The organism is Pseudomonas segetis, assembly GCF_900188155.1.
In the GTDB taxonomy this organism is placed as follows: Bacteria; Pseudomonadota; Gammaproteobacteria; order Pseudomonadales; family Pseudomonadaceae; genus Aquipseudomonas; species Aquipseudomonas segetis.
The window spans coordinates 288,178-345,848 of record NZ_FZOG01000003.1 but is presented as its reverse complement, the minus strand read 5'-3'; the positions used below and the strand labels follow the sequence as shown (position 1 = coordinate 345,848).

47 protein-coding genes (1 of these 47 running past the window's edge) are annotated in these 57,671 nt (G+C 57.1%); 31 read left to right on the top strand and 16 right to left on the bottom strand.

Features of this window, described 5'->3' with window-relative positions; all coding sequences use genetic code 11:
- The 8 genes from CHB79_RS12810 to glcD form a co-directional block, all read right to left on the bottom strand.
- A protein-coding gene (locus CHB79_RS12810; protein WP_089360198.1) for an NAD(P)/FAD-dependent oxidoreductase crosses the window boundary here: on the bottom strand, window positions 1-277 show its beginning. 872 nt of this gene lie to the left of the window's left edge; only the first 277 of its 1,149 coding nucleotides appear in the window; its start codon is at window positions 275-277; its stop codon lies beyond the left edge, outside the window.
- A 262-nt stretch (window positions 278-539) separates the two neighbouring features.
- A complete protein-coding gene (locus tag CHB79_RS12805) occupies window positions 540-707 on the bottom strand; it encodes a rubredoxin (protein ID WP_010487692.1) in 168 nt (55 codons plus the stop codon).
- A gap of 156 nt (window positions 708-863) precedes the next feature.
- Window positions 864-2,564: an L-lactate permease gene (locus CHB79_RS12800; protein WP_089360197.1), complete on the bottom strand. Its 1,701-nt coding sequence runs from the start codon at window positions 2,562-2,564 to the stop codon at window positions 864-866.
- Between the two features lie 187 nt (window positions 2,565-2,751).
- A complete protein-coding gene (locus CHB79_RS12795; RefSeq protein ID WP_089360196.1) occupies window positions 2,752-4,920 on the bottom strand; it encodes a malate synthase G in 2,169 nt (722 codons plus the stop codon).
- 39 nt (window positions 4,921-4,959) lie between these two features.
- Entirely contained in the window at window positions 4,960-5,361 is a 402-nt protein-coding gene (locus CHB79_RS12790; RefSeq protein WP_089360195.1) for a heme-binding protein, read from the bottom strand.
- Between the two features lie 10 nt (window positions 5,362-5,371).
- Window positions 5,372-6,589: a glycolate oxidase subunit GlcF gene (gene glcF / locus CHB79_RS12785; protein WP_089360194.1), complete on the bottom strand. Its 1,218-nt coding sequence runs from the start codon at window positions 6,587-6,589 to the stop codon at window positions 5,372-5,374.
- 3 nt (window positions 6,590-6,592) lie between these two features.
- Window positions 6,593-7,657: a glycolate oxidase subunit GlcE gene (glcE, locus tag CHB79_RS12780; protein WP_089360193.1), complete on the bottom strand. Its 1,065-nt coding sequence runs from the start codon at window positions 7,655-7,657 to the stop codon at window positions 6,593-6,595.
- Window positions 7,657-9,156, bottom strand: a complete 1,500-nt coding sequence (gene glcD, locus CHB79_RS12775; protein ID WP_089360192.1) for a glycolate oxidase subunit GlcD — start codon at window positions 9,154-9,156, stop codon at window positions 7,657-7,659. Before glcD ends, glcE begins: the two co-directional genes overlap by 1 nt.
- Before the next feature lie 251 nt (window positions 9,157-9,407).
- On the opposite strand from glcD, the gene glcC reads away from it, so the two are divergent.
- From glcC to CHB79_RS12745, 6 genes are all read left to right on the top strand, one after another.
- Window positions 9,408-10,181, top strand: a complete 774-nt coding sequence (glcC, locus tag CHB79_RS12770; RefSeq protein ID WP_010487698.1) for a transcriptional regulator GlcC — start codon at window positions 9,408-9,410, stop codon at window positions 10,179-10,181.
- Window positions 10,182-10,287: 106 nt separating this feature from the next.
- The gene (locus CHB79_RS12765; RefSeq protein ID WP_089360367.1) at window positions 10,288-10,845 is read left to right on the top strand and encodes a chorismate--pyruvate lyase family protein; all 558 of its coding nucleotides are present in this window, start codon (window positions 10,288-10,290) and stop codon (window positions 10,843-10,845) included.
- Window positions 10,846-11,042: 197 nt separating this feature from the next.
- Entirely contained in the window at window positions 11,043-11,951 is a 909-nt protein-coding gene (gene ubiA, locus CHB79_RS12760) for a 4-hydroxybenzoate octaprenyltransferase (protein WP_089360191.1), read from the top strand.
- Window positions 11,952-12,066: 115 nt separating this feature from the next.
- Window positions 12,067-12,756, top strand: a complete 690-nt coding sequence (phoB, locus tag CHB79_RS12755) for a phosphate regulon transcriptional regulator PhoB (RefSeq protein WP_089360366.1) — start codon at window positions 12,067-12,069, stop codon at window positions 12,754-12,756.
- A gap of 78 nt (window positions 12,757-12,834) precedes the next feature.
- Window positions 12,835-14,142: a phosphate regulon sensor histidine kinase PhoR gene (gene phoR / locus CHB79_RS12750; protein ID WP_089360190.1), complete on the top strand. Its 1,308-nt coding sequence runs from the start codon at window positions 12,835-12,837 to the stop codon at window positions 14,140-14,142.
- A gap of 127 nt (window positions 14,143-14,269) precedes the next feature.
- A complete protein-coding gene (locus CHB79_RS12745) occupies window positions 14,270-15,610 on the top strand; it encodes a hemolysin family protein (RefSeq protein WP_089360189.1) in 1,341 nt (446 codons plus the stop codon).
- Between the two features lie 152 nt (window positions 15,611-15,762).
- Here the strand turns inward: CHB79_RS12745 and CHB79_RS12740 are convergent, their stop codons facing one another.
- Window positions 15,763-16,659, bottom strand: a complete 897-nt coding sequence (locus CHB79_RS12740; protein WP_089360188.1) for a peptidoglycan DD-metalloendopeptidase family protein — start codon at window positions 16,657-16,659, stop codon at window positions 15,763-15,765.
- 225 nt (window positions 16,660-16,884) lie between these two features.
- Between CHB79_RS12740 and scpC the strand changes: the two genes are divergently transcribed.
- Complete coding sequence (gene scpC / locus CHB79_RS12735; protein ID WP_089360365.1) at window positions 16,885-18,378, top strand: succinyl-CoA:acetate CoA-transferase ScpC; 1,494 nt, start codon at window positions 16,885-16,887, stop codon at window positions 18,376-18,378.
- A gap of 24 nt (window positions 18,379-18,402) precedes the next feature.
- Here scpC and CHB79_RS12730 read toward each other — a convergent pair whose 3' ends face one another.
- The 6 genes from CHB79_RS12730 to CHB79_RS12705 all read right to left on the bottom strand — a co-directional run bounded on the left by CHB79_RS12730 (window position 18,403) and on the right by CHB79_RS12705 (window position 26,376).
- Entirely contained in the window at window positions 18,403-19,290 is an 888-nt protein-coding gene (locus CHB79_RS12730; RefSeq protein WP_089360187.1) for a response regulator, read from the bottom strand.
- A gap of 89 nt (window positions 19,291-19,379) precedes the next feature.
- Entirely contained in the window at window positions 19,380-20,111 is a 732-nt protein-coding gene (gene phoU, locus CHB79_RS12725; protein WP_010487707.1) for a phosphate signaling complex protein PhoU, read from the bottom strand.
- 197 nt (window positions 20,112-20,308) lie between these two features.
- Entirely contained in the window at window positions 20,309-21,142 is an 834-nt protein-coding gene (gene pstB, locus CHB79_RS12720; protein ID WP_010487708.1) for a phosphate ABC transporter ATP-binding protein PstB, read from the bottom strand.
- Between the two features lie 114 nt (window positions 21,143-21,256).
- Window positions 21,257-22,873, bottom strand: a complete 1,617-nt coding sequence (pstA, locus tag CHB79_RS12715; RefSeq protein ID WP_425439603.1) for a phosphate ABC transporter permease PstA — start codon at window positions 22,871-22,873, stop codon at window positions 21,257-21,259.
- 81 nt (window positions 22,874-22,954) lie between these two features.
- The gene (locus tag CHB79_RS12710; protein WP_089360186.1) at window positions 22,955-25,240 is read right to left on the bottom strand and encodes an ABC transporter permease subunit; all 2,286 of its coding nucleotides are present in this window, start codon (window positions 25,238-25,240) and stop codon (window positions 22,955-22,957) included.
- A 167-nt stretch (window positions 25,241-25,407) separates the two neighbouring features.
- Window positions 25,408-26,376 carry a phosphate ABC transporter substrate-binding protein PstS family protein gene (locus tag CHB79_RS12705; RefSeq protein ID WP_089360185.1) on the bottom strand — a complete coding sequence of 323 codons (969 nt, stop codon included), beginning with the start codon at window positions 26,374-26,376 and terminating at the stop codon, window positions 25,408-25,410.
- Between the two features lie 370 nt (window positions 26,377-26,746).
- On the opposite strand from CHB79_RS12705, the gene CHB79_RS12700 reads away from it, so the two are divergent.
- A complete protein-coding gene (locus CHB79_RS12700; protein WP_010487712.1) occupies window positions 26,747-27,148 on the top strand; it encodes an acyl-CoA thioesterase in 402 nt (133 codons plus the stop codon).
- Window positions 27,149-27,241: 93 nt separating this feature from the next.
- Here the strand turns inward: CHB79_RS12700 and CHB79_RS12695 are convergent, their stop codons facing one another.
- Window positions 27,242-28,366, bottom strand: coding sequence for a TRAP transporter substrate-binding protein (locus CHB79_RS12695; protein WP_089360184.1), 1,125 nt, complete (start codon window positions 28,364-28,366; stop codon window positions 27,242-27,244).
- Window positions 28,367-28,559: 193 nt separating this feature from the next.
- On the opposite strand from CHB79_RS12695, the gene CHB79_RS12690 reads away from it, so the two are divergent.
- The 23 genes from CHB79_RS12690 to CHB79_RS12575 all read left to right on the top strand — a co-directional run bounded on the left by CHB79_RS12690 (window position 28,560) and on the right by CHB79_RS12575 (window position 57,664).
- Window positions 28,560-29,105 carry a TRAP transporter small permease subunit gene (locus tag CHB79_RS12690; RefSeq protein ID WP_010487714.1) on the top strand — a complete coding sequence of 182 codons (546 nt, stop codon included), beginning with the start codon at window positions 28,560-28,562 and terminating at the stop codon, window positions 29,103-29,105.
- Window positions 29,098-30,474 carry a TRAP transporter large permease gene (locus CHB79_RS12685; protein ID WP_010487715.1) on the top strand — a complete coding sequence of 459 codons (1,377 nt, stop codon included), beginning with the start codon at window positions 29,098-29,100 and terminating at the stop codon, window positions 30,472-30,474. The genes CHB79_RS12690 and CHB79_RS12685 overlap by 8 nt, the downstream gene beginning before the upstream one ends.
- A gap of 110 nt (window positions 30,475-30,584) precedes the next feature.
- Window positions 30,585-31,478, top strand: coding sequence for a D-hexose-6-phosphate mutarotase (locus CHB79_RS12680; protein ID WP_089360183.1), 894 nt, complete (start codon window positions 30,585-30,587; stop codon window positions 31,476-31,478).
- A 458-nt stretch (window positions 31,479-31,936) separates the two neighbouring features.
- Entirely contained in the window at window positions 31,937-33,502 is a 1,566-nt protein-coding gene (gene tssA, locus CHB79_RS12675; protein WP_089360182.1) for a type VI secretion system protein TssA, read from the top strand.
- Between the two features lie 33 nt (window positions 33,503-33,535).
- Complete coding sequence (gene tssB / locus CHB79_RS12670; protein WP_010487718.1) at window positions 33,536-34,042, top strand: type VI secretion system contractile sheath small subunit; 507 nt, start codon at window positions 33,536-33,538, stop codon at window positions 34,040-34,042.
- Between the two features lie 25 nt (window positions 34,043-34,067).
- Complete coding sequence (tssC, locus tag CHB79_RS12665) at window positions 34,068-35,543, top strand: type VI secretion system contractile sheath large subunit (protein ID WP_089360181.1); 1,476 nt, start codon at window positions 34,068-34,070, stop codon at window positions 35,541-35,543.
- Between the two features lie 6 nt (window positions 35,544-35,549).
- A complete protein-coding gene (tssE, locus tag CHB79_RS12660) occupies window positions 35,550-35,975 on the top strand; it encodes a type VI secretion system baseplate subunit TssE (RefSeq protein ID WP_010487720.1) in 426 nt (141 codons plus the stop codon).
- Entirely contained in the window at window positions 35,965-36,303 is a 339-nt protein-coding gene (locus CHB79_RS12655; protein WP_010487721.1) for a PAAR domain-containing protein, read from the top strand. The genes tssE and CHB79_RS12655 overlap by 11 nt, the downstream gene beginning before the upstream one ends.
- 257 nt (window positions 36,304-36,560) lie before the next feature.
- Entirely contained in the window at window positions 36,561-38,354 is a 1,794-nt protein-coding gene (gene tssF / locus CHB79_RS12645; RefSeq protein WP_089360179.1) for a type VI secretion system baseplate subunit TssF, read from the top strand.
- Complete coding sequence (tssG, locus tag CHB79_RS12640; protein WP_089360178.1) at window positions 38,318-39,325, top strand: type VI secretion system baseplate subunit TssG; 1,008 nt, start codon at window positions 38,318-38,320, stop codon at window positions 39,323-39,325. The genes tssF and tssG overlap by 37 nt, the downstream gene beginning before the upstream one ends.
- A gap of 11 nt (window positions 39,326-39,336) precedes the next feature.
- Window positions 39,337-41,961, top strand: a complete 2,625-nt coding sequence (gene tssH, locus CHB79_RS12635) for a type VI secretion system ATPase TssH (protein ID WP_089360177.1) — start codon at window positions 39,337-39,339, stop codon at window positions 41,959-41,961.
- Between the two features lie 10 nt (window positions 41,962-41,971).
- Window positions 41,972-43,483: a sigma-54 interaction domain-containing protein gene (locus CHB79_RS12630; protein ID WP_089360364.1), complete on the top strand. Its 1,512-nt coding sequence runs from the start codon at window positions 41,972-41,974 to the stop codon at window positions 43,481-43,483.
- Between the two features lie 75 nt (window positions 43,484-43,558).
- A complete protein-coding gene (locus CHB79_RS12625) occupies window positions 43,559-43,693 on the top strand; it encodes a hypothetical protein (protein WP_010487726.1) in 135 nt (44 codons plus the stop codon).
- Window positions 43,694-43,712: 19 nt separating this feature from the next.
- Complete coding sequence (tagH, locus tag CHB79_RS12620) at window positions 43,713-44,921, top strand: type VI secretion system-associated FHA domain protein TagH (RefSeq protein ID WP_089360176.1); 1,209 nt, start codon at window positions 43,713-43,715, stop codon at window positions 44,919-44,921.
- Window positions 44,922-44,926: 5 nt separating this feature from the next.
- Window positions 44,927-45,409, top strand: a complete 483-nt coding sequence (gene tssJ, locus CHB79_RS12615; protein ID WP_089360175.1) for a type VI secretion system lipoprotein TssJ — start codon at window positions 44,927-44,929, stop codon at window positions 45,407-45,409.
- Between the two features lie 2 nt (window positions 45,410-45,411).
- On the top strand, window positions 45,412-46,743 hold the full coding sequence (gene tssK, locus CHB79_RS12610; RefSeq protein WP_089360174.1) for a type VI secretion system baseplate subunit TssK: 1,332 nt from the start codon (window positions 45,412-45,414) through the stop codon (window positions 46,741-46,743).
- Between the two features lie 2 nt (window positions 46,744-46,745).
- The gene (gene icmH, locus CHB79_RS12605) at window positions 46,746-47,627 is read left to right on the top strand and encodes a type IVB secretion system protein IcmH/DotU (RefSeq protein ID WP_010487730.1); all 882 of its coding nucleotides are present in this window, start codon (window positions 46,746-46,748) and stop codon (window positions 47,625-47,627) included.
- On the top strand, window positions 47,624-51,166 hold the full coding sequence (gene tssM, locus CHB79_RS12600; RefSeq protein ID WP_089360173.1) for a type VI secretion system membrane subunit TssM: 3,543 nt from the start codon (window positions 47,624-47,626) through the stop codon (window positions 51,164-51,166). Before icmH ends, tssM begins: the two co-directional genes overlap by 4 nt.
- Complete coding sequence (locus CHB79_RS12595) at window positions 51,166-51,897, top strand: PP2C family protein-serine/threonine phosphatase (RefSeq protein WP_089360172.1); 732 nt, start codon at window positions 51,166-51,168, stop codon at window positions 51,895-51,897. The genes tssM and CHB79_RS12595 overlap by 1 nt, the downstream gene beginning before the upstream one ends.
- Before the next feature lie 9 nt (window positions 51,898-51,906).
- On the top strand, window positions 51,907-52,926 hold the full coding sequence (locus CHB79_RS12590; protein ID WP_089360171.1) for a serine/threonine-protein kinase: 1,020 nt from the start codon (window positions 51,907-51,909) through the stop codon (window positions 52,924-52,926).
- Window positions 52,927-52,947: 21 nt separating this feature from the next.
- Complete coding sequence (tssI, locus tag CHB79_RS12585; RefSeq protein WP_089360170.1) at window positions 52,948-55,392, top strand: type VI secretion system tip protein TssI/VgrG; 2,445 nt, start codon at window positions 52,948-52,950, stop codon at window positions 55,390-55,392.
- Between the two features lie 11 nt (window positions 55,393-55,403).
- Window positions 55,404-57,161 (top strand): peptidoglycan-binding domain-containing protein, encoded by a 1,758-nt coding sequence (locus CHB79_RS12580; protein ID WP_089360169.1) that lies wholly within the window; start codon window positions 55,404-55,406, stop codon window positions 57,159-57,161.
- 2 nt (window positions 57,162-57,163) lie between these two features.
- Window positions 57,164-57,664 carry a hypothetical protein gene (locus CHB79_RS12575; protein ID WP_089360168.1) on the top strand — a complete coding sequence of 167 codons (501 nt, stop codon included), beginning with the start codon at window positions 57,164-57,166 and terminating at the stop codon, window positions 57,662-57,664.
- Window positions 57,665-57,671: the final 7 nt, after the last annotated feature.

The following is a 57,671-nucleotide window of genomic DNA, read 5'->3' as shown; positions in this document are numbered from 1 at the left end:
CCCACAATTGCTTGTGTCCGGCATCAATACCGGTAATACGGGTATGGGTGCGCACTTCAGCATTGAGCTGTTCTGCCATGGCACCAGGCTCGGCCATGCTCAAGCCATCGGCATCTTTGTTCTTGGCAAAGCCGGTCGACAGCATCGGCTTGGAGTAAGAGCGACCGTCATCGGCAGTAATCAGCAGTAGCGGCGTTTCGCTGTCGAGCTTGCGAAACTCACGGGCCAGGTTGTAACCGGCCAGCCCGGTACCGACGATAACTACAGGTGCGCTCATACGATATTTCCTTTGAGTTAATGCATACCCCGCGCATGCGCGTTGCTGCTTGAGAAGAGCCAATGGAGCGAAGATTGCCATGTGCACTGATACAGCCGAGACACGGGGCAATACCAGACGACCATAACCAATTATCCTTCAGCCTCCAAATCAAACACATGGCGCTGAAAAGCCGCCATAAAAAAACGGCGACCTCATGGGTCACCGTTTGCTTTGCAGCACTGGCCAGCGCAGCCCCATGCGGGGCTCCGCTGATAGTGGATCAACCGATCTCGATCATCTCGAAATCTGCCTTGCCTACGCCGCAGTCCGGGCATAGCCAGTCTTCCGGCACATCTTGCCACAGCGTTCCAGGCGCAATGCCTTCATCTGGCCAGCCCAGACGCTCATCGTAAATCAGACCACATACCACGCACTGCCACTTCTTCATGTCAACCTCAGGTGAATCTCAGGGCTATGCGCGGGAAACTACCGTAAATGCGCCAGTGCGCCAAGCGGTTGAGCGACGACTGCCCATTGCCACTGAGCCAATAAAAGCCCTGGACTGCCCGTCGAAAGACGGGCAGAACCCCTTCTAGATCAAGGCTTAGCCAGCTGCCAGCAGTGGATCGCTGATGGCCATACCGTACATCGCAATCAGCGTCAGGCTACCTGCCGCCAGGAGGTAATACAGGGTTGGCAGCATGGTTTTACGCAAGGTGATGCCTTCACGTCCCAGCAAGCCGACTGTGGCCGATGCAGCTACCACGTTGTGAATGGCAATCATGTTACCCGCCGCCGCTCCGACCGACTGTGCGGCAACCATCATCGCACCGGACACCCCAAGCAGGCCGGCAGCGTTGTACTGGAACTGCGACAGCATCAGGTTGGAAACGGTATTGGAGCCCGCGATAAAGGCACCCAGGCCACCAACGGCAGGCGCGAACAACGGATAGATACCGCCTACGCTATCGGCAACAAGCTGAGCCATTGCCACCGGCATGGACACCAGGTCTGAACCGTTGACGCCCGAGTTGATCAGGATACGCACCATCGGAATGGTGAAGATCAGCACGAAACCTGCCCCCAACAGCGTGCGGCTCGACTCACCGATAGCCGCCGCCATCTCCGACGCACGCATGCGATGCAGAAAGAAGGTCACCAGCACCACGATGCACAGAATGCCACCCGGCAGGAACAACGGCTGGATGGAGCCAGAAACACCGGTTTCACCGAGGATATCGCTCCAGCCAAAGCTGACCGCGCTCAAGGCAGCCTTGAGTTCAGGAAACACCCGAGATGCAACCAGGAACACCGCCAGCAGCAGATAAGGCGCCCATGCCATTGGCACGGAAATCGGGGTCTTGCCCGCGATATCTTCGATTTTCATCTCGATCTTGCCCATCCACTCCGCCGGCCAATCTTTGGCATCGGCAAAGTCCCAGGTCTGCTTGGGCAGCAAGAAGCCGGCTTTGGCAGCTGGAATCACAATCGACAAGCCAACCAGCGCACCGATCATCGATGGGAACTCTGGCCCGAGGAAAACCCCGGCAGCCATGTACGGCAGAGAGAAGGCCAAACCGGTAAAGATCGCGAACGGCGCCATTTGCAGGCCTTCTTTCCACGATTGGTTCTTGCCGAAAAAGCGCGTCATGATCGCCAGCATGAACAGCGGCATCAGTATCCCGATTACGCCGTGCATGATCACCACGCGCGAGACGATCATCTGGAAGAAGATGTCCCAACTGCTGCCCACTGTCGCCAGTTGTGCAGTCATCCCGGTCTTGTCCAGGCCCCCGACAACACCCACCAGCATTGGTGTACCGACCGCACCGAAAGATACCGGTGTCGACTGCACCATCATGCCCAGCACCACCGCAGCCAATGCCGGGAAGCCCAGCGCAACCAGCAAAGGTGCAGCCACTGCAGCGGGTGTACCGAAGCCTGACGCACCCTCGATAAAGCAACCGAACAACCAGGCTACGATCAGCGCCTGCACCCTACGGTCCGGGCTGATGCCGGAAAAGCCGCGACGAATGGCACTGATGCCACCCGAATGCTTGAGGGTATTGAGCAACAGGATCGCGCCAAAGATGATCCACAGGATCGCAGCAGTCAGGATCAACCCCTGCAAGCTTGAGGCAACAACCCGGACCAGGGACATATCCCATGCGGTCAGGCCGATGATTGCGGTGAGGAAGAAGACCACGGGCATTGCATACTTGGCTGGCCAACGAAAGCCAATCAGTAATACGCCCGCAAGTATCAATGGCACAAAGGCCAATATGGACAACAGTGTTTGACTCATTAGCTTGGTTCCTTGTTCTTTTTGTGAACCGCATATTTTCCGGGTCTTGCCCGGCGCCACGCACTCAGTCCTGTGTGGTCTACGCAGGACTATGTGACGCCAACCCCAGCGTTTAGCCGAGGTCGGCGCCAATGCTCAAAAGCCCCGACAGCTAAAAGCGGTCGGGGCCGGGTATTACTTTTGTCGATCAGCCATGCTGCTGCTTGAAACGCAGTCGCCATGCATGCAGCAATGGTTCGGTATAGCCGCTCGGTTGCTCACGGCCCTTGAACACAAGATCACTCGCCGCCAGATACGCCGCGGACTGGGCAAAATCAGGCGCCATTGGCCGGTATAACGGGTCGCCCGCATTTTGCTGGTCAACCACCGCCGCCATGCGCTGCAAGCTTGCCTCGACCTGCTGCGGGCTGACGATACCGTGGCGCAGCCAGTTGGCGATGTGCTGGCTGGAAATACGCAAGGTGGCGCGATCCTCCATCAAGCCAACGTTGTGGATATCCGGCACTTTCGAACAACCAACGCCTTGTTCCACCCAGCGCACTACATAGCCCAGGATCCCTTGGCAGTTATTGTCCAGCTCTTGCTGGATATCACTGTCGCTCCAGCTTGGCGCAACGGCGACTGGCACTGTGAGCAAGTCCTTGAGCAGGCTGTCACGTTGTGCGCCAAGGTCGATCAGCTCCAACTCGCGCTGCACCGCTTGCACATCAACCTGGTGATAATGCAGGGCGTGCAATACCGCCGCGGTTGGCGAAGGCACCCAGGCGGTATTGGCGCCCGCTTTTGGGTGGCCGATCTTTTGCACCAGCATGTCGGCCATCAAGTCCGGCATTGCCCACATGCCTTTACCGATCTGCGCCTTGCCGCGCAGGCCACAGGCCAGGCCAACCAGCACATTGTTACGCTCGTAGGCTTGAATCCAGGGCGTCGATTTCATATCGCCCTTGCGCAACATGGGGCCGGCTTCCATTGCCGTGTGCATTTCATCACCGGTGCGATCCAGGAAACCGGTATTGATAAACGCCACACGTTCAGAGGCTGCAGCGATACAGGCCTTGAGGTTGGCGCTGGTACGGCGCTCCTCATCCATGATGCCCATCTTCAAGGTGTTCTTGGCCATGCCCAACAGCGTTTCGATACGGGCAAACAACTGATTGGCAAAGGCAACCTCGGCCGGACCATGCATTTTCGGCTTGACGATGTATACGCTGCCGGTACGGGAGTTACCCTTGCGTTGCAGGTCGTGCAAGGCAATCAGGCTGGTCATCACCCCGTCGAGTATGCCTTCCGGGATCTCGTTGCCTTCACCGTCGATAATTGCAGGATTGCTCATCAGGTGGCCAACGTTACGCACGAACATCAATGAACGACCATGCAATGTCAGTTCGGCGCCAGAGCCTGTCTGATATTGGCGATCAGGATTGAGCCGACGAACAATCTGCTTGCCGCCCTTCTCCAGGGTTTCAGTCAGGTCACCTTTCATCAAGCCGAGCCAGTTGCGGTAGATCACCACCTTGTCGTCGGCGTCGACAGCCGCGACCGAGTCTTCGCAATCGAGAATCGTCGAGAGCGCCGCTTCGATCAGCAGATCCTTGACGCCTGCGGCATCTGTCTTGCCAATTGGGCTGCTCGGGTCGATTTGAATCTCAATGTGTAAGCCATGGTTTTTCAGTAAGACCGCACTGGGCGCATCGGCCGAACCTTGCAAGCCAACAAACTGCTCGGGGGCTTTCAAGCCGACAGTTGAGCCGTCTTGCAAGGCAACCTGCAACTGACCCTCGACCACGCTGTAGCGCACCGAGTCGGCATGGGAGCCGCTGGCCAATGGCGCAGCCTGGTCCAGCACATTGCGGGCAAAGGCAATGACCTTGGCGCCGCGCACTTCGTTATAGCCCGGCCCTTTGCTGGCGCCATCAGCCTCGGAGATGGCATCGGTGCCATAAAGCGCATCGTACAGCGAGCCCCAGCGGGCGTTGGCGGCGTTCAAGGCATAGCGCGCATTCATTACCGGCACCACCAGTTGCGGGCCAGCCTGGCTGCTTATTTCAGTATCGACATTGCTGGTGCTGACGCTGACCGCTTCGGGCTGCGGCAAGAGGTAGCCAATGGACTCCAGAAATTTGCGATACGCAGGCATGTCGCTGACAGGCCCGGGATTGGCACGGTGCCAGTTGTCCAGTTCGACCTGCAGGCGGTCACGCTCAGCTAAAAGCTGACGATTAAGCGGGGCCAGGTCATGCACCAGCGCATCAAAACCAGCCCAGAAAGCCTTGGGTTCAATCCCGGTGCCCGGCAGTACTTCTTCATCGACAAAACGTTGCAGGTTGGCAGCTACTTGCAGGCGCTGATTAGTCATCTTCACATCTCCATTAATTGCGGTAGGCCGGCAAGCCACTCAATTCAGGCTTTGCACGCCCGCTTTAGCCACTTGTGCGTCCTGTTCGGCTTTCACCCCGGAAACCCCGATTGCGCCAACCACCTGGCCATCAATGATCACCGGAACACCACCTTCCAGTGAGGTCAGCAGCGGAGCCGACAGAAATGCATTGCGCCCACCATTTACCATATCTTCGTAACCCTTTGACTCACGACGTCCCAGCGCAGAGGTGCGCGCTTTTTCAGTGGCGATATAGGCACCAATCGGCGCGCAGCCATCAAGACGCTCCAGGGCCAATGGATGACCACCGTCATCCACCACGGCAATGCTCACCGCCCACTGGTTTTGCTGGGCCTCGCTACGCGCTGCGGCAATGATCCGGTTGACTTCCTGCTGGCTCAAAATTGCTTTGGTTTGCATGACATAGATCCTAATTAAGGGCTTCTTCGACCAGCTCGATCCAGTGTCTTACTGGCGTGCGTCCTGCACCATCCAAGTGGGTCTGGCAGCCGATATTGGCGGTGACAATGACCTCGGGCTTACTGCTCTCGAGGGCGTTCATCTTGTTGTCGCGCAGCTGCTTCGACAGTTGCGGCTGAGTCAATGAATAAGTGCCTGCCGAGCCACAGCAAAGGTGACTGTCCGGCACGCTGGTGAGGTTGAAACCAATACGCCCGAGCACCGCTTCAACCGCGCCGCCGAGCTTTTGTGCATGCTGCAAGGTGCAGGGGCAATGAAATGCCAGGCGCTTGTCCGAATCAGCGCCGAGGCTTTCAACCGGCTCATCGCGCAACACCTCGACCAAGTCCTTGGTCAGGGCGCTGACCCGCGCGGCTTTGCTCGCGTAGACAGGGTCGTGCCTGAGCATATGGCCGTAGTCCTTGACGAATGCACCGCAACCGCTGGCGGTCTGCACTATCGCTTCGGCACCCGCCTCCAGCGCTGGCAGCCAGGCATCGATATTGCGCCGGGCGCGCTCAAGACCGGCCTCCTGCGCATTGAGGTGGTAGTCCACCGCGCCACAGCAACCGGCTTGTTGAATCGGCTTGACGCTAATGCCCAACTTATCCAGCACGCGCGCCGCCGCAGCATTGGTGTTGGGCGACAGGCCCGGCTGCACGCAGCCTTCGAGCATCAGCACCTGGCGCGCATGGGTAACCGCAGGCCGGGCCTTGGCCGGGCGAACGGTTCGCGGCAACTTGCTTTTCAAGGTCTGCGGCAGCAGCGGACGAAACACCTGCCCCACCTGAGTCAGGGATTTAAACAGTGTCGGGCGCGGCGTCAGCAAGCGCAGGCCTTCACGCAAGATGCGATCGCTGGCTGGGCGCGGCACGGCGGCATCCACCACGGCGCGGCCGATATCGAGCAGGTTGTGATAATCAACGCCTGAAGGACAGGTGGTTTCACAATTGCGGCAGGTCAGGCAGCGATCCAGGTGCTGCTGGGTTTTGGCCGTGACTTCATGGCCTTCGAGCACTTGCTTGATCAAATAGATGCGCCCGCGCGGGCCGTCCAGTTCGTCACCCAGCAACTGGTAAGTCGGGCAGGTCGCATTGCAAAAACCGCAATGCACGCACGAGCGCAGAATGCTCTCGGCTTCTTCGGCACGCGGCAGACGCTTGGCTTGTTCGCTTAAATTGGTCTGCACGGCTTAAACCTCGGGGTACATGCGGCCAGGATTGAAGATCCCTTGCGGGTCCAACTGGGCCTTGAGCTGACGGTGATAACGCTGCAGTGGTGCACTCAACGGCGGCATCGGGCTGTCGCACGCGCCTGGAGTGAAACAGGTGGCGTGGCCGCCAGCTTCGCTGACGATCCGGCGGATGGTCTGGGCATCGCTATCGGACTTGAGCCAGCGCTGCGCCCCGCCCCAATCGATCAGCTGTTCGCCCGGCAGCGCCAATACGCCGGTGTTGTTCGGTACCGAGATACGCCACAGCGGCGTTTCGCTGCGGAAAAAATGCAGTTGATGCTCATTGAGTTGCTGCCAGTAATCGCCATCGAGCAACTCGCAGCTCAAACGTTCACGGGCCGAGGCGACAGAACCCTCGCCGCCTTCAAGACGCAGGTGCAGCGCATTGTCGTGATAGCTGGCAGCGCTGATCGGAATAGGCTGCTGGCCCCACTCCGCCAGGTTTTTCAGGGCCGTCTCGACATCGACCTCAAAGCGCAGGCTGACACATTCACGGGGCTTGGGCAGGACCTTGAGCGACACCTCGGTGACCAGCCCAAGGCAACCAAGACTGCCGGCCATCAAGCGCGAAACATCGTAACCGGCGACGTTTTTCATCACTTCTCCGCCAAAGCGCAGATGCTTGCCAAAACCGGTGATGACCCGAGTGCCCAGCACCAAATCACGTACCGCACCCGACCAGGGCCTGCGCGGCCCGGACAAACCGGCAGCGAGCATGCCGCCGACGGTTGCATCTTCGGCAAAATGGGGAGGTTCGCAGGTCAGCATCTGCCCGGCTTCGTCCAGCGCTGCTTGCAAATCAACCAGCGGCGTACCTGCGCGTGCGGTAATTACAAGCTCGGTTGGGTCGTAGCTGACAATGCCACAATGGACCCGGGTATCGAGCACTTCACCTTCGACCTTGCGGCCGAGAAATGCCTTGCTGTTACCGCCCTGAATACGCAGTTTGGTGCCGCTATTGAGGGCCTGATTCACTTGTTCTAGCAGCGCCTTGCTGGCGTCTGCATCATGGCGCACAACCATCAGAAACGCTCCAGTTCAGGGAATGGCAACTGACCGTGATGCACGTGCATCGAGCCGAACTCGGCGCAGCGGTGCAAGGTAGGAATGTTCTTGCCCGGATTGAGCAAGCCACTGGGGTCAAACGCCGCTTTCACCGCATGGAACAGAGTCAGCTCATCGCTGTTGAACTGCGAACACATCTGGTTGATCTTTTCACGGCCAACCCCGTGTTCGCCGGTGATGCTGCCACCGACTTTCACGCACAACTCTAGAATCTTGCCGCCCAGGGCTTCGGCGCGTTCAAGCTCCCCCGGCTGGTTGGCATCGAACAGTATCAGCGGGTGCATGTTGCCATCACCGGCGTGGAATACGTTGGCCACGCGCAGGCCGTATTCCTCGGAGAAATCGGCAATGCCCTTGAGCACGCCAGGCAATTCGCGGCGTGGAATGGTGCCGTCCATGCAGTAATAATCCGGCGAAATACGCCCCACCGCCGGGAATGCATTCTTGCGCCCGGCCCAGAACCTGACACGCTCTGCTTCGTCACGGGCCAGACGCACCTCGGTTGCACCTGCGGCTTCAAGCACTTGCCTGACCCGTTCACAATCGGCGTGAACATCGGCCTCTACACCATCGAGTTCACACAGCAGAATGGCCTCGGCATCCACCGGATAACCGGCGTGAATAAAGTCTTCGGCGGCGCGAATCGCCAGGTTGTCCATCATTTCCAGGCCACCGGGAATAATCCCCGCGGCAATGATGTCGCCCACGGCGCGCCCGGCCTTCTCGACCGAGTCGAAGCTGGCCAGCAAGACCTTGGCCACCTGCGGCTTGGGCAGCAGCTTGACCGTCACTTCGGTGACAATCCCGAGCATGCCTTCAGAGCCGGTAAACAGCGCCAGCAAATCAAAGCCGGGCGAGTCCAGCGCATCGCTGCCCAGCGTCATCCGCTCGCCCTCGACGGTAAGGATTTCAACCTTGAGCAGGTTATGGACCGTCAGGCCGTATTTAAGGCAATGCACGCCACCGGCGTTTTCAGCGACGTTGCCACCAATCGAACAGGCAATTTGCGAGGATGGGTCCGGTGCGTAATACAACTCATAGGGCGCGGCGGCTTGCGAGATCGCCAGGTTACGCACACCCGGCTGCACACGAGCGAAGCGCCCGGCCGGGTCGATTTCGAGGATTTTATTGAAACGTGCCATGACCAGCAAAATCCCCTGCTCCAAAGGCAGGGCGCCGCCTGACAAACCGGTGCCGGCACCGCGCGCAACGACAGGAACCTGGCGCTGGTGACAGATTTTCAGCAGGGTTTCGACTTGCCCGATATGCTCAGGCAGCACCACCATCATCGGCGTGGTGCGGTACATCGACAGGCCATCGCACTCGTATGGCTTGAGGTCTTCTTCAGTGTGCAGCACATCAAGGTCGGGCAGGCGCGCTTGCAGTTCACTCAATAGCGCGGCCTTATCAACTTTAGGCAGCACGCCATCGACTCGCTCGTCGTAAACAATGCTCATGGCAGGCTCATTTCAACAGCAGCGTTATTGTTATTGCCCATGCAAAACATGCACAGGCTAGTTATGCCGCCTATGTTTAAGCTGCCAGCGATCGAGCGTCTAGCACCGCAACAACTGGTACGACCAGTTTTTAAGCAATAGGTCTTATTGATACCTTGCTATAAAGCCCGCAATCATTGGCAACTCGGTTTATATTGATTGACCCTTGAACAACAATTAAAAACTGGTCCTACCAGTTGAAAAGGTGCCCAATGTCAGGAGAAATCACCCCGGCACGACGTCAGGTCTGCGATGTGGTCGCCGAGCGAATTGAACGCCTTATCGTCGATGGCGTACTCAAGGTTGGCCAACCGCTGCCCTCGGAGCGGCGCTTGTGCGAGAAGCTCGGTATCTCTCGCTCGGCCCTGCGTGAAGGGCTGAAAGTATTGCGCGGGCGCGGCATCATCGACACGGCTCAAGGCCGCAACTCACGGGTGGCGCAGCTTACCGGCACCCGTGATGCCAGCCCCTTGATGCACCTGTTCAGCTCACAACCGCGTACCTTGTTCGATCTGCTGGAGGTGCGCGGCCTGCTGGAGGCGGAATCAGCGCGACTGGCCGCTCTGCGCGGCACCGACGCGGATTTTGTGCTGTTGACCCGACGCTATGAGGAAATGCTTGCCGCCCATAGCGACACACGCGAAATTGATGCCCGTGAACATGCACGACTCGACCATGCGTTCCACCTGGCCATTTGCGAGGCATCGCATAACCCGGTGCTGCTGCACACCCTGCAATCACTGACTGACCTGATGCTTAACTCGGTGTTTGCCTCGGTCAACAACCTTTATCACCGGCCGCTGCAAAAGCGCCAGATCGACCGCCAGCATTCACGGCTGTATCACGCCGTGATCGAGCGCTTGCCGGAACAGGCACAACGCGCCGCGCGCGAACACATACATAGCATTCGTGACAATCTCAAAGACATCGAGCTTGAAGAGCAACGCCTGGTGCGGGCGACCATGCGCCTCGAAGGCTGGGCATGAGTTACAAACCACTGCGCTCGCTACATTGTTCAGAGGTTGACGGTGTGCGTGATAAACTCGCGCACCTCCAAAGCACTCAAGACCCAACCCCGTGCCGATCAATCTTGTGCCACAGGCTGCGCTAGCCCATCCACCGCGCTGGTTTACCGCCAGCCAGCTACAGCCCTCGCCGAGCATCCAGGTGCACGATTGGCTGTTTGTTAACCAGGATTCGCTGACTCAAAGGTTGATCGGCCTGTCTGCCGATCATTTCAGCGTGACGCCCATCAGCGAAGGCTGGCAGCGCATGCGCCATGATGAGTGCGCTGCCCTAGGCGTTGCAGATGGCAGCCAGGGCTGGGTGCGCGAAGTGTATTTGCGTGGCCATGGCGAACCCTGGGTGTTCGCCCGCAGCGTAAGCCCACGCAGTGCGCTCGAAGGCTCAGGGCTGGCGCTGGCACAACTCGGCACGCGCTCACTCGGCGAATTGCTGTTCAGTGACCATGCGTTTGATCGCGGTGAACTGCAAGCCTGCCATTATCCAGCGGCCTGCGTGCCCGCCGAGGTACGCGCACAGCGCCTGTGGGCGCGGCGCTCGTGCTTTAGCCGGGGCACACTGGCGATTCTGGTCGCGGAAGTATTCTTGCCTGCATTCTGGGCTGCCGCACAGGTCGATCAGCCCTGAACCCTGGTCGCGATCACCTGACTTCAATACTCGGGATCGCCACCTGATTCGCACTGCCCGCCTCCGTCATGCAGCATCCAGGGCTGCGGTTGGCAATCCATACCCTGTGCGCTAGCTTTCACAGGTTCTGCATCTGTGTCGGGCATTTGCTCGCACTGTCCGTATAATCCGCGCAACTGCCACGGAGAAAGCGCTCGATGTATAGCCGCCTGCTGCAATCACTCAATCGCCTGCACCCGCGCTGCTGGGACTTTATTCAACTCACGCGCATGGACAAGCCAATCGGCATCTATTTGCTGCTCTGGCCAACCCTGTGGGCGCTGTGGGTCGCAGCTGAAGGCATGCCGAGCCTGAAGAACCTGTTTATCTTCGTATTCGGCGTGATACTGATGCGCGCCGCCGGCTGCGTCATCAACGATTATGCCGATCGCAACTTCGACGGGCACGTCAAACGCACCAAGCAACGACCATTGGCCAGCGGCAAGATCAGTCCACGCGAGGCATTGATCTTCTTTGCCATATTGGTGGCGCTGAGTTTCATCCTGGTGCTGTTCACCAACCCGGCGACCATCTGGCTGTCATTTGGTGGCGTTGCACTGGCGGCGTGCTACCCCTTTATGAAGCGCTACACCTTTTATCCACAGGTGGTGCTGGGCGCGGCGTTCTCCTGGGGCATGCCGATGGCGTTCACCGCAGAAACCGGCCAGGTTCCACCCGAAGCCTGGCTGCTGTATATCGCCAACCTGCTGTGGACAGTCGCCTACGACACCTATTACGCCATGGCCGACCGCGAGGACGATTTAAAGATCGGGGTCAAGTCTACGGCCATTCTGTTTGGTGAAGCCGATCGCATCATCATTGCCACACTGCAGGGCCTGGCCCTGTTGTGCCTGCTCATGGCCGCTGCGCGTTTCGAGCTGGGAATCTGTTTCCACCTGGGCTTGTTGGTCGCTGCGGGCTGTTTTGCCTGGGAGTTCTGGAGCACGCGCGAGCGCGAACCCATGGCCTGCTTCAAGGCGTTTTTGCATAACCACTGGGCCGGACTGGCCATTTTTATTGGCCTGGTCGCCGATTACGCGCTGCGCGCGGCACCAGTAGCGGCCTGACGAAAGCCCTTTGCAGCGCTGATTTATCGGCGCGCTGCGTTTTTCTGTCATATGACTGCAATAATTCCGTTATCTAATGCAGCGCATGACAGTTGAACCTACCGAGGCGGGAACCATGGTTGGCAAGAATATCCTGATCGTCGATGACGAAGCTCCAATCCGCGAAATGATTGCGGTCGCTCTGGAGATGGCGGGCTATGAATGCCTGGAAGCTGAAAATACCCAACAAGCCCACAGCATCATCGTTGACCGTAAGCCCGATTTGATTCTGCTCGACTGGATGCTGCCGGGCACATCAGGCATAGAGCTGGCGCGGCGCCTCAAGCGTGACGAGATGACCGGGGATATTCCGATCATCATGCTCACCGCCAAGGGCGAGGAAGACAACAAGATCCAGGGCCTGGAAGTTGGCGCGGATGACTACATCACCAAGCCGTTTTCGCCGCGAGAGCTGGTTGCGCGGCTCAAGGCCGTGTTGCGCCGTGCAGGACCAAGTGACAGTGAAGGCCCTATCGAAATTGGTGGCCTGCTGCTCGATCCGGTCAGCCACCGGGTGACCATCGATGGCAAACCGGCGGAAATGGGCCCGACCGAATACCGCTTGCTACAGTTCTTCATGACCCACCAGGAACGCGCCTACACCCGTGGCCAACTGCTCGACCAGGTTTGGGGCGGCAACGTCTACGTGGAAGAGCGCACGGTCGACGTGCATATCCGGCGCCTGCGCAAAGCACTGGGCGAGGTCTACGAAAATCTAGTACAAACCGTGCGCGGCACCGGATATCGTTTCTCCACCAAAAGCTGAACCTGGCTGAATTGATCAACCCACATCGCCTTCGTTATCGGCGATACGCAAAAGGATTGCTTGGCGGATGAGCCTTAGGTGAATAGAAACTGGCATGGCGCAGTGTTGCGCCGCCTCCTGTTACTGGTCAGTGCATGCTTGCTGGTCGGCTTGGTGACTGGCGAATACGCCTGGGCCCTGGTCATTGGCCTGGCCGGTCATCTGGGTTGGACATTGAGCCAGTTGCTGCGCCTGCACAAATGGCTGCAAGAGCACAAACCTGACGAGCCACCGCCGGACGGCTACGGCATGTGGGGCGAAGTCTTCGACAGTATTTATCACCTGCAACGCCGCGACCAGAAAGTGCGTGGTCGCCTGCAAGCGGTCATCGACCGGGTCCAGGAGTCAACCGCGGCCCTCAAGGATGCGGTGATCATGCTCGACAGCCAGGGCAACCTGGATTGGTGGAACATCGCCGCCGAGACGCTGCTGGGCCTTAAAACCCCCCAGGACAGCGGCCAGCCCATCACCAACCTGGTGCGCGACCCACGCTTTAAGGAATACTTCGAGAGCAACAACTTCCATGACCCGCTTGATTTGCCGTCACCCCTGACCGATCGACGCCGGCTACAGATCCAGATCACCCGTTACGGTAATCACGAACACCTGCTGCTGGTACGCGATGTGACCCGCCTGTACCAGCTCGAACAAATGCGCAAAGACTTCGTGGCCAATGTTTCCCATGAGCTGCGCACCCCGTTGACCGTGATCGCCGGTTATCTGGAAACCATGCTCGACAATGTCGAAGCGGTAAACCCGCGCTGGACCCGGGCGCTGAAGCAGATGCAGGAGCAAGGCGGGCGTATGCAGAACCTGCTCAATGACCTGCTGCTCTTGGCCAAGCTGGAGGCCACTGACTATCCATCGGACAATCACCCGGTCGATATTGAGCTGATGCTGCAATCGATAAAAAGCGATGCCCAGGCCCTTTCAGGCGAACAAAAGCACCAGATTACGCTGCAAGTGGAACCGCAACTGAAGCTCAAGGGCAGCGAAGCCGAACTGCGCAGCGCATTCTCCAACCTGGTGTTCAATGCGGTGAAATACACCCCCGGACAAGGCCAGATTCATATCCGCTGGTGGGGCGATGCCAGCGGCGCCCATTTATCGGTGCAGGACACCGGACCGGGCATTGAAGCCAAGCATCTGCCGCGCCTGACCGAGCGCTTTTATCGCGTGGACTCCAGTCGCGCCAGCAGCACCGGCGGAACCGGGCTGGGCCTGGCCATCGTCAAGCATGTACTGCTGCGTCACCGCGCCCTGCTTGATATCAAGAGCACTCAAGGCCAGGGCAGTACCTTCACCTGCAATTTCCCGCCCATGCAGGTGGTGCGCCCACGTCCCTAGCGCCGCGCGTTCGAGCCTGGATCTTAATAGCAGCGGTAAACCGCAACGCAATTTAGTCTGATACCAGGCTTGCAAAGCGAACCATCTGCCCCCAACCTTTAGCGGTCATTAGCTATCTGAATCCTGTATGGACCCCTCGACTGGTTACTCTGCTGCAAGCTACTTTGCCGACTTCGGCCTCATTTTGTTCGCTCTGTTTCTGGTTCTGCTTAACGGCTTCTTCGTTGCCGCAGAATTTGCCATGGTCAAACTGCGCTCGACCAAGGTTGAAACACTCGCCGCCAGGAATGGATGGCGCGGGCATATCCTGCGCACCGTCCACAATCAACTAGACGCCTACCTATCGGCCTGCCAATTGGGCATTACCCTGGCCTCGCTGGGCCTTGGCTGGGTCGGTGAGCCAGCATTCGCACAGGTGCTCGAACCCTTGCTCGCAAGCCTGGGCATAGACTCACCCAAACTGGTGAGTGGCATCGCCTTTTTCAGCGCTTTCTTCATTATTTCCTACCTGCATATCGTCATCGGCGAGCTGGCGCCAAAATCATGGGCAATTCGTAAGCCAGAGCTGCTGTCGCTATGGACTGCCGGGCCGCTGTACCTGTTCTACTGGGCGATGTATCCGGCGATCTTCCTGCTTAATGCCAGTGCCAATGCGATTTTGCGCATTGCAGGCCAGGGTGAGCCTGGCGCACATCACGAACACCATTACAGCCGCGACGAGCTCAAGTTGATCTTGCACTCGAGCCGCGCTCGCGACCCGAGCGATCAGGACATGCGCGTGCTGGCCTCGGCCGTTGAGCTTGGCGAGCTGGAGGTGGTCGACTGGGCCAACTCCCGTGAAGACCTGGTCTACATCGACCTGCATGCGCCGCTGGATGAAGTTTTCAGCGTATTCCGCCGCCACAAGTACAGCCGCTTCCCGATCTACGATGAAACCCAGGGCGAGTTTGTCGGCGTGCTGCACATCAAGGACCTGCTGCTGCATTTGTCGTTGCTGGAGATGCTGCCTTCGGCACTGAAGATTGGCGACCTGATGCACCCGCTGGAACGGGTCAGTCGCCATATGCCCCTGTCCGACCTGCTGGAGCAGTTCCGCATGGGCGGCTCGCACTTCGCCCTGGTTGAAGAAGCAGACGGCAAGGTGATTGGTTACCTGACCATGGAAGACGTACTCGAAGCCCTGGTTGGCGACATTCAGGATGAACATCGCAAGACCGAGCGCGGCATCCTCGCCTACCAGCCAGGCAAACTGCTGGTACGCGGCGATACGCCCCTGTTCAAGGTCGAGCGGCTGCTTAATATCGACCTCGACCATATCGAGGCCGAGACCCTGGCCGGGCTGATCTACGAAACGCTCAAGCGCATGCCCGAGGAAGAGGAAGTGCTCGAAGTCGAAGGCCTGCGCATCATCGTCAAGAAGATGAAAGGGCCAAAGATAGTGCTGGCCAAAGTGGTCAAGTTGAACTGAGCGGTTGATTGGCCGCAGTCCAGCCCGCCAACCACTCGCGACACAACCCGCAATCAAACCAAGCACACCCCAAAGCACCACTTATGGCGCTTTGGGGTATTTGCCAGGGACATAGATTGAAGCTCGGCATGCTTGGTTGCCTGCGAGGCTAGCTAATCGCCGCCCACGGCAAAGTTCGGCAGGGTATTGACTGGCTGCGAGAAGTCGAAAGGAATCGACTCCAGGGCCAGGCCGACATTGCGCTGGATCACAAAGTGCAAGTGCGGGCCGGTGCTATTGCCGGTATTACCCGAGAGCGCCAGCGGTGTGCCAACCTTGACGTGCGTACCTTCGGCAACCTTGACCGAGCCTTTCATCAAGTGCAGGTACACGCCCATGGTGCCGTCCTTGTGCAGCACCCGAACGAAGTTGCCGGCCGGGTTGTTGCCGCGCCCGCTCTGCTGGTTCTCGATCTTGACCACAACACCTGCGCGCGCCGCGACAATAGGCGTGCCTTCAGGCATGGCGATATCCAATGCATAGCGGCCTTTAGGCCCGAAGTGGCTGTACTTGCCGTTGGCCCCTTGACTCAGGCTAAACGGGCCACCACGCCAAGGCAGCGGATACTTCTTTTGCGTCGGGATCAACCGTGGGTCGCCCATGGCGTAACGTAGCTTGGTTTTGTAGCGCAGCGGCTTGCTGGCATCCAAGGGCGCCAGCGTGGCCAGGCGAATCTTGCTGCGCGGCGCCAGGATCCAGCTGATTGGCTTATCAGGCACACCAGCGGCGTTCTCGGCGTTGTTGATGCTCAGTTCGATCTGAACCGGCGCATAGAGGTCGTTGCGCACCAACAGGGTTTCACCGGCAGCATGCTTGAGGGTCTCCAGCTTTACCTCGCTGTCGAGGCTCTCAACCATACGGTCACGGAACACAAACACCTGCGCACCGGCGGCCTTTTGGTCGGTGTAGGTCACCACGCCATTGGCATCGGTGTACTTGTAGATTGTCACGGCCGCAGCATCAACGGCCACAGTCATAAAACTGAAGAGAAGTAGTAAGCGCCCTAGCATATCGTTCGGATCTTATATTTTTCAGTGTCCGGAATCGGCAGATTAGCAGCCACACAGACGTGGCACGAGATGCTTTGTCCAAAGATGTGCGCTGTATCTCTACCACAACCGACGACCGGTCGCCCAAAACCCCTGCAATAGAGCTTTCCATTGGACTTTGGTACTAGAGGTTTTATGGCCATGTGGGCCTAGACTGCGGGCCCTTAATTTATGGCCTGCCTGAGGATTTGCATGAATCGTGTTCGTCGCCCCGACCTACTAGACAAAGTAATGAGCGCGCAGGACGCCGCGCTGTTAATTGAGGACGGAATGACGGTCGGGATGAGCGGGTTTACCCGTGCAGGCGAAGCCAAGGCGGTGCCCCAGGCGCTGGCCGAGCGCGCCCGCATGCAGCCACTGCAAATTACCTTGATGACAGGTGCAAGCCTGGGCAACGATCTGGATAAACAGCTGACCGAGGCCGGTGTTCTGGCCCGGCGCATGCCATTCCAGGTCGACTCGACGCTGCGCAAGGCAATCAACGAGGGACAGGTGATGTTTATCGACCAGCATCTCTCGGAAACAGTCGAACAGTTGCGCAACCACCAACTCAAGTTACCCGACATCGCGGTAATTGAAGCGGTAGCCATCACCGAGCAAGGGCATATAGTGCCGACCACATCCGTGGGCAATTCAGCCAGTTTCGCGGTCTTTGCCAAGCGCATCATTGTCGAGATAAACATGGCGCACAACCCCAACCTGGAGGGGTTGCACGACATATACATCCCGACCTACCGGCCCACCCGCACCCCAATCCCACTGGTTGAGGTTGAACAGCGCATCGGCTCCAACGCAATCGTCATAGATCCGGCCAAGATTGCAGCCATTGTCATCACCAACCAGCCTGACTCTCCCTCGACGGTGCTGCCGCCGGATGCCGAAACCCAGGGCATCGCCGATCACCTGATCAATTTCTTCAAGGCTGAAGTCGACGCCGGGCGCATGACCAATGAACTGGGCCCATTGCAGGCAGGTATTGGCAGCATCGCCAATGCAGTGATGTGCGGGCTGATTGATTCGCCATTCGAGAACCTGAGCATGTATTCCGAAGTGCTGCAGGACTCGACATTCGACCTGATCGACGCAGGCAAGCTGCGCTTTGCCTCCGGCAGCTCGATCACCTTGTCTGGCCGACGCAATGCCGATGTATTCGACAACCTGGACAGGTACAAGCAAAAGTTGGTGTTGCGCCCGCAGGAAATCTCCAACCACCCGGAAGTGGTTCGCCGCCTGGGCATCATCGGGATCAATACCGCCCTGGAGTTCGACATCTACGGCAACGTCAACTCGACCCACGTGGGCGGCACCAGGATGATGAACGGCATTGGCGGTTCAGGCGATTTTGCCCGCAATGCACACCTGGCGATTTTCGTTACCAAGTCGATTGCCAAAGCTGGCGCAATTTCCAGCGTGGTACCCATGGTCAGCCATGTCGACCATACCGAGCATGACGTCGATATTTTAGTGACCGAACAGGGGCTTGCCGATCTGCGCGGCCTGGCACCGCGTGAGCGCGCCCGCACAATCATTGAGAATTGCGTGCATCCGGATTTCCGTGCCCCGCTGCTCGACTATTTTGAGCGAGCCTGCGCCAAGGGCGGCCACACGCCGCACCTCCTGCGCGAAGCCATGAGCTGGCATATCAATCTGGAAGAATGCGGTCGTATGCTCGCCAGCTAGGCAAAGGCTGGCCAGCAAGCGCTATCAGCCGCCTGGAGTGAAATGCTTTTGCGCGGTGCCGCGGGCGATAAGGCGCGAAAGGTAATCCAGCTTTTGCGGGTCACTGTCGACAAAGCGCAAGGTCAGCAGCAACCATTCGCTGTCGGCCTTGGGCTCAAAGGCTGCAACCGCGTGCAAGTAGCCATTGAGCCGGGCAATCTCTGAGCTTTCGCCCTGCTCCAGGTCGAGCACGACACTTTCCAGCACTTGCGGCAACAGTTGGCCGCGCTTGACCAGCAACTGTGCATCCTTGAGGCTCAGCGCCTTGATAACGCACGCCATGCTGCCACCTGGCAGGCGCAAACTGCCCTGGCCCCGACCTGCAGGCGCCGCACTCGGCTTGGGGCTGGCAACCGGGGCTGGCGTTGCCACTGGTGTTCTTGGCGCAGCGGGCTTGAGCACCTCGGCCTTGCCGCCGGTCAACGCGGCGAGCGAGTCATTGGCAAAGGCATTGCTGGCAGGTTTCTGGCTCGGCGCGAATGCCTCAAGCTTGCCGGCGCGATGCAATGCTTTCTTGACCTTGGTGACCAATTGCTCATTGGAGAAGGGTTTACCGATGAAATCCGAAACGCCAGCCTGGATCGCCTGAACCACGTTTTCCTTGTCACCGCGACTGGTGACCATGATGAACGGCGTGGCCTTGAGGTTATCCTGCTCGCGGCACCAGGTGAGGAGTTCAAGCCCGGACATCTCCGGCATTTCCCAGTCGCAGAGGATCAGGTCGATGCTCTGCTTGTTCAATAATTGCAGCGCTTTACGACCGTTCACAGCCTCTTCGATCTGCACACCGGGAAAGTGATCGCGCAGACCTTTCTTGACCAGATCACGGATGAAGCTTGCATCATCAACAATCAGAACGCGGACTTTACTCATCTACCCCTCCCTATCTACCTCGACTAGCATAGTCCGGGAGAGTAGCTAAAGGCCAACAGACAATTGGCCTTGTGTGCGCCAGAAACGGATTACTTGGCTTTACCCGTACCTTCGACTTCTTCCTGCATGCGCTTCAAGCCGATGTGCTTAACATCGGTGCCACGCACCAGATAGATGACCAGCTCAGCGATGTTGCGAGCATGGTCGCCAATGCGCTCCAGCGAACGCAGGGCCCAGATGATATTCAGCACGCGCGCGATCGAGCGCGGGTCTTCCATCATGTAGGTCACCAACTCACGCAGTGCGGTCTTGTATTCGCGGTCGACCGTTTTGTCGTACTGCGCCACGGACAGCGCAAGATCCGCGTCGAATCGGGCGAAGGCATCCAGCGATTCCTGCACCATCTTGCGTACCTGGCCGCCGATATGGCGTACCTCAACATAACCACGAGGCGCCTCGCCCTCTTCACAGAGCAGAATGGCGCGCTTGGCAATCTTGGTCGCCTCATCACCAATACGCTCAAGGTCGATAACCGACTTGGAGATGCTGATGATCAAGCGCAGGTCAGAGGCCGCAGGCTGACGGCGGGCCAGGATGCGCACGCACTCTTCATCGATATTGCGCTCCATCTGGTTGATCTGGTCATCGATTTCACGCACTTGTTGAGCCAGGCCCGAGTCGGCCTCGATCAGCGAGTTGACCGCGTCATTGACCTGCTTCTCAACCAGGCCACCCATTGCCAGAAGGTGGCTGCGCACCTCTTCGAGCTCGGAGTTGAACTGCTGTGAAATGTGATGAGTAAGACTGTCTTTATTAATCATGCTCAAGCCCTTGCGACGCGAAATTAGTTAAATACAAAAGGGTTACTTGCTAAACATCAATGCCGATCGAGCTTTTGCTCTTACCCCTCCAACGATTCCAACACCGGCCTTTGCTTGGGGCGCCGAGCAAGAAGGCGATCGCAGGCAGTACTAGCATCGCCGCCGCAGCTCAGCGACGTCAGGCATGGCCGGGGCGATCAACCGTAGCGACCGGTGATGTAGTCCTCGGTCTGCTTCTTGGCCGGGTTGGTGAACAGGGTATCGGTGTCGCCGTATTCGATCAGCTTGCCCATGTACATGAACGCGGTGTAGTCGGACACCCGCGCCGCTTGCTGCATGTTATGGGTCACTATAACGATGGTGTACTTGGACTTCAGTTCGTAGATCAACTCTTCGACTTTCAGGGTCGAGATCGGATCGAGCGCCGAGCATGGCTCATCCAGCAGAAGGACTTCTGGCTGGACCGCCACGGTGCGGGCAATCACCAGGCGCTGCTGCTGGCCGCCGGACATACCCAATGCGGACTCGTGCAGGCGGTCTTTGACTTCATCCCACAAGGCTGCGCTTTTCAGCGCCCACTCGACGGTTTCATCAAGCACACGCTTCTGGTTCACACCCTGGATGCGCAGGCCGTAGACCACGTTCTCGTAGATGCTTTTCGGGAAGGGGTTCGGCTTCTGGAACACCATGCCGACACGGCGGCGCAAGTCAGCCACGTCCTCGCCCTTGCGGTAAATATTGGTGCCGTCGAGGTTGACCTCACCTTCAACGCGGCAACCATCGACCAGGTCGTTCATCCGGTTGAACGTGCGCAGCAGGGTCGATTTACCACAACCCGAGGGGCCAATAAACGCAGTAACGCGCTGCTTGGGGATGTCCATCTTGACATCGAACAGCGCCTGTTTATCACCGTAGTACAGGTTCAGGCCCGGCACTTGGATGGCAGTGGTTTCTTTACTTAGATCTAGGCCCTGTTTCTCACGGCCAAGGGCGGAGATGTCGATACCATGGGTCGGTGTACTGTGCTGCATGAGACGCTCCCTACGCTGAGGAACCACTGAAAACGACTGCGTTTGCTCCGTTTTCAAGGTTCCTGATAGTTCGTTGATCGGACGCTGCACACCAGGGTGCAGCGCTCAAAATGCTTAATGATCCAGCGCTTTGTACTTCTCGCGCAGGTGGTTACGAATAAACACTGCACTGAGGTTAAGCAGCGCGATTACCAGCACCAGCAGCAACGCAGTGGCATACACCAAAGGCCGTGCGGCTTCAACGTTCGGGCTCTGGAAGCCCACGTCATAGATATGGAAGCCCAGGTGCATGATCTTCTGATCCAGGTGCAGGTAGGGATAGTTACCATCCACCGGCAGCGCCGGGGCCAGCTTGACCACACCCACCAGCATCAGCGGCGCAACTTCACCCGCCGCGCGGGCCACGGCCAGGATCAAGCCTGTCATCATCGCCGGACTGGCCATTGGCAACACTACTTTCCAAAGGGTTTCGGCCTTGGTTGCCCCCAATGCCAGCGAACCTTCACGCAATGCAAGCGGGATACGCGCCAAGCCTTCCTCAGTCGCGACTATCACCACTGGCACGGCAAGAATAGCCAGGGTCAAGGATGCCCAAAGCAAGCCTGGAGTACCAAAGGTTGGCGCTGGCGCAGCTTCCGGGAAGAACAGCGAGTCAATCGACCCGCCCAGCACGTAGACGAAGAACCCCAGGCCAAACACCCCGTACACAATCGCCGGGACACCCGCCAGGTTGTTCACCGCAATGCGGATGATGCGGGTCATTGGCCCTTGCTTGGCATACTCGCGCAGATAGATCGCGGCCAGAACGCCAAAGGGGGTAACAATCACCGCCATGATCAAGGTCATCATCACTGTGCCGAAGATCGCCGGGAAAATACCACCCTCGGTGTTGGCTTCGCGAGGCTCGTCACTGACGAACTCCCACACCTTGGAGAAGTAGAAACCCAACTTTTCAGTGGTACCCATGGCATTGGGCATATAGGCGCGAACCACAGTGCCCAGGCTCATTTCCTTCTCTGTGCCGTCTACCGTCTTGAGGGTCACGCTGTCGCGATTGAACTGGTTATGCAGGTCGAGCAGTTGTGCTTCCAGCACTTTGTATTCGGCATCCCACTGCGCACGCTCGGCATCCAGGTTGGCCTGGCTGGTTGCGTCCAGTTGCTTATCCAGCTCCAGCTTGCGCTGTTTAAGGCGCAAGCCTTCAAGACCGTAGTTGATCCGACCAATGTCCTTCTTCTGCAGCGTCGAGATTTGGCTGTATAACTGGTCGATCCGGGCTATTCGCTTTTGCAGCTCATCCCAGGCAGCATCGCCCTCAGCGACCAACTTGCCGTTTTCCTTGACGTTGACCAGGTAACCGTAGAAGTTGCCCCACTCACGGCGCTCTACCGCCACGATGTCTTTCGGCGTGCTGGCATCTTTCATCCACTCGTCGACAACCCAGCTGAAGTCCGCACCGTTGATGTCACGGTTACCGACCTTGAACAGCTCACGGGTCATAAACTCGCCGCCCTGCACATCAACAGGCAAGCCTGCAGAGGCCAGGCGCGCACGCGTTACCTGTTCAGCCTGGACCAGTTCGCCTGCCATCAAGCGCGGGGCTTCACCCGGTACTTGATAGGAGGCCTGGATCACATCAGCAGGCCAAAAGTGCGCCAAACCGCGAGTAGCAATGACGGCAAGCAGGCCTACGGTCATGATCACGGCAATGGATACACCACTGGCGGTCATCCAGACCCAGGGCGAACCACTCTTGAACCAGGATTTGAGATTTTGCTTTTTCACGTTCACGGACGTCTACCTTCCTGAGTCTTAGAGCGAGGCGTATTTCTTACGCAGGCGGGTTCGAATGACTTCTGCCAACGTGTTCATCACGAAGGTAAAGCTCAACAGCACCAGCGCAGAAAGAAACAGAATTCGGTAATGGCTGCTGCCGACTTCCGATTCAGGCATCTCGACCGCAACGTTGGCGGCCAGGGTGCGCAACCCCTCAAAAATGTTCATGTCCATAATGGGCGTATTACCGGTGGCCATCAGTACGATCATGGTTTCGCCCACGGCGCGCCCCATGCCGATCATCAGTGCCGAGAAAATGCCCGGGCTGGCGGTCAGGATCACCACGCGGGTCAGGGTTTGCCACGGCGTGGCGCCGAGTGCCAGCGAGCCGAATGTCAGGCTCTTGGGCACGCTGAACACGGCATCTTCAGCAATCGAGTAGATATTCGGGATCACTGCAAAACCCATTGCCAGGCCAACGACCAAGGCGTTGCGCTGGTCGAATGCGATGCCCAGGTCGTTGCTCAGCCATGAGCGCATATCGCCGCCGAAGAACCAGTTTTCCATGTGCCCGCTCATCGACAATGAAACCGTGCCGATCAGCAGAATCACCGGGATCAGCAGCGCAGCTTCCCAACCTTCCGGCACCACTAGGCGGATGCGCTCAGGCAGGCGACTCCATAGGAAAGCGGCAACCAGCACCCCTATCGGCGTCAGCAACAACAAGCTGAATATTCCGGGCAGGTGCCCCTCGACATAAGGCGCGAGAAAGAGTCCGGCAAAGAAGCCAAGGATGACCGTTGGCAGTGCTTCCATCAGCTCGATGACCGGCTTGATCTTGCCGCGCATGGCCGGTGCCATGAAGTAGGCGGTATAGATTGCCGCGCAAATGGCCAGTGGTGCAGCCAGCAGCATGGCGTAGAACGCGGCCTTGAGCGTACCGAAGGTCAGGGGCGCCAGGCTCAGCTTCGGCTCAAAATCGCTGTTGGCTGAGGTTGACTGCCAAATGTACTTTGGCTCGTCGTAGCTTTCGTACCAGACCTTGCCCCACAAGGAGCTCCAGGAAACCTCTGGATGGGGGTTATCGACCTTGAACGTTTGCAACTGCCCGCCAGACTCGATCAGTACGCGGTTGGCCCGTGGCGACAAAGCCGCAACGCTGGCCCCTTTTGCAACAGGATCAATCAACAATGTGCGGTGCGCCGTGCTGTGGAACAGGCCCAGGTTGCCTTGGCTGTCCATTGCCATAAAGCCCTTGCGGCGCTCTTCGGGCATGAACTGAGTGATCGGGCTGTCCTTCATCTGGAAACCACGGATATGGGTCAGCACAGACTTGCCGTCGTTATCACGCACCATAAACCACTGGGCGATGCCACCTTTGCTATCGCCGACCAACAGCGAGATGCCCCCCAGGAGCGGGCTGACTGTAGTCACCTCGGCATCGCCTTTAAGCAGCCTGTAGCGCCCGTTCAGGGTCTTGCTGCGCAGGTCGAACACATCGGCAGTGGCCTTGCCATTGAATACATACAGCCATTGCTGGCGTGGGTCGATAATCATCGCCTTGATCGGCTCGGCGATCTGCGGTAAATCAACAGCCTGCTGCTCCTGGCTGGTTTCACCGGTGAACTGGTTTTCTTCATTGACGATCGACAGTACGTGCAACTCGGTGCCTGTCGAGCCGGTCAGCAATACATTGTCGCCATTGATGCTAACGGCTACATGCTCCAGCGCACGGCCTTGGGGATCGAGCTTGATTGGCTCTTCACCAAAGGGGTACTGAATGACCGGGGTGATGGTTTTGACGTTATTCGGGTAGGTCACCGCATAGTTCTGCTTGAACACCAGCGCGCTGCCGTCAGACAGGCCGACTACGGTACGGCGGCTGCCGGGCTGGTCTTCACTGAATGAGGAGATGCTTACACCTGCCGGGATTGGCAAATCAATGCTGTTCAGCAGGGCGCTGTCTTTGAGCTTGAAAAACTGCACATGGCCGTTGCTGTTCAAACGCATCGCGACCTTGTTCTGCTCTTCAACCGCAAGCATCAGCGGAGCGCCCTGATCTGCAAGCCAGGCTGGCTGCTGGGCTTTATGTGCAGTGAGATCAGCACCGGAGAAAATCGGCATCACCACATAGGCGAGGTAGAAGAAAATCAGGGTGATGGTTGCCAGCACCGCCAGCCCGCCAATCGAAACGTACCACCGCGCCATACGGTCCTTGAGCGCACGAGTACGGCGCTTACGCAGCAAGACAGGCGTATTGAAGTCGATTCGTTGGCTGCTATCGGGGGATGTGTTCATGAATTCATTGGCCAAGTCGTTCATTCGAGGATCTCTGGGCGGTTGTGGGCGCGCGCCTTGAGTCAGCGGAGGCACAAATCTAACGGTCTTATATGACAGATAGGTTACAGCCCGATGACGCGACAACGCCCACACTCAACTCTGAGCGCGGGCGTCGGTACATCAGATCATTTCACGCAACCAGGCGCTGCTTAGAGCTGCAGTTCCTTCATGGTTTTCTCAACCACTTTGGCTGGTAGCGGGATATAACCATCCTTGACTACAACTTCTTGACCCTGCTTGGACAGAACCATTTTCAGGAACTGCGCGTCGAGCGGGCTCAGAGGCTTGTTCGGCGCCTTGTTGACATAGACGTAGAGGAAGCGCGACAGCGGGTATTTGCCCGACAGTGCGTTGGTTTCAGTGGCCTCTTCGGCTTTGCCTTGCTTGTCGACCAGGGCTACAGCGCGAACGCTGGAGGTTTTGTAGCCAATGCCCGAGTAACCGATGGCATTAACAGTGCTGGAGATCGACTGAACCACCGAGGCAGAGCCTGGCTGTTCGTTAACGTTGGAACGGAAGTCACCTTTGCACAGCGCTTCTTCCTTGAAGTAACCGTAAGTACCGGATACCGAGTTACGGCCAAACAGCTGGATCGGCTTGCTCGCCCACTCGCCGGTCATGCCAGCGTCACCCCAGGTCTTGATCTCCTTGGCTTCGCCACACAGGCGAGTTGCCGAGAAAATCGCATCAACCTGAGCCATGGTCAGGCTTTTGATTGGGTTGTCCTTGTGTACGAAAACAGCCAGGGCATCGATAGCAACCGGAACCGCGGTCGGCTTGTAGCCGTATTTTTCTTCGAATGCTTGCAACTCGGCATCTTTCATCTTGCGGCTCATCGGGCCGAGGTTGGAAGTGCCTTCAGTCAGCGCCGGTGGCGCAGTAGAGGAGCCTGCCGCCTGAATCTGGATGTTTACGTTCGGGTAGAACTTTTTGTAGTTCTCGGCCCAAAGGGTCATCAGGTTAGCCAGGGTGTCAGAGCCGACGCTCGACAGGTTACCGGATACGCCGGACGTTTTTTCATAGGTCGGCAGAGCCGGGTCGATAGCGGCAACCGCGGTGGCGGTTGTAACGCCAGCGGCGACAAAAGTCATGGCCGCCATCAAACGCTTAAGTTTCATGCCTTGCTCCTAGCAGAATTAGTGTTGGATGGAACGGGCCCAAGTATCTTCAGGCCGTGTGACCAATCTATGAAAACAATGTGACAGTTAGATGACGTCTACTATTAATTTGCCTGCATTGCTGCCCACTCCAGGACCTGAGGCCCTCAAGATCAGCAATGACCAAGGCGAAAACCGATTACAAACGGGGGCTACACACTCAGAATCAGCCAATTGTTGCGGGGTCCAGCAGTGCAATAGCGCTCACAGCACCTGAATTTGTGGCTTATTGATGGCTTAAAGTCGCCCAGCGACCACTCAGTCGGTATACTCGCCATGCGCTTGACTTCAGCGCTCCATAACAACAACCGCGCCGCGAGCTGTTACGTCTATGAATGACTTCGAACAGGATGACCCAATCCCACAAGGTGATTTAGCGCTGCAAATCACTGCATTGCCCCGTGAAACCAATGGTTTTGGTGATATTTACGGTGGCTGGCTCGTCTCCCAAATGGATCTGGCGGGCACCGCCATGGCGAGCAAAGTCGCAGGGGGACGCGTGGCCACAGTGGCCGTTGACCGCATGGCCTTCATGGTCCCGGTTGCCGTTGGCGCGCAGTTATCCTTCTACACCCAGGAGCTTGAAGTCGGCCGCAGCTCGATACAGATGCTGGTCGAAGTCTGGAGCGACGACCCACTCTCCAGCGAGTGGCGCAAGGTTACCGAGGCCGTTTTTGTCTTCGTCGCGATAGATGGCAGCGGACGAACCCGTCCAGTGCCGCCACGGCGCTAAGCAAAGTAAACGCCACCCTCGGCCAGCAAACCGCACACAAAAACGCCGGCTATTGAGCCGGCGTTTTTAATTGCGCTACAAAGGTCCCCGGTATTAACCGCGAATGTTGTAGATATCCTTTTCGTTTTCCTCGGCATACTTATACAGGCGCTCGAGGTATGCCTTCTGTTGCGCCCACACCTTGGTCGCGGCAGGGTCAGCGGCAGCAGTGGCATCAACCACTTCAGCCGAGATGCCCTTGAGCTTGGCCAACACATCATCAGGCAGGCGGCGTACTTCGACGCCCTCTTTCTTGAGCTGCTCCATGGCTTCCATGTTACGGGCGTTGTAGTCGTCGAGCATGTCGCCATTGATGTCACGCGCAGCGGCGCGCACGATAGCTTGCAAGTCGGCAGGCAGCATTTCCCATGCCTTGATGTTGACGTCGAGCTCGAAGGTGACGTTCGGCTCCTGCCAACCTGGCGTGTAGTAGTACTTGGCTGCCTTGTGCAGGCCCAGCGCCTGGTCGTTGTAAGGACCAATCCACTCGGTAGCATCGATCGCACCGGTTTGCAGCGCAGTGAAAATCTCACCGGCCGGCATGTTGACCACGGTACCGCCCATCTTGGTCAGCACTTCGCCGCCCAGACCCGGCGTACGCATTTTCAGGCCCTTGAAGTCATCAACCGAGTTGATTTCCTTGTTGAACCAGCCCGCAGTCTGCACCCCGGTCGCGCCACAGGCCATCGGCAGGACACCAAAGGGCTTGTACACCTCCTCCCACAACTGCAAGCCACCGCCCTTGTGCAGCCAGGCGTTCATTTCTTGCGCGTTGGGGCCAAATGGCAGGGCACAGAAGAACTGCGCAGCAGGCACTTTGCCTTTCCAGTAGTAAGGAGCGCCATGACCCATTTCTGCAGTACCGCGCGAAACAGCGTCGAATACTTCCAGTGCAGGAACCAGTTCACCGGCCGCATAGACTTTAACGGTCAGGCGGCCTTTACTCATTTCATTAACCAGTTTGGCGAAATTTTCTGCGCCAACACCCACACCTGGGAAATTTTTTGGCCAAGAAGTGACCATTTTCCAATGGAACGTTTCTCCACCGCCGCCTTCTTGGGGCTTGGCAGCGCTGCCTGCAGCGACTTCTTTGCTGCAATCAGCTTCTTTGTTACAACCCGCCAAGGCAGTGGCGGCAAGGCCTACACCAGCTGCTGCGAGAATTTGACGACGTTTCATGCAATGCTCCTTCTTGTTGTATTGGTCTTAGTACAGGATCACTGTCAGCAGACCGCGCCTGAGTAACATAGGGCGAAGTGACTCTCAAGCCTAGTAGATGCGACTAAAGTTGTAGTGCCATTGCTGCATGATCACGAGCTGCCTAGAATCACCGGCCTGCCCGCTTTCTCACCCATAACGATAAGGACTCACCATGTCCGACAAGCCCCCCCTTTTGCTCCAACTTGCGCGCATTATCGATGCGTTAAACAAACGCTTTGGCCAGGCCTGTGCCTGGCTAACGGCATTTCTGGTTATCGGAACAGCCATTGTAGTCGTCCTGCGCTACGGCCTGGGAATCGGCGCCACGGCGCTGCAAGAAGCCGTCCTCTATGCACACGCCCTGGTGTTTATGGGTGCAGCAGCCTGGACACTTCAGCGCAACGCGCACGTACGCGTGGATATCTTTTACCAGAAATTCAGCAGCAAACGCCAAGCCCTGGTGGATATTCTCGGCACGCTGCTGTTTCTACTACCGCTTTGCCTGTTCCTGGGCTGGAGTAGCTGGGACTATGTCGCCAACTCCTGGGCCACGAAAGAGGCCTCAAGCGAGTCAGGTGGCCTGCACTTCGTCTACCTGCAAAAAAGCATCATCCTGATTCTGGTTGCCGGCCTGGTCCTGCAAGGAATCTCCGACATCATCAAAGCTTTTTACATGCTCGCCGGTCGTTTGCCCGAGCCGGAGGTGAAGCATGGTTGAGTTAATGCCGATTCTGCTGTTTATCTGTATCTGTCTGGCGCTTATGGCCGGTTATCCGGTCGCATTTACCCTGGGCGGCGTGTCGCTGCTGTTCGCCGGTATTGGCATAGTCACCGGTACTTTCGACGCCACCTACCTCAGCGCACTGCCCAACCGTTTATTCGGCATCATGAACAACCAGACGATGCTGGCGGTGCCGCTATTCGTGTTCATGGGTGTGATGCTGGAGAAATCCCGTGTCGCCGAAGACCTGCTCGAATCCATGTCGCGACTGTTCGGCACCCTGCGCGGCGGTTTGGCCATTTCGGTGTGCGTGGTCGGAGCCTTGCTTGCCGCCAGCACCGGTATTGTCGGCGCAACCGTGGTCACCATGGGTTTGCTTGCGTTGCCAACCATGCTGCGTCGCGGCTATGACCCGGCAATCGCAACCGGCACATTGGCCGCGACCGGCACACTGGGGCAGATCATTCCGCCTTCGATCGTCCTGGTATTGCTCGGCGACGTCATGTCCAGCGCCTACCAGCAGGCGCAGTTGAAGATGGGTATCTTCTCGCCAAAGACGGTCTCGGTCGGCGACTTGTTCGTCGGGGCATTCCTGCCTGGTATGTTGCTTGTTGGCCTGTATATTCTGTACATCATCGGCGTGGCGATTTTTCAGCCAAAGAAACTCCCGGCACTGCCACAAGAGGAACTCGGTCCAATTGAATGGGGCAAGCTGGCAAACGCCCTGATTCCACCGCTGATACTTATTGCAGCAGTACTCGGCTCGATTCTGGCGGGTTATGCAACACCAACCGAAGCAGCGGCGCTTGGCGCATTGGGCGCGATGGTCCTGGCGACGCTCAAAGGCAAGCTGAACTTTACCCAGTTGAAAGAAGTTGCCTACGGCACCACCGAAATCAGCTCCATGGTGTTCATGATCCTGATTGGCGCCTCGCTGTTCTCCCTGGTCTTCCGCGGCTTTGGCGGCGAAATCCTGATCGAGGAGGTTTTCGCCCAGCTGCCAGGTGGCGTGCTTGGCGCCTTCTTCCTGGTGATGGTGGTGATCTTCTTCCTGGGCTTCATTCTCGACTTTATCGAGATCACCTTCGTGGTGGTGCCTATTGTCGGCCCGGTATTGCTGGCCATGGGCCTGGACCCGATCTGGCTGGGGGTAATGATTGCACTCAACCTGCAAACATCCTTCCTCACCCCACCATTCGGCTTTGCCCTGTTCTACCTGCGGGGCGTAACACCGGCATCGGTTGCAACCAGCACCATCTACAAAGGTGTGCTGCCGTTCATCCTGATCCAGATCTTCCTGCTGGCCATCGCCTACGTATTCCCGGGGCTGATCACTTGGCTGCCGGAACAGGTGTACGGCAACTAACGCAACACGCTTTGGTCAAAACGCCCGTACTTGTTACGGGCGTTTTGCATTGAGGCACAGGCCCGTTGCCCACAACCAGGGCATTGAATATCCATGTGCAGGAGAATCTGATGACGTCAGGCGTTGAACGTATTAAACAGGGTTCGCTGGATTGCTGGAGCTTGCGCTTCAACAACAGCAAATTACTGATTGCCCAGCAAGGCGCCCAAATCCTCGGTTACGGGCATGAAGGGGGCAGGCCAATCATCTGGCTCAGCGAAGAAGCCAGGCTGGAACCCGGTAACAGCGTGCGCGGCGGCGTGCCCGTGTGCTGGCCCTGGTTCGGCGATTTGCAACGCAACCCGCAAAGCATCCAAGCCATGCACCAACAGCCGCAACAGGCCAGCGCACACGGCCTTGTACGCAGCATTGACTGGTCCCTGGCTGGAATTGAACAGCATGAGCAGGCAGCCTGCATCAGCTTCAGCTACAACACCCTTGAGCAGCCGCTAGCGCATTGGCCACATGCAGCCGAACTGAGACTCAGTGTGCGCCTCGGTGAGCGTCTGAGCATCAGTCTGGCCTGCCGCAATCTTGGCGAACAGCCACTGAGCTTCAGCCAGGCGCTGCACACTTACTTCGCGGTCAGTGACATCCATACCGTGGGCGTTGAGGGTCTAGAAGGTTGCGACTACATCGAGACGCTGGACAACTGGCAAACCCTCACCCAATCCGGAACCTTGCATTTCAGCGGTGAAACCGACCGGATTTACCTGCACCCGCCGGCCAAGCTGCAGATCTGCGACCCTGGCTGGCAGCGCACCATCAACCTGCTCAACCGGGGCTCGCAATCGGCAGTGGTCTGGAATCCATGGATAGATAAAGCCCGGCGCTTATCACAATTCAATGACGCGGCCTGGCAACGGATGCTCTGCATCGAGCACGCAAACGTACTTGAGGACATGGTAACGCTGGCCCCGGCAAGCGAACATCAATTGCATCTCGACATCTGGGTCGACAAATAACCAATAATCAACGATTTACATCTAGCAATTAACCTAAAAACATACTTGAAGGCAAAAAGCCATTATTGACTGCAACCAGCAAGCTCCGGCCAAGTTATTTGGCTTATAACTTCAAAAGTCATTTGTGACCTAACCCTACCTTTAGATCTGTACTGTTTCACATAATTAAATATTCACCCAAAGGATATCAGCCTGAGCTTAAATAGCTATAAGCGCCTGATAGCGCGGTGACACCACTGAGACAGGCTTAAGTTCTGAACTTTAGTACCAATAAATTCAGGCGATGATATATTGCCTATCAGAAGCGAGGCCTATAGGATGCGGGCCTCAGAGACCTTTGCGCAACTTATTGCACATACAATGTGCGCAAAAAGTTGCGCACTTTTAGTGTCAGCTTATAGCAATTAATGTGAACTAAGCTGCATTTATGTGTTCGCCACACTATACCGAGTCAGGGAATGACCTATTCGAGTACGCTGTCTGCACGCTATCTATCGCTTGCAAACACGCCCATATCAGCCAACAACTTTGCTGGCAGCGATATTCGCTATTCAACTGAATACGAACATCTCGAAAGCGAACTTCGCAAGGCAAATGCTTTGCATGAAGTGGCGACGATTGACTGGCAAAAAGTACTCGACTCCAGCGAATTAATCCTTACCAGCCACTCCAAAGATATCCGGGTAACAGCCTGGTTGGCCTGGGCGCTTTACCAGCGTGAATCCTTTGCCGGCCTGCACGCGGGGATCGTACTTTTACATGCACTTTGCACCCGCCATTGGGCCGATCTCTACCCGCAAAAGGCACGCACCCGGGCTGCAGCAATCAGCTGGTTGACCCCACGCCTGGAACAAGTCCTTGCCGCTGACGTCCCGGTTGGCGAAAGGCTTGATCTGTTCGGTGATCTGGCGGCAAAACTACGCGAGCTTGAAGGCTATCTGTCCGAACAACTTGGGACTGATGCCCCCTTGCTGCTGCCACTGTGCAGACGGCTGGAAGAACAAATCAAGCGAGCAAGCCAAAGCAAGCAGGATTCAAACAAAGGCGTCGCCGGCGCGCTTGCCCAGGTCAAGCAAACCGCAAGCAGCCTGCTACATGCCTCAACATCGGTCGATAGCGAAAAAGACGCGCACAAACAGTTGCGCAGTCTGCAAGACCAGTCGCGCCCGCTGTGTGCCTATTGGCTCAAGCAAAAGGTCAGTGACGTGCGCGCCTTGCGGCTGTCCAGGACCCTGCTGTGGTTGCCCATCGACAGCTTGCCGGAGCGCAATGCCGACAAGGTCACCGGCCTGCGTGGCCTGCCTGTGGATAAGTTGAAAGCCTATCAGGAGCGCTATCAGCAAGGGCAATACGCCGACCTGCTTGTGGACCTCGAAACCAGTATTGCCAGGGCTCCCTTCTGGCTTGATGGCCAGCATCTCGCCTGGCAATGCCTGCAAGGCCTGAATGCAGAAGCGGCGGCACTTGAAATCGAAATCCAACTGGCCTTGTTCATGCAACGCATGAGCGGTCTCGAAGAGCTGCAATTTCACGACGCCACGCCTTTTGCAGACGAGCAAACCCGGGCCTGGCTAAGTTCACACGTAATGCCCCACGTTACGCCCCAGCAACCAGCCAGTGCTCCGGTTGCCAGCGGCGGCGATAGCCAGCGCGCCTGGGATGAAGCCCTGCAAGAGGCTTTACCCCTGTTGCGCAAAGAGGGTTTGAAGCCAGCCGTGCAACAAATCAAGAAAGCCATGGAGTCGGCCCGTGGCGGTCGCGAAACCTTTTTCTGGCAACTGACGCTCGCCAGGCTGTGCTTCAGCGCCAAAAAGTATGAATTGGCCAAGACCCAACTCGACACCCTTGACCAGATGATTCAAAGCTCAGGCATTGCTGCCTGGGAACCCGATCTCGCCCTCGAAGTCCTGCACATGCTGCATAACTGCTGCGAATTGTTGCCGCAGAACCATGCTGTGCGCGAACACAAGGATGAGATCTACCGCAGGTTGTGCCACCTCGACCTCGAAGTGGTGCTGGACTAGGCCCTCGGGCCATAACCGAATAGGAGAACTCCCATGGCCAAAGAAGGCTCAGTTGCACCTAAGGAACGGATTAACGTCACTTTCAAGCCCGCCACTGGCGATGCCCAGGAAGAAATCGAGCTGCCGCTGAAATTGATGGTGTTGGGCGATTTCACTCAGCGTCAGGACGACCGCAAGATCGAAGATCGTAAACCGATCAGCATCGACAAGAACACCTTCGACGAAGTGCTCGAGAAGCAGGAGTTGAGCCTGACCTTTGCAGTGCCTAACCGCCTGCAGGAAGACAGCGCAGACGAAGAGCTCGCCGTGAAGCTGAACATCAACTCGATGAAAGACTTCAACCCCGCCAACGTGGTTGAGCAAGTGCCAGAGCTGAAGAAGCTGATGGAACTGCGTGACGCCCTGGTCGCCCTCAAAGGTCCGCTGGGTAATGCCCCGGCCTTCCGCAAAGCCATCGAAAGCGTATTGGCCGACGATGACTCTCGCGACCGCGTACTCGGTGAACTCGGACTCGCTGCCCAAGGCAAGCTTGAATCCTGATCGCAATTAACAAGGAAGCTATTAGATGAGCACTAGCGCAGCAAAAGACACCGGCGGCCAAGCTACCGAAGTCGGTCTTCTGGACCAAATCATCGCTGAAACCCGACTGACGCCAGACGACGAAGCCTATGACATCGCCAAGCGTGGCGTGTCGGCGTTCATTGAAGAGTTACTCAAGCCGCAAAACCAAAATGAGCCGGTCAAAAAGGCCATGGTCGACCGCATGATCGCGGAGATCGACGCCAAGCTCAGCAGCCAGATGGACGAGATTCTGCACAACCAGAACTTCCAGGCACTGGAATCTTCATGGCGCGGCCTGAAACTGCTGGTCGATCGCACGGATTTCCGCGAGAACACCAAGCTGGAGCTGATCAACGCCTCCAAGCAAGACCTGCTCGAAGACTTCGAAGACAGCCCGGAAATCGTTCAGTCAGGCTTGTACAAGCACGTCTACACCGCTGAGTATGGCCAGTTCGGTGGCCAGCCAGTGGCGGCCATTATCGCCAACTACTACTTCGACCCAAGCTCGCCAGACATCAAGACCATGCAATACGTGGCCAGCGTTGCATCGATGTCGCACGCGCCATTCATTGCCGCCGCAGGTCCTAAGTTCTTCGGCCTGGAAGCCTTCACCGGCTTGCCTGACCTCAAGGACCTCAAGGATCACTTCGAAGGCCCGCAATTTGCCAAGTGGCAGAGCTTCCGCGAGCAAGAAGATGCCCGCTATGTCGGCCTGACCGTACCGCGCTTCCTGCTGCGTAACCCGTACGATCCGGAAGAGAACCCGGTCAAAAGCTTCGTTTACAAGGAAAACGTCGCCAACAGCCACGAGCATTACCTGTGGGGCAACACCGCCTACACCTTCGCCAGCAAGCTGACCGACAGCTTTGCCAAGTTCCGCTGGTGCCCGAACATCATCGGCCCGCAAAGCGGCGGCGCGGTTGAAGATTTGCCACTGCATCATTTTGAAAGCATGGGCGAAATCGAAACCAAGATTCCAACCGAAGTGTTGGTCTCCGACCGTCGCGAATACGAACTGGCTGAAGAAGGCTTTATCGCCCTGACCATGCGTAAAGGGAGCGACAACGCAGCATTCTTCTCGGCCAACTCGACGCAGAAGCCAAAGTTCTTCGGCAACAGCGCAGAAGGCAAGAACGCAGAGCTCAACTACAAGCTCGGCACCCAGTTGCCGTACCTGTTCATCGTCAACCGCCTGGCGCACTACTTGAAAGTGCTGCAGCGCGAGCAAATCGGTTCGTGGAAAGAGCGCACCGACCTCGAACTGGAACTGAACAAGTGGATTCGCCAGTTTGTCGCCGACCAGGAAAACCCGAACGCAGAGATCCGTGGCCGTCGTCCACTGCGTGCAGCTCAGGTTGTGGTCAGCGATGTTGAAGGCGAGCCAGGCTGGTACCGCGTCAGCCTGAACGTGCGCCCGCACTTCAAGTACATGGGTGCGGACTTCACCCTGTCGCTGGTTGGCAAGCTGGATAAGGAATAAGCATCCATGTCGTACGGCAGTCTATTTGAACGCATAGGTGGTGAACTTGATCGACGCGCCGGTTGGACGCGTGAAGCAAGCGCCATGGCGTCGGTGGCTGCCCACCTGGCAAAAATGCTCAGCACCCGGGCCGGCAGCGTGCAAACGCTCGCCGACTACGGGTTGCCCGATCTCAACGATATGCGCTTGTCATTGCACGACTCGTTGCAACAGGCGCGTATCGCTATCGAACGCTTTATCGAGGCGTACGAACCCCGTTTACGTGAGGTCAAGGTTGTGTCTATGCCGCGCGACCATAACCCACTGAATTTGGCCTTCGCGATTGAAGGCCTGCTTGAAGTAGCCGGCGTCAAGCGCCGCGTCAGTTTCGCTGCCAGCCTGGACGGCAGCGGCCAAGTCACCGTTAACGCAGGAGAGCCCCGTGTCTGGTAAACCCGCCGCGCGAATCAGCGATATGACCGCCTGTTCAGGTCATAACAAAAACCCAATCGTAGAAGGTTCTTCCGACGTGCTGTTTGATGGGCTGGGAGCCGCCCGTCTCGGGGACAAAACCGCGTGCGACAGCGCGATCAGCAGCGCCGTGATTCCGAACGTGCTGATCAACGGCAAACCCGCAGCGGTGCTCGGCTCAACGGCCAGCCATAACAACAACCCGATCGTAACAGGCTCCGGCACAGTGGTGATTGGCAGTTCGCATACAGCAGCGGAGTTTATTGCGCCTGCGCAAATGGCCACAAAGGAGGGCAATACCTCCAGCTAATACCTTGGCCAGACAAGCGCGATATTGATCGAAAGCAAGGTCTCCCAGCGTAATTTTGGAGATAACGGTTGCGATCACCGACGTTCAAGTAATCGCGATGTTGATTTATCTGCGCCGCAACATCCGCTTCGTACAGGTTTTTGCAGGTAAAAGCGGTGCGCTCAAATTATTGGCAATTACCACCACTGGGAAAATCTCGCCCTGGCGCGAGAGCCCTGAAGCGCCTTTCCATTAACTGCCCAATCAAGGATTGATCCGTGTCTTTTAACCACTACTACCAGAGCGAACTCACCGCCCTGCGCCAACTGGGCAAGCGATTTGCCGAGCGCAATCCGGCGTTGGCGCCGTTTCTTGGGCAGAGCGGTCGCGACCCGGATGTGGAGCGTTTGCTGGAAGGCTTCGCCTTTCTCACCGGGCGCTTGCGGCAAAAGCTTGATGATGAACTGCCAGAGCTGACCCACTCGCTGATGCACTTGCTGTGGCCAAACTACATGCGCCCATTGCCGGGTTTCAGCATGCTCCAGTTCGAGCCCCTGACACGTCCAGGCGCCGCTCAATCTGTACCGCGTAACACACCGGTTGAAGCAAAGCCGATTGAGGGTGTTACCTGTCAATTCCGCACAGCCTACGACACCGATGTGTTACCGCTGGCGATGAGCGCCCTGCAGTACTCGGTCAAAGGAATGGGCGCGGTGCTCAGCCTGAAAATGCAGATGAGCGCCGACGGCAATATCGCTGACCTGAACCTGACCAAGCTGCGTCTGCACCTGGCCGGCGAGCGCTACATCAGCCAGATGCTGTACCTCAGCCTGCTACATCACTTGGGCAGCATCCAGGTGGTGCTGCTCGACGACAAAGGCAAGCCCATCCTGCGCGACCCAAGAGAAGTCGCGGTGCCCAGCCTGACCCTGAGCGCCAATCAGGTCAAGCCGGTTGGTTTTGCCGAAGACCAGGCACTGATCCCCTATCCGCTCAACACCTTCCGCGGCTACCGCTACCTGCAGGAATATTTCGCTTTCCAAGAGAAGTTCATGTTTGTTGATCTGTTTGGCCTGGACGGCTTGAAGCAGGTTCCGCAGGAGGTCATGGAGCAAGCCCGGGGTATCGAGTTGCGTTTTGATATCAATAAGGCCGGTGAGCAGCGAATTCGTCCAACCCTGGATAACGTGCGGCTCTACTGCACCCCGGTGGTCAACCTGTTCGAGCATGACGCCACACCAATTCGCCTGGACGGCAAACAGGATCGCTACCTGCTGCTGCCTGCCGAACTAAGCACCAAGCATTGCGGGGTGTTCTCGGTTGACCGGGTGACTGGCTGGAAACCCGGTGGCCAGGGTTATGAGGTCTATGTGCCCTTCGAATCGTTCGAGCACGACGCAAGCTTCGATGTCGGCACCGCCCGTCCCCACTACAGCGTGCGCCAGGAAACATCCCTGCTCAGGGAAGGCACCGATACCTGGCTCAGTTTTGGCCTGCGCGATGAAGCCGAGCACGAGACACTATCGATCGAGCTGACCTGCACCAATCAGAGCCTGCCGAGCAAATTGGCCCTTGGTGATATTTGCGTACCCAGCGAGAAAACCCCGGGTTTCCTGCACTTTCGCAACATCAGCGCCGTGACCCCAAGCTACGCACCGCCATTGAATCGCGACTTCCTGTGGAAGCTGATTTCCAACATGTCGCTCAACTACTTGTCACTGGCCAACGTTGAGGCACTGAAAGTCATTCTCGAAACCTACGACTTGCCGCGCTACTACGACCAACACGCCGAGAAAGTCAGCAAACGCTTGCTTGATGGCTTGAAAAGCATTCGCCACACCCATGTCGACCGCCTGGAACGCGGGCTGCCGATACGTGGCGTGCGCACCGAAATGACCATCGACCCAGATGGCTACATCGGCGAAGGCGATCTGTTTTTGTTCGCATCGGTACTTAATGAATTTTTTGCCCTTTACGCCAGTTTGAATTCCTACCACGAGCTTCGCGTAAACAGTACTCAGGGAGAGGTCTACACATGGACGCCACGCATGGGGCTACAGCCCCTGCTATAAGCCGGCTTAGCCGGGGCATCCGCGAGTACAGCCTGTTCCAGGGTGTGCAGTTGGTGCTCAAACGATTGCAAGAAGCGCATCCCGAGCTGGATGAGGAGTCCTTGCACCTGCACCTTGAGTTGCAGGCTAACCCAAGCCTTGGTTTCCCTGGGAGCGACATCGAGCGCGTTGAATTCATCGAGGAAAACGGTGAGTTGCGAGCGCGCATGCGCATCAACCTGGTCAGCCTCATTGGCTCGGGTTCGCCGCTGCCCGCCTTTTATGGCGAACAAGCCCTGGGAGACGGTGAAGACGGCAATCCAACCCGTGATTTTCTTGACCTGTTCAATAACCGTCTACAGCGCTTGCTACTGCCGGTTTGGCAAAAATACCGATACCACTCGCGCTTCAAGACCGGGGCGCTGGATCAATTTTCGCAACAGCTGTTTTCATTGATCGGCTTGCGTGGGGAACAAATCCGCGCAACCTCGGAACTCAACTGGAAACGCCTGCTGCCGTACCTGGGCTTACTCAGCTTGCGTGCCCACTCGGCAGCGCTGATCGAGTCGGTGTTGCGTTACTACTTCAAGCATTCCGATGTGTATATCGAGCAGTTCATCGAGCGTCGCGTCGAGATCCTAGCCGAGCAGCGCAACCAGCTCGGTACAGCCAACAGCATGCTTGGCGAAAGCCTGGTGCTGGGCGGCTGGGTACGCGATCGCGGCGGCAAGTTCCGCGTCCATATTCGCGAACTGCAGTGGGACATGTTCCAGCAATTTCTTCCCGTGGGCAGTGGCTACAACCCACTTTGCGCATTGGTGCGCTTCACCCTGCGTGATCCCATGGATTACGACATCCGCCTGCAACTGCGCAAAGACCAGATCAAAGAACTGCGCATTGGCAATGACAATTTGTGCCGTCTCGGCTGGACCAGCTGGCTCGGCTGCGACAACGCCGATGGCATCGTCACGCTCGGCAAAAGAGCTCATTAAGGACAGATGAAATGATAAACGTCGACTTACAACAACTGGTGCAGGCACTCGATGCCGAGACTAAGCGCGACCTGGAAATCGCAGCTGAGCGTTGCGTGGTGCGTGGCGGCAACAAGGTACTTGTGGAAGATATGCTGCTGGGCCTGCTGGAGCGCCCTGAAAGCCTGCTGCAGCGTGCATTGAGCGATGCCGAAATTGACGCTGGCGAGCTGGCCAAAGCCCTGCAACCGAGCAGCGAACACAGCGCTACGCGCAACCCGGTATTCTCCACCGAGCTGGTGCAGTGGTTGCAAGATGCCTTGCTGGTCGCCAACCTGGAGTTGGGCAGCAGCCAAATTGATCAGGCGGCGCTGATTCTCGCCCTGCTGCGCAATCCCATGCGCTATGCCGGCAGTCATTATCAAAGCATGCTGGCCAAGCTCAACGCCGAGCGGTTGCGTGATTTTGCCCAATCGCAGCAACCCCAGGCCAGCAGCGCAAACAGCTCGGGCAGTGCAGAGTCGAACCTGCAACGCTTCACCTACAACTTCACCCAACAAGCCCGCGACGGCAAGCTTGACCCGGTGTTGTGCCGCGATGAAGCCATCCGGCAGATGATCGACATTCTTGCCCGGCGTCGCAAGAACAATCCCATAGTGGTTGGCGAGGCAGGTGTGGGCAAGACCGCGATTGTCGAAGGCCTGGCCTTGCGCATCGCCACTGATGAAGTACCTGAGGTGCTCAAGGGCGTTGAGCTGTTGTGCCTTGACCTGGGCTTGCTGCAGGCAGGTGCCAGCGTCAAGGGCGAATTCGAGCGGCGCTTGCAAGGGGTGATCGATGAGGTCAAGGCCTCGCCCAAACCTATCATCCTGTTCATCGACGAAGCCCACACCTTGATCGGTGCCGGCGGGCAGGCGGGCAGCGGTGATGCAGCGAACCTACTCAAGCCGGCATTGGCCCGTGGCGAGCTGCGTACCATTGCAGCCACCACCTGGAGCGAGTACAAAAAATACTTCGAAAAAGACCCGGCCCTGGCGCGACGCTTCCAGCCGGTGCAACTGCACGAACCCACGGTATCGGAAGCCGTGACCATCCTGCGTGGTCTCGCCCCGGTCTACGAAAAAAGCCACGGCATCTACCTGCGCGACGATGCTGTTGTCGCCGCAGCTGAACTTTCCGCGCGTTATCTCGCAGGTCGACAACTGCCGGATAAAGCCGTGGATGTACTGGATACTGCCTGCGCTCGCGTACGTATCAGCCTTGCTGCCGCCCCCGAGGCCCTTGAGCAACTGCGTAACGAAATCGCTGAAGGCGAGCGTCAGGATCAAGCCCAGCAGCGCGATCGCGACTCGGGCCTGAACATCGATGATGTGGCCGCCGAGCAACTTGAGCAGCGCCTGCGTGAGGCCCGCGCCGAGCTTGAGCAACTGGAAACCCGCTGGGCGATACAACGAGATCTCGCCCAGCGCATGATCAGCCTGCGCATGCGCTGCGCGCAGGCTCGTCAACAACTCAATGCCCCGGCCACAGTTGCAACCGAGGAGCAGGACGAACACTTCGAGTCGAGCGATCTCGAAGAGCTCGAGGCTCAATTGCGTGCCGCACAAGCCGAGCTCTGCGCGGCGCAAAACCAACAGCGCCTGGTCAGCTATGAAGTCTGTCCGCGCCTGGTGGCTGAGGTTATCAGCCACTGGACGGGCGTACCGCTCAGCCAACTGGCCCGTGAGCACAACAGCAAAGTCATCAGTTTCTCTGCGGACTTGCGCCAGCGCCTGCGCGGCCAGGAACAAGCCATCAGCGCCCTGGACCGCGCCATGCGCGCAACTGCTGCCGGCCTCAACCGGCCAGATGCCCCGGTCGGTGTGTTCCTTCTGGTCGGGCCCAGCGGTGTCGGCAAAACCGAGACAGCCTTGGCCTTGGCCGACCTGCTCTATGGCGGCGAGCGTTTCCTGACCACCATCAACATGTCGGAATTCCAGGAAAAGCACAGCATCTCGCGGCTCATTGGCGCCCCACCAGGCTATGTGGGTTATGGCGAAGGCGGCATGCTGACCGAAGCGGTCAGGCAAAAACCCTACTCGGTGGTCTTGCTTGATGAGGTCGAAAAAGCCGACCCGGACATCCTCAATCTGTTCTACCAAATCTTCGACAAAGGTGTGGCAAACGACGGCGAAGGGCGTGAGATCAACTTCCGCAATACATTGATCCTGATGACCTCGAACCTGGCCAGCGAGCGCATCGACTCACTGTGCCAAAACGGCCAACGCCCCGAAGCCGAGGACCTCGAACAGGCAATCAGGCCAATACTCAGCCAGCACTTCAAGCCTGCACTGCTGGCGCGCATGCGCGTGGTGCCCTACTACCCGGTGAGCGGCGAGGTCCTGCATGAGCTGACCACCCTGAAACTCGAGCGTTTCGCCGAGCGCCTGCAACGTCGTCAGCTGCAGTTCAGCCACTGCCAGGCCCTGGTCGAGAACCTGGCCGCGCGTTGTACCCATAGCGAAAGCGGCGCACGCCTGATCGACCATTTGATCGACCAGCATCTACAGCCGTTGGTGGTTGATCGTCTGCTCGCGGCAATGGCCAACGGTGAAACCTTGAAAAAGGTCCACGCCACCCTTGATGAACACGGAGCTGTGGTTTGTGAGTTCGCTTAACCTGCCATCCATTCTCGGCCAGGTGCCGCAGCCACTGCGCTATGCGGAAGGGCTGCTGCAGCGCTTGGCGAGCCTGGTTCAAGCCAACAACGCCGACAACCTGCTCAATGGGCTGGTTGCAGCGACCGCTGAGTTGACGGGTTCGGCGCTAAGCCAGCTATACCTGCTGGACAGCACCCATACACGCCTGACGCTCACCGCCGAGTGGCTCGATGGCGTCTTGCAACCACGTGCGGCAGACAGCTTGCCAAGTGACTACGACGGCGAACAGCTGCTGCAATATTGCCTGTGCCAAAACCGCGTATTGAGCCTTAACGAACTCGACAACAGCCTGCATCAAACCGAGTTTCTACCGGTTACACAGCAGTCATGGCGCAGCTTGCTGTGCCTGCCCATTGTCGACAAGCAGCAGCATGTCAGCGGTCTTCTACTGTGCGCCAGCCACCAGGCCAAGGACCTGAACGGTTTTGCCGATTCACTGAGGCTACTCGGTAACTTCGGGGTCAACCAATTGCAACTGATGCATCGACTGCAGCCGTCGCAGACCGATACGCAACAACCAGAAAGCCTGCAACCGGCCTGCGCCAGCGGTTATGGCCTGATCGGTAATAGCCAGGCCATGCGCGATGTCTACCAGTTGATCGGCAAGGTGCTGCACAACCCCGTGAGCGTATTACTCACCGGTGAAACCGGCACGGGCAAAGAGCTGGTCGCCCAGGCAATTCATAATTGTGGCTCGCGCCGGAGCAAGAATTTCGTCGTCCAGAACTGCGCTTCACTGCCCGAGCACCTTCTCGAAAGTGAGCTCTTTGGTTATCGCAAAGGCGCTTTCACCGGCGCTGATCGTGATCACAAAGGGCTGTTTGATGCCGCAGATGGCGGCACCCTGTTTCTTGATGAAATCGGTGACATGCCCCTTAGCCTGCAAGCCAAACTGCTGCGCGTGCTGCAAGAAGGCGAGGTTCGCCCGCTGGGCTGCAACGATACCCATAAAGTGGATGTTCGGATTATTGCCGCCACCCATTTCGACCTGCATGACCAGGTTGAAAAGGGCCTGTTCCGCGAGGACTTGTTCTATCGCCTGTCGCACTTCCCAATCGAATTACCACCGCTGCGTGAGCGCAATGACGACATTGCGCTGCTTGCCCGGCACTTTGTGGATAACACCTGCGAGTTCCTAAAGCGTGAGCCCTGTGCCTGCTCGGACGAGACCCTGGCGTCTATCTCGCAATACAGCTTTCCCGGCAATGTGCGCCAGCTCAAGGGCCTGGTCGAGCGCGCCGTACTGCTTTGTGAAGGCAATGAGTTGTTGCCTGAACACTTCAACCTCAATCGCGAAACCGGCACCGACGCGGCAACCAGCTTGCGCCAGCGCATGGAGCAGGTCGAACGTAACTTTTTGCTCGACAGCCTGCGCAAGAACCGTGGCAACCAGAGCAAGGCGGCTCGCGAACTTGGACTGCCACGAAGAACCCTGCTGTACCGGATGGAGCGCTTGAACATCAATCCTGGCGATGTTTGAGCCGTTTGAAAATAACTCAATCACACCACTTAGAACCGCTGTGCACTGCCAGCAATGACACAAGAGGGACTCGATATGAAGCCGCATGTATGGGCCATAGCACTGCTAGCTGTAGTGCTGACACTTGCTGGTTGCACCGGTAACTACAAGTTTAACGACGATGAATTTCGCCCTCTGGGCGATCCGCAAGCTAACGATCGCGGTAACTGATCTCAGGAGTATTAGCACCATGGAACTGGTATTCGACGTGGTCAGTGCCCAGCAATTTTTGCCAGGGCTTGCAACCAGCAAAACCTTCAAGCAAGCCGGCGGCATTATTGGCCGTGCGGAGACCTGTGACTGGGTGCTTCCCGACCGTAAACGCGTGCTTTCGAGCCGCCATGCCGAGATCAGTTTTCGCGATGGCGGTTTCTACCTGACCGATATCAGCAGCAATGGCATTCAACTCAAGGACAGCGGCGCCAACTTGCGCAAGCATGAGCCCCATCGCATTGAGCACGGCAGCATCTATTGCCTTGGCGAGTTCGAGGTGCGCGCGCGCCTGATCCAGGACCCCAGCAAGTTCGAGGCGGACCTGGGCCGGCCGTATGAAACCGGCAGCAGCATCATTCCCGATGACGCATTTCTCGATCTGGACCCGCTTAGCGCGATGGATCAGCAAGAGCAAAGACAGGGCTATTTGCAAACTGACGAACTGGCAGCCCTCGATGTTCCAGAGCTGGCCGATGTGCAGCAGCATGATTACGCGCAGGTCGAGACCGAAAACCTGCTGGTTCCCGAGCTGGTCACACCCCAGGCCGCGCCGACCAGTCAGGCCCAGGCACCGACCCCGCAGCCAATGTCCAACGATTTCTGGCAGCGCTTTTCCGAAGCACTTGGGGTTCCGCTCAACGACCTCGATGAGCCGGCCCGCGAAGCCTTGGCATTGAAGGCTGCCAAGCTGCTCAAGCAAAGCATTGGCAGCTTGCAGCAAAGCCTGCGCACACGCAGTGAGTTGAAAAACGAAATGCGCCTGGCGTTGACCACCGTGCAGAGCGCAGGTAACAACCCGCTAAAACTCAGCACCGACACCAGCGAAGTGATGAATACATTGCTGCGCGGACAAAAGCCGGGGCAACTGCCCGCCGAGCAAGCCATCGGTCGTGGTTTTAGGGACCTGCAGGCACACCAGGTGGCCTTGCTGGCTGCCAGCCGCGCGGCGGTTAAGGGTGTGTTCGAGCAGCTTTCACCCGAGCAATTGATCCTGCGCTTCGAACGCGACGGACGCAAACCGCTGCTGGCCACCTCGGGCAGCCGCTGGCGCGCGTATCGACGCCTGCACAGCAGTCTCGAACAAAACAATGAATGGAACGAGCGCCTGTTTGCCCGCGACTTTTCCACAACCTACGAAGAACAGGTCCGCCTGATCGCCACACTTAACAACGACGTCCAAGGATGATTTCCATGCAACGCTTGATTTCCCTATTCGTCATCGCCGCCCTGTTGTCCCTCGCAGGCTGTTCGGCATTGTCACCTTACTCGAACTACACCAAGTTGGAGCTGAACCTGTCGGGCAGCAGCGGCCTAAACCCCGATATCAGCAACCGTCCTTCGCCAATCGTGGTCAGGCTGATGGAGCTCAAGCACCCGGTTGCCTTCGAGAATGCAGATTTCTTCTCGCTCTATGAACGTCCAAAAGAGGCGCTTTCGCCTGACCTGGTCGCGCTTGAAGAGTTGGAGTTACGTCCGGGCGAAAACCGTCAATTGAAGCTGACAGTCAATGAAGGCAGCCGTTATGTGGGGGTTCTTGCAGCCTACCGTGACCTGCCGGAAACCGAGTGGCAATTCATCATTCCGCTGCAAGACAAAGCGCTCAACCAGGTCAACCTGCGCCTTGATGAGCAAGGCATTCATGCGGTGTCCGACGCAGTTGCGGGTAAGGACTGACCATGAGCCAACATAAAGTAGTCTGGCAAGAAGGGATGCTGCTGCGCCCGCAGCATTTTCAACAAAATGACCGCTACTACGACTACCAGCTAAAGACCCGCACGCAAAAGCTGGAGAGCTATGCCTGGGGCTTCTTTGAACTGGAGATCGACCGCCAATTCCTCAACATGGGCAAGTTGGTAGTGAGCAAGGCCAGCGGCGTCCTGCCCGACGGCAGCCTGTTCGACCTTGGCGACGAGCGCGAACCGCTGGTCATCGACGTGCCACCAAGCACGGGCAATACCCCGGTTTACCTTGCGCTGCCGCTGGTCACGGGCAACCACATCGAAAGCCGCCGGCCTGAACAGCAGGATGTACTGTCGCGCTACACCGCCGTGGTCGAAAATGTGGCCGACTCCAATGCCGATGATGCCGCCAGCAGCCAGGTAAGCTGCGCGCGTCCGGACTTTCGCTTGCTGTTGGGCGACCAACAAAGCGATCAGGCATTCGTCAAACTGCAGTTGTGCGTGATTTTTGACAGCACTCCGGCCGGGGTTATCAGCCTCGACACCGAGTTCATGCCGAGCTATGTCAATTTCAAGGCATCCGGTTACCTGCTGTCGTGCCTCAAAGAAGTCATCAGCATGCTCGGCCATCGCGGTGACATCCTCGCTGAGCGGATTCGAGCGTCGGGCAAGGTTGCGGGCGCTGAAGTTGGTGACTTCCTGATGCTGCAGCTGATCAACCGTGCAGAGCCGGTGCTGCGCCATTACCTGAACATCGAGCACGTTCACCCTGAACATATCTACCGTGAACTACTGGCCCTGCTCGGCGAATTGGCCACCTACTCCGGCGAAACGAAACGCCCACGGCTGGACAGCTATTACCTGCACAGCGACCAGGCACAAAGCTTCAGCAAGCTGATGGATGCGCTGCGCCAGCTGCTGTCGATGGTGCTCGAGCAGCACGCAATCGAATTGCTTTTGCAACAGCGTCAATACGGCATTCAGGTATCGCCGCTACACGACCACAAGCTGCTTAACAGCTCGTCGTTCGTACTTGCAGCCAGTGCCCAGTGTGACTCCGAAGAACTGCGCCGACGCTTGCCTGCACACCTCAAGGTCGCACCGGTCGAGCGTATCCGCCAACTGGTAAACCTGCATCTGCCAGGCATCAAGGTTAAGCCACTTTCCGTGGCCCCACGGCAGATTCCATTCCACTCCGGCAAAACTTATTTCGCACTGGAATTGACCACCGAAGAACGTGCGCAACTGGAGCGCTCTGGCGGCTTCGCGTTTCACGTTTCCGGCGAGCTGACCGAGCTTGAGCTGAAATTCTGGGCGATCAGGAACTGATTATGAGCAACAAGGATGATAACTACAGCCAGGGTGACCAGACCGTCATTCTGAGCCGAGATGGCGGCGCTCCCGCACAAAGTCCGCTGACCGACTTTGCCACTGCGCCCAAATTCGAACAGCTTGAGGAGCGGATGATCTACGCCGCCCGCCTGCGCCCTTCGGAAAGCTTCAACATCAGCCTCAATCCGCTGGTGGCTGCTGCCTCGCCACTGCTTTCCGAAGTGGTCAGGCTCAAGCACAGCTACGAACACGAAGACCTTTCGAGCCTGCACCAACGCCTGAGCAGCGCCATCCGCCTGTTTGAGCACACATCACTCAACGAAGGTGCTGACAACAGCCAGGTCATGGCCGCGCGCTATGTGCTGTGCACTGTGGTCGACGAAGCGGTGGTTACAACGGCATGGGGCAATGAAAGCCAATGGTCGAAAATGAGCCTGCTGAGCAGCTTCCATAACGAGACCTTCGGCGGCGAGAAGTTCTTCATGCTGCTTGAGCGGCTCGCCCGCAACCCGGTCAAACACTTGCCGATGCTGGAGCTGATGTACCTGTGCCTGTCCCTCGGTTTTGAAGGCAAGTACCGCGTGCTACCGCGCGGCATGCTTGAGCTCGAAGCGGTGCGCGATAGCCTTTACCGGCAAATTCGTCAATTGCGCGGCGACATCCCACGGGACATTTCACCCCATTGGGAAGGCTTGAAGGATGCTCGCAATCGCCTGGTACGCATTGTCCCGTGGTGGATGGTCGCGCTTTTCACCCTGATATGCCTGGGTGTCATGTACAGCGGTTTCGCTTGGGTATTGAGCGAACAACGTGATACCACGCTTGAGCCATTTCAGCAAAATCTACCGACCTCAGCTGCGGTCATGGATGATCCTAAATGAAGAGTTTTTTCGGCAAAGTAGCCGTATTCCTGCGTAAAACATGGGTCTGGAGCCTGCTGCTGGTTCTGTTCATTGCCCTTATTGTCTGGTTCGTAGGCCCATTGTTTGCGGTCAACGACTACAAGTTCTGGGCATCCGCCACCAGCCGCCTGCTGACCATCAGCCTGCTGTTCCTGATCTGGGGTCTGACGATGGTATTCGTCAGTTGGCGAGCCTCTGCGCAAAAGAAAGCCGACGAGAACGACGAACAAGCTCAAGAGCGCTTGCGCCGCGAAGGCCAGATCAGCGACGAGCAACATGAATTGCGCCGCCGTTTCAAAGACGCATTGCGCACCCTCAAGCGCTCGAGCATGTACAAGGGTCGTAGCGAACGCTGGCGCAATGACCTGCCGTGGTACCTGGTCATAGGCCCGCAAGGCAGCGGTAAAACCAGCCTGCTGGATTTCTCCGGCCTGGAGTTCCCACTCAACCGTGGCGACGCCTCGCGCATGACCAAGAATGTATCCGGGACCCGTTATGCGGACTGGTACTTTGCCGAACATGCCGTGCTGATCGATACCGCCGGACGCTACCTGACTCAACCCGAGCCACAAGTCGACGGCAGCGCCTGGACTACCCTGCTCGACTTGCTACGCAAGCGACGCGCGCGGCCGCTCAATGGCGTTCTGATCAATATCGCGCTGGATGACCTGCAGGGCAAATCCGAGCAAGCCCTGGAAACACTGGCACGCCAGACCCGTCAACGCCTGCAGGAAATCCACCAGCGCCTGGGCGCGGATGTACCGGTTTACCTGGCCGTGAGCAAAGCCGATAAAATTCTCGGCTTCGACGAGTTCTTCGACCAGCTCTCCCGCGAGGAAAGCGACCAGGTGCTCGGCGCCAGCTTCCGCAAGGGGCAAAACAGCAGCGACACCCCAGTTGTGCGCCGCGAGTTCGAAGCCCTGCTGACCCGCCTTAACAGCCAAGTCATTTTGCGCATGCACCAAGAGCGCGATACTTTGCGCCGGGGCCGTATTCTCGACTTCCCACACCAGCTTGGTCAGGTCGGCGAGCGCCTGTGCCTGTTCATCGAACTGGCCTTCAGCGGCAACCGCTACCAACGCGCCAGCCGCCTGCGTGGATTCTATTTCACCAGTGCGCCGGAGCTCGATAGCCAACTGGACGGCACGACCGCCAGCATTGGCGATAACCTTGGCTTGATCAACAGTGCCCTGCCGACCTTCCGCAAAGGCCGCACACGCTTTATCAACCAGTTGTTGAGCCGGGTTATCTTTCCCGAGTCAGATCTTGCGGGGCTGGATAAGCGCGAAATCCGCCGGATCGACTGGGGCCATCGGATCATGTACGGCTGCGCTATTGCGTGTCTGGCCATTTTCGGTTTCCTTTGGGCCAATGGTTTCTCGTCCAACTACGGACGCCTGGAGCAAGTACGCAGCGTTGCCCAGGATCTCGACCAGCAACGTGCTGAAATCACACCCCAGGACGACGCGCTGCGCATCCTGGGAGCACTTGATAACAGCTACGCGGCAACCCGGGTATTCCCACCGATTGATGATGTGTCCTACTTCCAGCGCACCGGCTTGTACCAGGGCGAGGAGGTAGACCCGGTGGTGCAGAGCGCCTATCGAGCCGAACTCGAAGAGCTCCTGCTGCCCCGTGTGGCACGCCAGCTTGAAGCGCAAATCCGCGCCAACATGAACGACCGCGAGCGGCTGCTCAACAGCTTGCGCGCCTACCTCATGCTCAACCTGGAATCACGCCGTGATCCGGCGTATCTGCAAGACTGGATGGCCGCGGACTGGTCCGTAAGCTACTCAGGCAACAGCAGCGCGCAAAAACGCCTTAATGATCACTTCGCACGCTTGCTCAGTGGCCCGTTCAAGCCCTACTCGCTAAACAGCCAACTGGTTGCGCAAGCACGCCAGGTGCTGCGCAGTGAATCCCTGGCAAACGTGGTGTACCGCATGCTTCGCGACCAGGCGCGCAGCCTTCCGGAGTATCGTTTAAGCCAGAATCTTGGCCCGCAAGCGCCACTGTTTATCGGCAGCGATTACACCATTCCCGGCTTCTACACCCAGACGGGCTATCAGAAGATGTTCGTTGCTCAAGGCACCGACCTGGTACGCAACATCTTGCAGGACAACTGGGTTCTGGGCGACGACAAGTCCGACACGCTGAGCAGCAAGGACTTGAGCCGCTTGCTGGTCGAAATGGAACAGCTGTACTTCCGCGACTATGCCAACTACTGGAGCGAGGCACTGGCGAAGATATCCATACAGCCCATCACCGGCACCACGCAGGGCTCGCAAGAACTGGCCGCACTCACCGCAGCCAACTCACCCCTGGTCAAGCTGCTGGTCGAAGTGCGCGACAACACCCGCTTTGCCGGCCTTGGCGAAGTCGCAGACGGTGTTGCCGCCGCAGGCAAAGTCAAAGGTGTAAACGGTAAGCTTGGTAAAGCCGCACGCCTGGCTGCCGCCGCTGCAGAGCAAGCCAAGACATCCTTGGCCGACAGCTTGCCGGCCACTGCGCGCAAAACCCTCGAGCGCCAATTCGAGCCACTGCATCGCCTGCTCGATAAGGAAGGCGGCCCCGGCCCTGAACTGGCAGCGACCCAGCAAGCGTTGAGCGAGCTGCAGATCCAACTCAACAGTCTGGCCAATGCCAGCGCTCCGGAGCAATCGGCGTTTGAGCAGGCCAAAGGCCGCATGGGCGGACGCTCGAATGCAATCGACCAGGTGACAGCTGCCGCGGCACGCTTGCCAATGCCCGTCCAGGGCTGGATCCAACCCTTGGCGATCGGCAGTTGGACGCTGACCCTGAATGAGGCCTACGGCTATCTCAACAAGCGCTACAAGAACGAACTGTACGGTGCTTATCGCAACTCACTGCGCAACCGCTATCCGTTTAGCGCTGACAGTGACAGCGACGTCGCAATTGCCGACTTCCGGGAATTCTTCAAGGCCGGTGGTATTGCCCAGGACTTCTTCGACAGCTACCTCAAACCCTTTGTTCGCGGCAGCGCCGGCAAGTATCAATTGCGTCGAGTCGATGACCAAGGCATGCCGATTTCAGCATCCTTCCTGCGTCAAATGGGCAATGCCCAAACCATTCGCCGCAGCTTTTTTGCCGAGAATCCGAACGAGCCTCAGGTGCTGTTTACCCTGGAGCCTTACTCACTGGACTCAAGCCTGGCACGAGCCGACTTCCGCTTTGGCGATGAAAACCTCGAGTATCGCCACGGACCAATAGTGCAAACCTCGTTCAGCTGGCCAGCCCAGGCTAACGAAGGTCGCACCAGCCTGGTGCTTGAAGAACTTGATGGTCGCCGTGTTGGGATTGAGAAGAACAACGGGCCCTGGTCACTGTTTCGCCTGCTTGACCTGATGAGTGTCGACTACCATAGCGGCCGCGACGTCTTGTTGCTTAAAGCTGACCTGGGTGGCTTACGCGCTAACTATTTGCTACACAGCCAGCGCTCGCCAAACCCTTTCGACATCAACATGTTGCGCAGTTTCAGACTGCCGGCTGCGCTCTAATGCAGGGCGCAACAAGCCGCTGGCGAAGCGTGGCGCGGACCGAAACAGGTAAAGTGCGAGCACGCAATGAGGACGCGTTCCTGGCCATGCCGGAACGTGGCCTGTGGGTGGTCGCCGACGGTATGGGCGGTCATCAGAACGGGGCTCTGGCCAGCCGACTGATTGTCGAGCAACTGGCCGAGCTACCCCATGAGTGCGCGCTGGAGGAGCGTCTCAAGCATGTACGCAAATGCCTGCATGAATTGAACCGACGGCTCGGCCAGGAGCTGACCGTCACCGCAGCACGCCCCGACGCCATAATCGGCAGCACAGTGGTTGCGCTGCTGATTGATGGCGAACGGGCGGCTTGTGTCTGGGCTGGCGACAGTCGCTGCTATTTGTGGCGCGGCAGTCGGCTCTACCAACTGACGCGTGATCACTCCCTCGCCCAACAGTTGATCGACGAGAAAAAAATCACTACCGAGCAGGCCAGGTTCCATCCCGGCTCACATGCCCTGACCCGTGCCATTGGCGCCTATGAAGACCTGCAACTGGAAACAATCGAGCTGGACGTGTTTCCCAATGATGCGTTTTTGCTCTGCAGTGACGGTTTGTACCAAAGCCTGAGCGCCGACTCGATCAGCGCCCAGCTCAACCTGTCATCACCGCACCTGGCCATTTCCCGGATGTTCGACCAGGTGCTTGATGGTCCCGCCCGCGACAACCTCAGCGCCGTACTGGTGCGCCAATGAGGACGCTCGATGACTAACCAGAATGCCGCCGACCAGCCAGTGGCGCTCAATGACGAGCCCAACGACCTGACTTACTTTGCCTTCGCTGAAAATGCCGCCAGATCGGCGCCGCCACAAGCCCCAGAAGGGTTAAGCGAGATGGCGGAGATATTGGGCAGTCGCTACAAGCTTGAGCGCCTGCTGGGTGTGGGCGGCATGGGCGTGGTCTATCGCGCGCGGGATCTGCTGCGTGAGCAATTTGGCGACCCCGATCCCTACATTGCACTCAAAACCGTAAGCGATGACTTCGCTGAATACCCCGACGCCAATGCGCTGTTGTTTAGTGAGTTTGCCCTCACTTCCCGGCTGCAACACGCAAATGTGGTGCGTGTATTCAACTTTGATGTAGACATGTCGAGCAAGCGGGCCTTCATCACCCTTGAGCTGCTGAAAGGCCCGACTCTGGATCAGTTGCTCTGCGACAAGCCCCACGGTTTACCCTGGGATGAGTTGCGCAGCATTGCCATTCCACTGATCGAGGCCCTGCACTACTCGCATCAGAAAGGCGTGCTTCATGGCGATATAAAACCGAGCAACGTGCTGCTGGCCGATGATGGCTTGCGCTTGTTCGACTACGGTCTCGGGCAGCCGATGGAAGGCCTGCTAACAGGTCTGCCGCGCCTGTCGCGCACCCGTTTCAATGCCTGGACGCCGCGCTATGCCGCCCTGGAATTGATCAACGGCGAGTCGCTCACCCCGGCAGCCGATATCTACGCCCTGGCCTGTGTACTGCTTGAGTTGAGCAACGGCAAGCATCCGTTCCAACGCCTCAGTGCACGCCAGGCCATGAACATAAAGCTTGATCAACAACTGCAACGCCCCGACAAGATCCCGCAACTTTGCTGGGATGCGCTGCTCAAGGCGATAGCCTTCGAACCGCAACACCGCAGCCAGTGCTGCACCGAACTACTGCATGCGTTCCAAACGCCCGAGCCTGCAAGACGAACGGGATGGCTTAATCATTTCTCGTCAAAAGGTACCCAAGGATGATTACTGCACAAGGAAACCGATATGTTCAATCCGGCCAATGAGACCCATTTCAGCCTGAACATCAAAGACCAGCCGCACGATTTGCAGGTACTCAACTTTACGGGCGTTGAACGCATCAGCCAGCCTTACCTGTTTCAAGTCGAGGCGGTCAGCGAGCAGCCCGATATCGATCTTGAAAGCCTGCTTGGCAAGGCTGTATTCCTAGCATTTACCCCACAAGGCGCGGGCATTCACGGCATCATCCAAAGCTTTGCCCAGCGCGAGTCCGGCAAGCGTCTGACCCGTTACCAGTTGAATATCGCGCCACAGCTCAGCTATCTGGCACGGCGCACCAACCAGCGTATTTTCCAGGCGCTGAACGTGCCGCAAATCATCAGTACAGTGCTGGAAGAACATGGCATTCTCAGCAATAGCTACCAATTCCAGCTGGGCCCGACTGTCTATCCGCCCCGCGACTATTGCGTGCAGTACGATGAGACCGACCTGCATTTCATTCAGCGCCTGTGCGAGGAGGAAGGTATCCATTACCACTTCCAGCACAGCCCTGATGCCCACATGCTGGTGTTCGGTGACGACCAGAGCGTGTTCCCCAAGCTGGGCCAGCCGACCGTCTATCTACCCGGCAGCGGCATGGTTGCCAATGAGCCGGCAATCCGCCGCTTTGCCATGCGCCAGCACACCCGCAGCAGCCGTGTCACCCAGCGCGACTACAACTTTGAAACACCGCGCCTGCTTCTAGAGGCAGCCTACAAGCAGCCCCAGGCGCAAGACGCCAAAGCGCTGCCAGACTTGGAGGACTACAGCTACCCTGGCCACTTCAGCGAGCGCGAACGCGGCAAGCACCTGAGCCAGCGCGCGCTTGAGCGCCATCGCAGCGACTATCGCCTGGCAGAGGGCAAGAGTGACCAACCGGCATTGATCAGCGGTCATTTCCTGGAGATTTCAGATCACCCGCGCAGCGAGTGGAATGACTTGTGGTTGATTCATCAGGTTCACCATGAAGGCAAACAGCCGCAAGTGCTCGAAGAGTCCATGACCCATGACACTGGCGACACGGATGACTTCCAGCAGGGTTATCGCAACAGCTTTGTCGCAACCCCCTGGGACATTCCCTACCGCCCTACGCTGCTGCATCCCAAGCCGCAGGTGCTGGGCAGCCAGACCGCCGTGGTCACCGGCCCGGCGGGCGAAGAGATTCACTGCGACCAATACGGCCGCATCAAGGTGCAGTTCCACTGGGACCGCGAAGGCAGCGGCGACGACAAATCCAGTTGCTGGCTGCGGGTCGCCTCAAACTGGGCAGGCGATCTATATGGCGGCATCGCCATCCCTCGTGTCGGCATGGAAGTGGTGGTGACTTTTCTTGAGGCAGACCCCGACCAACCCCTGGTCACCGGCTGCCTGTACCACGCAGAAAACAATGTGCCTTATGCCCTGCCCGCCAACAAAACCCGCAGCACCTTTAAAACCCTCAGTTCACCGGGCGGCGCCGGTTACAACGAACTGCGCCTGGAAGACAAAAAGGGCGAGGAACAAATATTTATCCACGCCCAGCGCGACCTCGATAAAAACATCGAACACGACCAGAAAATCCACATCGGCAACGAACGCCACGACACCGTCGAAGCCAACAGCTTTAGTGAGTTCAAGGCCGAAGAACACATCACCGTTACCAGCGACCGCAAAGTCGAAACCAAAGCTAACGACCACCTGAGCATCGGCGTCAGCCAACACACCCAACTCGGCACCGCCCAACTAACCAAAGCCGGACGCGAAATCCACCTCAAGGCCGGGCAGAAAATGGTCATCGAAGCGGGCGTTGAGCTCACCCTGCAAGCAGGCGGCAGCTTTATCAAGCTCGACCCAAGCGGCATCAGCATGGTCGGCCCAATCATCCGCTACAACGCCGGTGGCGCCCCGGGTAAGGGGACGGGGATTGCCGCATTATTACCCGCAATCCCATTGCCGGCAGATATTGATAAGGCGGGAGAGCTGCTGGAACGGGTGTCCAGTAATTTGGCAGCCTCTAAGCCTATAAAGGAATTAAACAATAGGTTGCGAATACAGCTTAAGCGGCCATATGAAAAAGAAGGTATAGCTGGTCAGTCGTACGTATTGAATATGGACGGGATTGAGCATAAAGGAATAACTACCACAGACGGATATATTGACCATCATCTTCCGGGAAGTGTTAAAAAAGCTACTCTGAAATTCTATCCGTTCGGAGAAGGTAATCAGGCATGGACATGGGAGATCGATATTAATAAGCAAGCCCCTGCTAATGATGTTTTGGGGCGACAATCTCGACTGAAAAACTTGGGTTTCTACAGTGGTGTATTAGATGGGATCGATGGTCCAACGACTCAGTATGCAACACGCTGCTTTCAGCGGGCTTGTCAACTACCTGATAAGGATCACATAACCACATCTGAGCAGGATCTTTTAACCAAACAACACAATGTGTAGAAGGGTACATTATGAAATACGGAAATTTCAACCTTCGTCGAGGCGATCACGATGGAAATACACAACAGAATACGCCTCCACGTTGGAGTGGAATAGATAACCCTGCTGTACAACTAGAAACTGCAGAAACAGGAATAGTTAGCACTTCTAGTAGTGCCGCATCCCTCACGGTCCCAGAGCATGTACGGCTCCTTCAAGAAGACTTGCAAACACTTGGCTTTGCTATTATTGGCTCCCCAGATGGAAGCTTCGGTAAATCGAGTGAGTGGGCGGTAAGAGAGTTTCAGATATATGCCAGAATGCCCCATGTAGCACGTGTCAAGGTAAATAAAATTGGTCAACTATTACTTACAGCCACAGGGAACCCAAAACTAGTTAACAACAACGAAGTTTACTATGATAGTTCCGCTCACATTGTTGCCAAAGCAGGACAGTTACCTAATACATCAGGAACAACAGATGAGTTGAGGTCATACTATGTTGACTCTCTAGAACAAACAACTAATGGTCATTTATATACCGGCCCAGTAAGTGGGGTGGTTGACTCAGATACTAGGACGGCAATTGAATTTTGGCTGGAAAATCATTACCGATGTCCAGTTGTTATTGAGGCTTGGTCAGTAAGCAATACAGGAGCACGAACTCTATTATCTAATGGTGGCTCTAATCTATGGAAATATGACAGCTTTACAAGTAGCGCTCCACGCATTTTCGCGCGGGACTTTACTCAATATTACACATACCCTAGTACTAGAAGCGCATCCCAATACCAGGCTATCGGTTACTATGATACTCAGGGTGGCCCCAATGCGACCAAAAAACATAGCTGGTCTCCAGAAGCTGAGATGACAGTAGAGAACATGCTCGGCACTCCAGCAAATCCAGAGCAATTGAATTCGACACCGCTATCTGTATACCGCGTAATACGAGTTGTCGCCGAAGCTGAGTGCTATGGCAGATTTGATGTAATCAACGCTTGGGATAACTCTTTAATTTCGGCTGGGCCATGCCATTGGACAATGGGCGCATCTAATGGAAATGAATACGAGAAGGCAGAATTCCCAGCATTCATCGCATATTTTTTGAGACATTATGAAGTGTATTTCAAAAAAGTATTTGGAAATTTCGGCCTTTATCCTGAATATGAGTGGGGCGATGAGGATCTTTATTCGTCCAGCACGTTGACATATACCTCATGGCTCAAACTAACTAACGAGACTCATCAACCATCTCAACTAACTTATGCCGATACTGAATTCACCCCCCTATCAAATAAAAAACCCGAAGCTAATTATTTAAAAAATTGGCACTGGATATACAGAATCAGCATGGCTGGCAGAACAATTTCTGAATACCGGCAAGCGATGTGGGAAATGGCCAAGCTTAGAGTTTTGGACATTAGAAAAAAAAGTGTTGAATTTCAAGTTGGTACCAACACGATAAACAGCACTCTAGGAGAGGTTTTTACATCTGAAAAGGCTGTTGCTATTCTATTGCGTTGGCATGTGTATAGGCCATCCCATGTAGTACACCCTAACTATGAACGGATTACCACAGTAATCCAGAGTGCGATAAACAATAATCCTTTGGTGAGTTGGCACTTGCAAGTATCAAACTGGGAGGATATTCATGAGTCTGTACTGACTGAACACTTGCTTACTGCAGCATCAGCTGTGAATAATTCTATATTAACGAGTATTTTGTTCGGTTCTGATCAACCGCAAGGTTCGGTGCGGACAGGCAGAGATACGTTCTTGGTGGATGCCTAAAAGTGAAACTACTGATAATCATATTGCTTTTCGCTAGCTTCAATGCGGCCGCTGGTGAAGTTGAAATTTGCAAGGGAAACAAAAGCACAAGAAATTTTCTCTCTGAGTGGAGGGAAGGGGACAGAGCTACATATATTTTAACTACTATTCATGGTACTGAGACTTTGCGGGAATCAGGCCGCATTGCCTATCAAGCGGACCTTAATGATGATGGTAATAATGATTATATATTTGAGTCGTTTGATAGCCAGGGAACTGCCAAGGATAGGACTTTCGCAATTTTAATCCAGTGTAAGGGCTTTCTTCAGTTTGCGGGAGGGGATTATTTTGCTGGTGTGAAAGAAGGTACAAAGATACATAACGGCTACAGAGATATTATCTTCTTCTCTTATCAACGAGACGAATCAAATAAAATTATATATTCACAAGGCCAGAAGCTTATCATACCGCACATTTGGAGCTTCAATCCAAGCTCTGGTAAGTATGAGGGTGATATGGACTAACTGCTGC

Excerpts from the sequence above, each read along its gene's own strand:
- icmH (WP_010487730.1), top strand. The coding sequence starts at position 46,746 with ATGAGCAACAAGGATGATAACTACAGCCAGGGTGACCAGACCGTCATT.
- tssE (WP_010487720.1), top strand. The coding sequence starts at position 35,550 with ATGTCGTACGGCAGTCTATTTGAACGCATAGGTGGTGAACTTGATCGA.
- glcE (WP_089360193.1), bottom strand. The coding sequence starts at position 7,657 with ATGGTTGTGCGCCATGATGCAGACGCCAGCAAGGCGCTGCTAGAACAA.
- CHB79_RS12805 (WP_010487692.1), bottom strand. The coding sequence starts at position 707 with ATGAAGAAGTGGCAGTGCGTGGTATGTGGTCTGATTTACGATGAGCGT.
- CHB79_RS12580 (WP_089360169.1), top strand. The coding sequence starts at position 55,404 with ATGAAATACGGAAATTTCAACCTTCGTCGAGGCGATCACGATGGAAAT.
- CHB79_RS12595 (WP_089360172.1), top strand. The coding sequence starts at position 51,166 with ATGCAGGGCGCAACAAGCCGCTGGCGAAGCGTGGCGCGGACCGAAACA.
- tssM (WP_089360173.1), top strand. The coding sequence starts at position 47,624 with ATGAAGAGTTTTTTCGGCAAAGTAGCCGTATTCCTGCGTAAAACATGG.
- CHB79_RS12705 (WP_089360185.1), bottom strand. The coding sequence starts at position 26,376 with ATGAAACTTAAGCGTTTGATGGCGGCCATGACTTTTGTCGCCGCTGGC.
- CHB79_RS12795 (WP_089360196.1), bottom strand. The coding sequence starts at position 4,920 with ATGACTAATCAGCGCCTGCAAGTAGCTGCCAACCTGCAACGTTTTGTC.
- CHB79_RS12625 (WP_010487726.1), top strand. The coding sequence starts at position 43,559 with ATGAAGCCGCATGTATGGGCCATAGCACTGCTAGCTGTAGTGCTGACA.
- ubiA (WP_089360191.1), top strand. The coding sequence starts at position 11,043 with ATGTATAGCCGCCTGCTGCAATCACTCAATCGCCTGCACCCGCGCTGC.
- tssJ (WP_089360175.1), top strand. The coding sequence starts at position 44,927 with ATGCAACGCTTGATTTCCCTATTCGTCATCGCCGCCCTGTTGTCCCTC.
- tssG (WP_089360178.1), top strand. The coding sequence starts at position 38,318 with ATGGACGCCACGCATGGGGCTACAGCCCCTGCTATAAGCCGGCTTAGC.
- CHB79_RS12740 (WP_089360188.1), bottom strand. The coding sequence starts at position 16,659 with ATGCTAGGGCGCTTACTACTTCTCTTCAGTTTTATGACTGTGGCCGTT.
- CHB79_RS12745 (WP_089360189.1), top strand. The coding sequence starts at position 14,270 with ATGGACCCCTCGACTGGTTACTCTGCTGCAAGCTACTTTGCCGACTTC.
- CHB79_RS12730 (WP_089360187.1), bottom strand. The coding sequence starts at position 19,290 with ATGAGTAAAGTCCGCGTTCTGATTGTTGATGATGCAAGCTTCATCCGT.
- tssK (WP_089360174.1), top strand. The coding sequence starts at position 45,412 with ATGAGCCAACATAAAGTAGTCTGGCAAGAAGGGATGCTGCTGCGCCCG.
- tssC (WP_089360181.1), top strand. The coding sequence starts at position 34,068 with ATGAGCACTAGCGCAGCAAAAGACACCGGCGGCCAAGCTACCGAAGTC.
- CHB79_RS12695 (WP_089360184.1), bottom strand. The coding sequence starts at position 28,366 with ATGAAACGTCGTCAAATTCTCGCAGCAGCTGGTGTAGGCCTTGCCGCC.
- CHB79_RS12700 (WP_010487712.1), top strand. The coding sequence starts at position 26,747 with ATGAATGACTTCGAACAGGATGACCCAATCCCACAAGGTGATTTAGCG.
- CHB79_RS12690 (WP_010487714.1), top strand. The coding sequence starts at position 28,560 with ATGTCCGACAAGCCCCCCCTTTTGCTCCAACTTGCGCGCATTATCGAT.
- CHB79_RS12800 (WP_089360197.1), bottom strand. The coding sequence starts at position 2,564 with ATGAGTCAAACACTGTTGTCCATATTGGCCTTTGTGCCATTGATACTT.
- tagH (WP_089360176.1), top strand. The coding sequence starts at position 43,713 with ATGGAACTGGTATTCGACGTGGTCAGTGCCCAGCAATTTTTGCCAGGG.
- phoU (WP_010487707.1), bottom strand. The coding sequence starts at position 20,111 with ATGATTAATAAAGACAGTCTTACTCATCACATTTCACAGCAGTTCAAC.
- CHB79_RS12590 (WP_089360171.1), top strand. The coding sequence starts at position 51,907 with ATGACTAACCAGAATGCCGCCGACCAGCCAGTGGCGCTCAATGACGAG.
- CHB79_RS12680 (WP_089360183.1), top strand. The coding sequence starts at position 30,585 with ATGACGTCAGGCGTTGAACGTATTAAACAGGGTTCGCTGGATTGCTGG.
- pstB (WP_010487708.1), bottom strand. The coding sequence starts at position 21,142 with ATGCAGCACAGTACACCGACCCATGGTATCGACATCTCCGCCCTTGGC.
- tssH (WP_089360177.1), top strand. The coding sequence starts at position 39,337 with ATGATAAACGTCGACTTACAACAACTGGTGCAGGCACTCGATGCCGAG.
- tssA (WP_089360182.1), top strand. The coding sequence starts at position 31,937 with ATGACCTATTCGAGTACGCTGTCTGCACGCTATCTATCGCTTGCAAAC.
- pstA (WP_425439603.1), bottom strand. The coding sequence starts at position 22,873 with ATGACCGCCAGTGGTGTATCCATTGCCGTGATCATGACCGTAGGCCTG.
- phoB (WP_089360366.1), top strand. The coding sequence starts at position 12,067 with ATGGTTGGCAAGAATATCCTGATCGTCGATGACGAAGCTCCAATCCGC.
- glcC (WP_010487698.1), top strand. The coding sequence starts at position 9,408 with ATGTCAGGAGAAATCACCCCGGCACGACGTCAGGTCTGCGATGTGGTC.
- glcD (WP_089360192.1), bottom strand. The coding sequence starts at position 9,156 with ATGAGCATTGTTTACGACGAGCGAGTCGATGGCGTGCTGCCTAAAGTT.
- CHB79_RS12710 (WP_089360186.1), bottom strand. The coding sequence starts at position 25,240 with ATGAACGACTTGGCCAATGAATTCATGAACACATCCCCCGATAGCAGC.
- tssI (WP_089360170.1), top strand. The coding sequence starts at position 52,948 with ATGTTCAATCCGGCCAATGAGACCCATTTCAGCCTGAACATCAAAGAC.
- CHB79_RS12685 (WP_010487715.1), top strand. The coding sequence starts at position 29,098 with ATGGTTGAGTTAATGCCGATTCTGCTGTTTATCTGTATCTGTCTGGCG.
- CHB79_RS12790 (WP_089360195.1), bottom strand. The coding sequence starts at position 5,361 with ATGCAAACCAAAGCAATTTTGAGCCAGCAGGAAGTCAACCGGATCATT.
- tssB (WP_010487718.1), top strand. The coding sequence starts at position 33,536 with ATGGCCAAAGAAGGCTCAGTTGCACCTAAGGAACGGATTAACGTCACT.